Genomic DNA, 57,671 nt, shown 5'->3' with positions numbered 1-57,671 from the left:
GCGGCCTACCTGCTGGTAGCCCGCGTCGAGCATCTCTTGCGGCGTGGCGCCGACAACAACCCAATCTTTATCTTTAATCGGTAGCCCTAATAACGCATCCCGAACAGCACCACCGACCAGATAAATCTTCACGCCACTTTCCTTTTGAAATTATGATCTCTTAATCATATGTCAGTGTGGCGGAGAAGGCGATTCAGTTCATCCAGCGATCTTTGCGTTTACGGCTTGGGATCATGTGTGGCAGAACCAGACCGAGCAGCAGACCAAGACCCAGTACGCCGCCGCCGTACATGAACCACTGCATAATGATGGTGCGCTGTTTGTCATCAAGCTGAAGGTTGGCTGCGCTGACCTTCTTTTGCGCCACAATAAGCTCGTTCTTCAGCTTCTGGTTTTCTTGTTTCAGACCGTCGATCACGCTGTCGCTTTGCGATACTTTTTGCTGCATATCGGCGGTGCGCTGATTCCACGTGGTATCGATATTATTGAGCTTGTCGGTCAAGGTCTTAACCTGGCTTTCCAGATCGGGAACGCGGGTACGCAGGCTCGGCGTACTGTTCAGCTCTTTCAGCGGGATCCAGGCGGTACGACCGGTGCTGTCTTTCACCTGGCCGTAGTTAGTGTTGGCATCGGTCTGTAATAGCGTAACTTCCTCGCCGGCGTTAACCGTGCCCACGAGGCGATAATTATCTCCCGGACCGCTGCGGACCCAGGTGTTCAGTTCGTCAGAGACATAGCGCTTTTCTTCGGCATGAGAAACTGCAGTGGCGCTAAGTGCGAGTAAAGTTAATCCAATCAGGCGTAATTTTGGCATCAGGCTGTCGTTATTGTCATAGAAAGTGGAACGATAGTAGTGGCATCAGTGTCTCTACGCAAAGCATTCGACATCAATCGGAATCATCTGTGTCCTTTTAGCCACCACCCGAAACTTTTACGCCCGTCAAATTGCTCGTTGCATGGCAATTTGGCGCAAAATACTATCTACTGACCATAAAGAACGAACTTAGTTCGCAGTCAGTTTTCTCAACTGTGACATAACCCATAAGTACAAGACCATGGCCCAGGAAATCGAATTAAAATTTATCGTCAATAGTGATGCTGTAGATGCGCTACGTGAACGTCTGAATACGCTGGGGGGTGAGCATCATGCGCCCAGTCAGTTGCTGAATATCTACTACGAAACGCCGGATGCGTGGTTGCGTGGCCACGATATGGGGCTGCGTATTCGTGGTGAGAATGGTCATTACGAAATGACCATGAAAATTGCCGGACGGGTGACGGGCGGCCTGCATCAGCGGCCTGAATATAACGTTGCGCTAAACGCGCCAGAGCTGGATCTCGCTCTGTTCCCAACGGAAGTCTGGCCCGATGGCGAGCTGCCTGCTGAGCTTGCCTCTCAGGTGCAGCCGCTGTTCAGCACCGATTTTTATCGTGAGAAATGGCTCCTTGATGTTGACGGCAGTCGAATTGAAATGGCTCTCGACCTTGGGGAAGTGAAAGCGGGCGAGTTTGCTGAACCTATCTGTGAGCTTGAACTTGAACTGCTAAGCGGCGATACCCGTGCGGTATTGAAGCTGGCAAACCAGCTGGTTTCGCAAGCCGGCTTACGCCAGGGCAGTCTGAGTAAAGCGGCGCGTGGCTATCATCTGGCTCAGGGGAATGCGCCGCGTGAACTCAGACCTACGCGCATTTTGAAGGTTCCGGCGAAGGCGAGCATTGAGCAAGGGCTGGAAGCGGCGCTGGAGCTGGCATTATCACAGTGGCAGTACCATGAAGAGCTGTGGGTGCGCGGCGTCAAAGGAGCGAAAGCCGAGGTACTGGCGGCAATGGGCCTGGTGCGTCACATACTGATGCTGTTTGGCGGTAATGTGCCGCGAAAAGCGAGCGCTCACTTACGTGATTTGCTGACCCAGTCGGAAGCGGTCATGGCGTCGGATGTTTCTGCCGTTTCGGCGGTTTACAGCACGCAAACAGCAATGGCTAAACTGGCCCTGACCGAATGGCTGGTGACCAAAGGATGGCAGTCGTTCCTGGATGAGAAGGCGCAGGGCAAAATTGCCGACTCCTTTAAGCGTTTCTCAGATACTCATCTTTCGCGCCATGCCGCTGAACTGAAAACCGCTTTTGCTCAGCCGCTTGGCGATCAGTACGCCGATCAACTTCCACGCCTGACGCGCAATATTGATAGCATGCTGATGCTGGCGGGGTACTACGACGAAAATGTTGCCTCGGAATGGATCGCCAACTGGCAGGGTCTGCGTCACGCCATTGCGGCCAACCAATATATTGAAATTGAACACTTCCGCAACGAGGCAATCGCGCTGGAACCGTTCTGGCTGCATAGCGGTAAACGATAATCAGGGTTGAGACCGGGATGCCTGATGGCGCTGCGCTTATCAGGCCTATAAGGCCATACCTTGGGCCTCAATACGCAAAGGATGTCCATAAATGAAGCAGCTCTCTTCACCGTTACAGCAGTACTGGCCGACCGTTGTGGGGCGGCTGCCAGCAGCAATATCTGAGTCCTCGCTTAGCGTGCAGGCGAAGTCAGTGCTTACATTCAGTGATTTTGTCCGCGACAGCATTATTGCCCATCCCGAATGGCTGGTAGATCTGGAAAGCGCGCCCCCTCAGGCGGATGAGTGGCAACACTATGCCGACTGGTTACAGCAAGCATTGGCCGACGTCAGCGATGAAAACACGCTGATGCGCGAGCTACGCCTGTTTCGCCGTCACATCATGGTGCGCATCGCCTGGGCGCAGACGCTGTCGCTGGTGGCGGAAGAGAGTATTTTGCAGCAGTTAAGCCATCTGGCAGAAACGCTGATCGTCGCCGCGCGCGACTGGTTATACGCCGCCTGCTGTCGCGAGTGGGGAACGCCCTGTAATCCTGAAGGTGTTGCGCAGCCGCTGCTGATTTTAGGCATGGGGAAACTGGGCGGCGGCGAGCTGAATTTTTCCTCTGATATTGACCTGATTTTTGCCTGGCCGGAGCACGGCAGTACGCAAGGTGGGCGTCGCGAACTGGATAACGCGCAGTTCTTTACCCGTATGGGCCAGCGGCTCATCAAAGTGCTGGATCAGCCCACAATGGATGGGTTTGTTTATCGAGTGGATATGCGCTTACGTCCGTTTGGCGACAGCGGCCCGCTGGTGCTGAGCTTTTCCGCGCTGGAGGATTATTACCAGGAACAAGGGCGCGACTGGGAACGCTATGCGATGGTCAAAGCCCGCATTATGGGCGATTCCGATGGCACTTACGTCAGCGAGCTTCGCGCTATGCTGCGACCTTTTGTCTTCCGCCGCTATATTGATTTTAGCGTGATCCAGTCTCTGCGTAACATGAAAGGGATGATTGCCCGAGAAGTTCGCCGCCGTGGCCTGAAAGACAACATCAAGCTGGGGGCGGGCGGCATTCGTGAAATCGAATTTATCGTACAGGTATTCCAACTGATTCGAGGTGGGCGCGAGCCGTCGCTGCAATCCCGCTCGCTGTTACCGACGCTTAGCGCCATCAATGCGCTGCACCTGCTGTCAGATACCGACGCGGAACAACTGCGAGCAGCCTATCTCTATTTACGCCGCCTCGAAAACCTGCTGCAAAGCATCAATGATGAACAGACCCAAACGCTTCCTGGCGATGAACTGAATCGCGCGCGGCTGGCGTGGGGGATGAACGTCGATGACTGGCAGCAGTTAACCGATGTGCTGGCAAATCATATGAACAACGTGCGCCGGGTATTTAACGAGCTGATTGGCGATGACGAAGCTGAAACCCAGGAAGAGTCGCTCTCAGAACAATGGCGCGAACTGTGGCAGGACGCCTTGCAGGAAGATGACACCACGCCGGTGCTGACGCATCTGGCTGATGACGATCGCCGGCGCGTGCTGTCTCTGATTGCTGATTTCCGCAAAGAGCTGGATAAACGCACCATTGGCCCACGCGGACGGCAGGTGTTGGATCATTTAATGCCGCATCTGCTGAGCGATGTCTGTTCGCGTGACGACGCCTCGGTACCGCTGTCGCGCATTACACCACTGCTGGTGGGTATTGTGACCCGCACGACCTATCTGGAGCTGCTGAGCGAATTCCCCGGAGCGCTGAAGCACCTGATTTCGCTCTGTGCCGCCTCGCCGATGATCGCCAGCCAGCTGGCGCGGTATCCGCTGTTGCTCGATGAACTGCTGGATCCGAACACCCTGTATCAACCCACCGCGACGGACGCCTACCGTGATGAGTTACGCCAGTATTTGCTGCGCGTGCCGGAAGATGACGAAGAGCAGCAACTGGAAGCGCTGCGCCAGTTTAAGCAAACGCAGTTGTTGCGTATTGCCGCGGCTGATATCGCCGGAACGCTGCCGGTGATGAAGGTAAGCGATCACCTAACCTGGCTGGCGGAAGCTATTATTGATGCGGTAGTCCAGCAAGCGTGGATGCAGATGGTTGCTCGCTACGGGCAACCCACTCATCTTAGCGAACGCGAGGGGCGCGGTTTTGCCGTCGTCGGTTATGGCAAGCTGGGCGGCTGGGAGCTGGGATACAGCTCGGATCTCGATTTGATCTTCCTGCATGACTGTCCGATGGACGTGATGACGGACGGTGAGCGTGAGATTGACGGGCGACAGTTCTATCTGCGTTTGTCGCAGCGCATTATGCACCTTTTCAGCACCCGCACCTCGTCCGGTATTTTGTACGAAGTGGATGCGCGCCTGCGTCCGTCCGGCGCGGCGGGAATGCTGGTGACATCAACCGACGCCTTCGCCGATTACCAGCGCAACGAAGCCTGGACATGGGAACATCAGGCGCTGGTACGTGCGCGCGTGGTATACGGCGACCCGCGGTTGACCTCTCAGTTCGATGCGATTCGTCGCGATATCATGACCCTCGTTCGCGATGGCAAAACCTTGCAGACCGACGTGCGCGAAATGCGTGAGAAAATGCGTGCCCATTTGGGCAATAAGCATCGCGATCGTTTTGATATTAAAGCGGATGAAGGCGGTATCACCGACATTGAGTTTATTACGCAATATCTGGTGTTGCGCTATGCGCATGAAAAACCGAAGCTGACGCGCTGGTCGGATAACGTGCGCATTCTGGAGTTACTGGCGCAAAACGACATTATGGATGAGCAGGAAGCGCTGGCGCTTACTCGTGCTTATACGACGCTGCGTGATGAACTTCACCATCTTGCCTTGCAGGAGCTTCCGGGCCATGTGGCACCAGAGTGCTTTGAGGCTGAACGCACGCTGGTGCGCGACAGCTGGCAGAAGTGGCTGGTTGCCGAGTGAAGTGTGCTATTATCGCGCGCAAATTTTAAGACCCTCAGAGAATCTCTCAGGAGACAGGAATGAAAGTAACGCTGCCAGAGTTTGAACGTGCAGGAGTCATGGTTGTCGGTGATGTGATGCTGGATCGCTACTGGTACGGTCCTACCAGCCGTATTTCACCTGAAGCGCCGGTGCCGGTGGTGAAGGTTGATACCATCGAAGAACGTCCCGGTGGCGCAGCAAACGTGGCGATGAACATAGCCTCTCTGGGAGCGAATTCGCGTCTGGTGGGCCTGACCGGCATTGACGACGCGGCGCGTGCGCTGAGCAAAACGCTGGCGGATGTGAACGTAAAATGTGACTTCGTTTCCGTGCCCACTCATCCGACGATCACTAAACTGCGCGTACTTTCCCGTAACCAGCAACTGATTCGCCTGGATTTCGAAGAAGGCTTTGAAGGTGTGGATCCGCAGCCGCTGCACGAGCGTATTAACCAGGCGCTGGGGTCTATCGGCGCACTGGTACTCTCCGACTATGCCAAAGGCGCGCTGGCAAGCGTGCAGCAGATGATTGCGCTGGCGCGGAAGGCTGGAGTGCCGGTGCTTATCGATCCTAAAGGGACCGATTTTGAACGCTACCGTGGCGCAACGCTGCTGACGCCGAACCTGTCCGAGTTTGAAGCGGTAGCGGGCAAGTGCAAAAGCGAAGATGAACTGGTTGAGCGCGGCATGAAAGTGATTGCGGATTTTGACCTTTCCGCACTGCTGATCACGCGCTCCGAACAGGGGATGACGCTGCTGCAACCGGGCAAATCGCCGCTGCATATGCCGACGCAGGCGCAGGAAGTGTATGACGTGACCGGTGCGGGCGATACGGTTATTGGCGTGCTGGCGGCGACGCTGGCGGCGGGTAACACCCTGGAAGAAGCGTGCTATTTTGCTAACGCCGCAGCAGGCGTAGTCGTCGGTAAGCTGGGGACCTCCACCGTTTCTCCTATTGAACTGGAAAACGCCGTGCGCGGTCGGGCCGATACTGGCTTTGGCGTGATGAGCGAATCTGAGCTGAAACAGGCCGTTGCCAGCGCCCGCAAGCGCGGTGAGAAAGTGGTGATGACCAACGGCGTGTTCGACATCCTGCATGCGGGCCACGTTTCCTATCTGGCGAATGCGCGCAAGCTGGGCGATCGCCTGATCGTAGCGGTAAACAGCGATGCTTCGACCAAACGTCTGAAAGGCGAATCTCGCCCGGTCAATCCGCTGGAACAGCGTATGATCGTGCTGGGCGCGCTGGAGTCCGTCGACTGGGTGGTTTCTTTTGAAGAAGATACGCCGCAGCGTCTGATTGCCGGCATCCTGCCGGATCTGCTGGTCAAAGGCGGCGACTATAAGCCGGAAGATATTGCGGGCAGCGAAGAGGTGTGGGCGAACGGCGGTGAAGTGCTGGTGCTGAACTTCGAAGATGGCTGCTCAACGACCAATATCATCAAGAAGATCCAGAAAGACAGCGATAAGTAACACCTGGAAAGTTTGCCGGATGGCGGATAAAACGCGTCAGCGTTGCCATCCGGCAATTCTATATCTTATTCTTCAGTCGTTTTCTCAACAGGCTGTGGGCTGTTTTTCAGCGGATCGGCCAGCGCCGACAGCGAACCGCCGGACAAACCAATTTCATTTAACAGCGAGTCAATCAGCGGCGCTTGTGTACGATAGGCAAGAGCTGCGGATAATGCTTGCTCCGCCAGATTCCCACCGTTTACGTTACCTGCGGTCACTTCACCGACTGCACCGCCGCGATTGAGACCATCAACCTGAATAATCTTGATCCCATCGATAGACTTCATTGGCTCAACGGATTTCTCAATGACTGCTGGCAGGGACTGCAGCAGGGCCAGCTTAAATTTCAGACTGGTCTGTTCGTCGGAAAGCACGTTGATGGCATCGTTCAGCGCGCGTTGTGCTTCTGCTTCCGCCAGACCTTTTTTCCGCGTGGCTTCAGCCAGTTCAACAATCGCGGCGGCCTGCAATTCTGCCGCTTCTTTCTCCGCTTTCGCACGTACGGTTAGCTCAACGGCCTGTGTTTCCGCATCCTGCGCGGCGGCAATCAACGCCACCTGTTTGGCACGATCCGCTTCTGCAGTCTGACGGGTGGTTTCTACGTTTTGCTGGGCGCGAACCGCTTCGGCCAGCGCATCGTTAGCGCGTGCTTCAGCCTGAGACTGCTGTTCGGACTTGGCGGCAATAGCGATGGACTTGGTCTGGTTGGCGATCTCCGTTGCCTGCTGCTGTTCGATCTCTTTGATGCGAACTTCACGCTCGGCCTCGACTTTTCTTGAACGCACCGCCTGTTCGCGCTCGATTTCTGTTTCCTGAATCTGGCGTTCAGCAAGGATACGCGTCTGTTCAGCTTCACGATGACGTTCGGCTTCAAAGGCGGCAATTTTGGCGTTTTGCTCGGCCGTGCGGGTTTTCACCTGCTGCTCCTGCTCGAGCGTCATGAAGGCTTCCTGCTGCTCGATCTCCAGCTTGCGCGACAGCGCATCACGGTTTTTCTCTCGAACGGCAACTTCTACGTCCTGCTCGACTTCGTTACGTTCGCGACGACGACGTTCCGTTTCCTGGGTCAGCTTGGTCAGACCCTCGGCATCAAAGGCGTTATTGGGGTTGAAATGGACTTTTTCGGTCTGGTTAAAGTTGGTGAGTGAAACGCTCTCCAGTTCCAGGCCGTTTTTGGACAGGTCTTCCGCGACGGTATTTTGTACGCCCTGAACGAAGTTTTCACGCGTATCCTGCAGTTCATGCATGGTCATCTGCGAAGCAGTGGCACGCAGGGCATCGACAAACTTATCTTCTATTAGCACACGTAAATCCTCTGGTGACAGCGTTCGCTGTCCCAGCGTCTGTGCGGCGGTAGCAATACCTTCCACAGACGGTTTTACACGCACGAAAAAGGCGACGACGACATCCACGCGCATACGGTCTTTGGTGATGAGACTGTCGACAGTTGAACGGCTCACCTCAAGTTTGAGGGTGTTCATGTTGATAGGAATAATTTCGTGGAAGATAGGCATGACAATTGCGCCGCCGCTCATCACCACTTTTTGCCCGCCAAGGCCGGTACGCACAAACGCCTGTTCAGCAGACGCGCGGCGATACAGGCGGGCAAAAATAATCCCGATAATTACTAAGACGATCACCGCGACAATGGCGGTAAACATCCATGAAGGTAACATGCCAAAAACATCATCCATCTATAAGGTCCCTCTGTATAAAATTATAAAACAGTCGGCCAGGGGTTTAGCTCGGCCAGGTAACGCGTTGCAGAGAGTCGGCAAATAATCAGCACCTTGTCTCCTTTTTTGAATTCTTTGCCCGCTTCAGGCTCCAGCAGCACATAGTGGGTCTGCCCAAACTTGTCGGTAAATTTGCCTTCGCATGGGGTTCCGGCACTCGCAGAATGGCCGGTAATAATTGCCATGCTGCCGATAAACTCATCTTCAGCGAGGGCGGTGGTTTCATCCCGTGGCAACCAGGGGGCGATAATTTTCCCGCTGTAATGCACGGCGAAGACCGCAAAAATAAAGCTCACCGGCGCGAGCAGCAGATTGCTGAGCGGTGCTTGCCACAGCGTGACCCAGCCATGCTGAAGGAGGATACCGAAGAGTCCAAAGAAGCCTGCGAGTAAGCACAGTACGATCAGCGCCGGGATCCGCCCGATATTGAGATAGTGAAGCGCCTGGCCGATATTGCCGGAGGTCAGGGCATCGTAATGTTCGAGGTGAGCATCAAGCGCACCTGAAAGAAAATGGCCAAAAATCAGAGAGATGATTTCCAGTAGGCCAATCAGCAGTACAAATGAAATAGCAAACAGGTAGGGGCTGTTGTAATCCGTGAATAATACCAAGTTGTTTCCTCCTGTTACTGCGTTCCCTGTCAGTATCAAAAGTAATGGTTTTACCCCTTACTTTTACATGTCGTTACAATAACATGCGTCACCCTGACCTTAAATCCGAAAAGGGGGTCATCCCCCTCTTAGATTTCGTAGGAAACTGTGAAGCAGACGGTTTTTTTGCGCACAATATGTACAGAATAACTTCGTATCCAGGGAAATACTGAAATTAGAAAAAGCATATGGCCTTAGCAGATATTCAATAACTGGAGGGTATGCTCATGAACAGCAATATGTATTCAATGAACAATTTCGATTTCCTGGCCCGTAGTTTTGCCAGGATGCAGGCTGAGGGCCATCCCGTTGATATCCAGGCGATAACTGGGAACATGGATGAAGAACATCGTAGCTGGTTTTGCAAACGCTATGCGCTGTACTGCCAGCAGGCTACAGAGGCCAGGAAGCTAGAACTGGAACACTAACAGAAAAACGGGCCTTGCGGCCCGTTGTCGTTTTACTCTTGCGGATCGACTGGCGGGATCGCGGGGGCAGGCTTAACTTCTGCCGTTTTTTCACGCGACTCCAGCTCAGTCAGACGTTGCTCAAGCAGCGCCAGTTTTTCACGGGTACGCAGCAAAACCTGAGTCTGTACATCAAACTCTTCACGGCTTACCAGATCCAGACGGGTTAGCTGTGACTGCAGCGTTTGACGAATTTTCTTCTCGACGTCTTCGCCAAACTCGCGGATCCCTTTCGGCATCGACTCGTGAACCTGACGAGCAATCTGCTCAATTTTTTTCGGGTCAATCATTGTGGTTTCCCTGAACTGGTACGTGTTGCTGCCTATTGTAGTGCGAACTGGCACAGGCATAAACCAGAATTGTGTGAAGCTAAGACGAGCAAAGGCGTTGATGAAGGTAATCAATAGCGTTATAGTTAACCCGCTTATTCTCAGGGCGGGGCGAAATTCCCCACCGGCGGTAAATCAACGAATGTTGAAAGCCCGCGAGCGCTTTTTGTTACGGCAAAAAGGTCAGCAGATCCGGTGTAATTCCGGGGCCGACGGTTAGAGTCCGGATGGGAGAGAGTAACGATCCAGTCGGGCATGGACCCGCTCACGTTATTTTTTTGCCGCTTAGACGGTACTCCTAAGACTGCCCTGATTCTGGTAACCATAATTTTAGTGAGGTTTTTTTACCATGAATCAGACGCTACTTTCCTCTTTTGGTACGCCTTTCGAACGTGTTGAACATGCGCTGTCTGCGCTGCGTGAAGGACGCGGTGTGATGGTGCTTGACGACGAAGATCGTGAAAACGAAGGCGATATGATTTTCCCGGCAGAAACCATGACCGTTGAACAGATGGCGCTGACCATCCGCCACGGCAGCGGTATTGTATGCCTGTGCATCACTGAAGACCGACGCAAACAGCTCGATCTGCCAATGATGGTGGAAAATAACACCAGCGCCTACGGTACCGGTTTTACCGTGACCATTGAAGCAGCAGAGGGCGTGACCACCGGTGTTTCCGCTGCGGACCGTGTGACTACGGTGCGTGCGGCAATTAAGGATGGCGCCAAACCTTCCGATCTTAACCGTCCGGGGCACGTTTTCCCGCTGCGTGCTCAGGCAGGCGGCGTGTTGACTCGCGGTGGTCATACTGAAGCAACCATCGACCTGATGACGCTGGCAGGGTTTAAACCGGCAGGCGTGCTGTGCGAACTGACTAACGACGATGGCACCATGGCGCGTGCGCCAGAATGCATCGAATTTGCCGGCAAGCATAATATGGCGGTGGTTACTATCGAAGATCTGGTGGCCTACCGTCAGGCGCATGAGCGCAAAGCCAGCTAATCGCAAGACGAACGGGTAAAACAGCAAAAAGCCGATGCAATGTCATCGGCTTTTTGCGCTTAGTTGTAGTTAATTTTAAATAATACTACCGTTTCGAAAGGGCCAGTCTTTACGGTATCGCCAGTCACCTGGCTTAATTCAGCCTGATAACTTTTCTCTCTGGTCAGTAATTCTGTATCGAATTCAGCATACTCAGAGTAGGCGTTATAGGTTGAGAGCGTATTATCTTCCGTATTGCGTATTTTTAATTGTAAACCATTGCCGATTCTTAAGGATGTGTCATTTTCTGCCAATTCTTCTGTGGTATAGAATGATGATGAAACCTTAAACGTATCGGTACATCCACTGTCAGAATTCAGATTCTTGGTTGTTTTAATCGAGAACGCTTTTGTCAGCGTTTTGGCGTTAATCTCCATATTATTGAAGGTGCCAAAATCAATAGTCTGATTTTCCGGGAAAATATTGAATTTCACGCTACAGTCCAGCACGCGAATTTGATCTAAGCCGGTGACGTGATATTTCAGGTTCGAGGCATCCGGGCTGACGTTAATCCCGCCAACACCATCAAACTGCACCAGAATATAATCACCGATGCTACTGGCGTAGTCGTGGGGGGGCATCGAAATCACTTTTACGTACAGGCGCATGCGGGCAATGAACGTTCTTGAATAGTGCGTATCTTCTGCATTACCTGAACAGAGATAATGTTCCCAACCGCTGGCTTTGATTTGCGCGGGGGTATAGATCTTAAGCTTCTGATTATCAATGCACTGATGTGTATCAATATTGACCGCACCTTGCGTGGCGTCATAATCAACGCCTTCATAGGTGACGCCAAGTTGATAATAGGTATCGTTGACTGAGGTGTAGGGGTTGACCCAAGCGTAGACGTTTTCGCTGCTATAAGCATTTTCGGAGGTTGCGTTATCGCAGTAGACGGGGATTTTTATATCGTTGCTTTCCCAGATTTTGTCCCCGGGTTTGGCGTTGTTAGGGACTGCAAACGGCTCGATAGCGGTATAACCTTCAACAGGACCACCGGTGGCTCCCAGATAGCAGTGAACCGCCAGCGCTGAACGAAAAGGGAGCGCGATGAATATTAACAGCAGAAATAACCGTAGCGTGCGGATCATTTTCTGGCCTCCGGCACGATAAGATCGCATTGACCATGGCATTTCACGTTCAGCATGCGCAGTCCGCCATAATCATCCATATATCCCAGTGCGAACGCATTTCCGTTATAACCGCCGGCATTTAATGTAACAGAGGAAAAAGGGGCAATCATTTTACTGCTAAAGCCTGACAATTGGCTTTTGCTGTCTTTGCCAAAAAAAGCCAACGTAATGTAGTAGGCGGTAGGATTATTAACCAACAGCGTATTTCCCTGTTGGCTAACTTTGAGCTGAAGTTCAACTTCACTACCCGGCTTTTTCTTCAAAGCCGCTGGACGCCAGAATAATTTCAACTGGGATTGCAGCGCCATCTGCACGATGGCATTGTTGCCTTTATTTTCTGGTGCAGGTGGAATTTCCCTAACATTAAAGTAAAACAGTGATTCCCGATCCTGAGGAAGCGAGCGTGCTTTATCTTGCTTAACAATTCTCACCTGCGAAATTGCCCCAGGGTTTAACCGCTGTATTGGGGGCAGGGCGACTAAAAAAGAGTCATCCTTATTACCTTTTTCATCTTCAATCCACGAGTAAGCAAGATAAGGTAACTGCTTGCTCTGGTTTTCAATTTTCAGACTGCTGGCCTTATCGTTGCCGTTGAAGATAATCCGCGTTCTGTCAGGCTGAATTGCCGCCTGGCTGGTGAGCGATAAGGCGAGTAATACAATTGGTAATCCTTTGAATAATGCCATTTTTCATCCTTAATTAATGACAAGGTAAAATCAGATACTGGGTGGAGATATCCAGCGCGTCTGGCAAAGTGATGGTGCAAGTCTGTTTGTCACCCCACATCACCGTAAACTGCTGTCCACTGTCGACACCGCCAAGCCAGGCATGACCATCTTCGCTGACCATTCCTACTTCTGAGTTGTTTTCAATTTGACGTACGATCGCGCCGAGTGGCGGGAAGTCGCCATTTTCCATTCTGATAGCGACGGTAATATTTTTGCCTGAGCGTGATACCAGTGATTTGTAGCCAATGGCGCCTTCGGTCCAGGTCTGACAGGTGATCGTTTCATCAACGGTAACGCCGTCAGGCAGATCGTTCATATTGACGGCGATGGTTGAGGGCTGATAACTGGAAATCATCGGCACAACGGCATAGCCAAAATGGTTTGTACGGTTGCTGTCGCCCTGCACAGGAATGTCGGCAACGCCGTCGGCCCCGACCATGACTCTGGGTTCATTGCCAAAGCTGCGGCGATGTAACGCGATGCCGTTGCCCGTTGCGGTCATTGAGCCGTTCCAACTGGCGCTGGCAGAGGTGTAGTCGCTGGCGGCATAGCTTCCGGAGAACTGCAGTTCTCCTGCAGGGGTGGTATGTTGGTAATTTCCCCTGAACTGCGCGCCGTTGTTCGGCCTGTCGGTCGCGGTTCCTGCTGATACGCCCCAGGTGTTGTGTGGATCGGAGGAGTCATTCCACGAGAGTGTATTGGTAGTGTTGCTGCTATTACGCATGTCGTAATTCAACCGTCGACCATAGTCGAAAGGAACGGAGAGCGAAACGTAAACCTGCTTGTCGTTATCACTCTCCTCGTAGTGCGTTGTACTGAAGGATGTCGACAGCGATAAGCCTTTCCAGTCACCGAGATCGAAATTAAAACCGGCGGTCACCGACGCGGTAGTGGAGCTGTCACCATCCCACCATTGCTGGCGCAGTGCGCTGACGTACAGGTTCATCCGCAGCGGATCGATCGGCTGGTTGAAAGAGATGCTTACGGTCTGCTTCTCGTCCTGAGTATCCGCATTATTGAATTGATGGGCGACAAAGTTGGCATAGCTATGAAATTCGCGCTCGGAGAAACGATATGCCGCGAGTGAAACCTGACTGTTGGTCGCATCAAAGCGTTTACTGTAGTTCAGTCGATAGCTGAGGCCACTTTCTTCATGGCCGTCATCGAACGTACTGCTGGAATGCGTAACATCAAAGGACACGGCCCCCAGCCACAGCATGTTCTGCCCAATTCCTAACGCCGCAGAGCGGTAATCGCTGCCTGCCGCGAGGATCCCGCCATACAGCGAGGTATTGGATAACATGCCCCATGAGGCTTCGCCGCTGACGAAGGTATCATCAATTACGTGATGCGAGATGTCCGGGCGGGCACGACCCGCCGCGATTTTATAACGGACCTGTCCTTCACGAGTCAGAAAAGGCGTGGAGGCGGCAGAAACCTGAAACGTGTTGGTGCGGCCATCTTCTTCGGTGATTTTTACGTCCAGCGTTCCCTGTACGGATTGATTAAGATCGGTAATGACAAAGGGGCCCGGGGCCACTTTTGTTTGATAAATCAAGCGACCGGAGTGGCTAACGGTGACGGTGGCATTGGTTTGCGCGATCCCGCTGATTTGTGGGGCGTAGCCACGTAATTCCCATGGCAGCATACGGTCGTCGCTCGCCATAGCCGCGCCATTATAAGAAAAGCCATCAAAGATATTGGAGCTTAAATCTGTCTCTCCCAGAGTGAGTTTGGCGCCCAGCGAAGGGAGAGGACGAAAAAGATAGGTGCGTGAAATACTCCGCGTTGTTTCGGTGCTTTCGTCGCTGCGGTTTTGGCTGACCTGATAATCGCTACGTAAGCGCCATGCGCCCATGTTCAGGCCCGCGGTGCCATAGGAGTTTAGGTTTTCTGTACTTCCACCTGCGTTGGGACGGTAGGTGCTGGCAAACAGGTTGTAGTCGAACAGCAGACCGTTCACGCCGTGATCCCAGGTTGAGGGCGGCATCCAGCTTTCTGATTTCCAGGCCAATAGCGACTGAGGAATACTGATATCCAGACGTTGATTCGCCATATCTAAGGTAAAGGTGATATCAGAGTATTCAGTGAAATCGACACACTCGTGCTGTACAGGCAGTGAACCTAAAATATTTTCTTTTAATCCCAGTTGCCCGGCGAGTTCAGATGGAATACAAGCGGCGACGCTCTCCCCCTGTTTTTCCCAGCTTATCTGACGACCTGAGGAGATTTGATTTTTATTTACGGCAACGGTAACAAAATAGCTTCCGGGAGCTATTGCGGAATCTTCTTTCAGCAAAGAGAGATCCACACTGTTGCGCATGGATTTATCCAGTACGTTCAGGTTGAATTCGACAGCCTGAGCGGAAAATGACAACAGCAACCCACATCCACAGGCCGCAATCTTGCAGGTATTCATGGCAATCCTTACCTATACCCAGTCGATGCAAGTGTTAGATGGTGGCCATCCGGCCACCATTGCGTGCTTACTTATAGGTAAGTCTGTAGGTTGCCGTTGCGGCGACGGCGCCCACGGTGACATCCGTTGCGCCCACTTTTTGCATATAGGCCATAAAGGGCAGAATTTGGGTCGCAGAACCTGCGCTTAAATCAATGGTCTTTGCGGTACCCAGAGTAATATTGGCACTCGTTTTATCGAGCAAACGTACACCAACATTCTGCGCGCCGCTGGCGAAAGTGTTGCTTAGCAGGCTGGTGTCTTCCGTTGTAACGCTGTCGCTGTTGAAGGTGACATCGACTTTGCTCACGGCTACGCCGCTACCGTTGTCTGAGTTTGGCAGGTCGCAGTTGATTAAATGCAGGCTGGAATCTACCGCATCAGAATGCCCGTTAGCATTAATGTAGGAGGCAGGTACTTCACCCAGTTCGACCTGCTTATCAATATCTTCAGGCAGGATAGCGCATGGGGCATTGATGATAGTACCGGTGAAGGTGATTTTGCCGCTACCGCCATCAACATCGGCGAAGGCATAGCCGGAGGTTAGTGCGGTGATGGCCAGTGCTAACAGCGCCTTATTTGCTGATTTCATATACATTCCTTTAGTGATGAAAATATCCTTGATATACAAGTTAAGGCACGAGGCCTTTTAAAAAATTATATCATCAGATATTCCCAGAATGTTCGTGCTCGTACTGAATTCAGAATTTGACGCGCTACCAATTAAATAATCATATATAATATAAATATTATATTTGCTTTGGTATTAAGAATCGGAATGTGTGATGGTTTATTATGTTTTCTTGTATTAAGGGCAGAAAGACATTTTTTTAAAAATGTGAGTTGGATGCACTATGTTTCTGAAAATCAGAATATATCAATATGGAAAAATTATCGTTGGTGTTAGGGGGATATATATGTGAAATGTTTTTAACTCGAAGAAGCACTAACACTTGAATTGTATAGCTATTGTGAGAAAAGCAGAAGTCTGATTACAGACCTCTGCCTTGGTTTACTCTGCAGTTTGTTTGGCTTTGACCACCTCCCACTCCCCAGTCAGCGCTCATAACCAATAGCAACAATCTGGTTGCAGGTTATTCGTTCGCAAATACCATTTTTATCATGTTCTTATGATGTCGATGAAATCAAAACCATATTGATAAAACTAATTTGATGACAGGCGCATTAGTTTTGACAGAGTGTATTATTTAACGTGCTAATATTTTTATATATTTGAATGGTATGTGTACCCTGGATTAAGGGTTTATTTATTACTGTGAAGTATGGGTTTATCAATATTGGTCTATTTTTTGTAACGCCGTTGGCTATTGGCATAGCTGCTGGTTTATATGATCGAAATCATATATTTGTTTGAGGAATATGCCACTATAGGAGTATGTCAGAATAAGGTTGTGTAAAATTTTAACGTTAAATGTTTAATGATGTTAAATTTTAAGGGTAAAAGAATGTTTATTGCCTGGTACTGGATTGTATTAATTGCACTCGTTGCGGTTGGTTATTATTGCCATATGAAGCGTTATTGTCGGGCATTTCGGCAAGATCGGGATGCATTACTCGAGGCGCGAAACAAACTCTTTCGTCATTCTGGCGAGGATAACAGCGCGGTTAAGGAACAGGAATAGTCCTTCACGTTCTGCTATGGATGAGCGGATGCTGTAAATTAGCAGGGTGGCATCCGCCCTATGAATTAGCCGATTCCCATGGACTGGAGGATGACGAGACTTAACCCCATCACCGACATGCCGCAAAGTACCCCATAACTGGGATTATTATTCGGGTCGATCTCTTTTGCCAACGGCATGAGTTCATCGACGGACAGCGCCACCATAATACCTGCAACTGCCGCCATTATTGCCGCCATCACCACCGGTGAGATTAAGCTCCCCAGAATTAACCACGCCAGTACGCCGCCCAGTATTTCCGCCATGCCCGAGATCCCGGCCCAGAATATCGCCGTACGTTTGGAGCCTGTAGCGGCATAGACCGGACCCGCAACGGCTAATCCTTCAGGAATATTGTGTAATGCGACGGCAAGGGCAATACCAAAGCCCAGCTCGAGGTTGCTGCTGGCGGTAACAAACGTTGCGATCCCTTCCGGAAAGTTGTGCAGGCTGATGCCGAGCGTTAATAAAATTGCGGTTCGTTTAATAGAGCCGGGCAGAGGCTGCGTTGTTTTCTGTACCAGATCCTGAGGGTGCGCGTGCGGCAATAGACGGTCCAGGCCAAAGTAGCCCAGTAAGCCAACGATGAACATTCCGTAGCCTAATACCGGTGACATGCCTACAGCGGCCAGCGCAGCTGGTAGCATCTCCATCAGTGAGATCAGTAACATAATCCCGGCGGCGAAGCCTAAAGAAAAGGCGAGAACGCGGTTGGAGGGCTTTTGCCCTAACACGCCGAGAAATGCGCCGATAAACGTGGCGGCACCTGCCAGTAAAGTCAGAAGTAAAGGTACTGACATCGACAAATAAAACTCCTTATCAATCTGCTTTGCGGATTAGATCGTCAAAATAACTGATGATCTTCATCATGGTTATCTGAGTTCTTCATCAACCGAATAAGCGTATTGTGGTGGTATCAAAATGACTCCCTCAGTAAGGATATCATCATGTCTTCAACTCGTATGCCAGCATTGTTTTTGGGCCATGGTAGCCCGATGAATGTTCTGGAAGATAACGTTTATACCCGTGCCTGGCAGCAACTGGGGGAAACGTTGCCGCGTCCGAAAGCCATTGTGGTTGTCTCGGCGCATTGGTTCACCCGTGGCACGGGCGTGACGGCGATGGAAGCGCCTAAAACGATCCACGATTTTGGCGGTTTTCCGCAGGCGCTGTATGACACGCATTACCCGGCTCCCGGTTCACCTGAACTGGCACAGCATCTGGTTGACCTGCTGGCACCGGTGCCCGTTACTTTAGATAAAGAGGCGTGGGGCTTTGACCACGGTTCATGGGGCGTGCTGATCAAGATGTACCCGAATGCGGATATTCCGATGGTGCAACTGAGCATTGACAGCACTAAACCCGCAGCCTGGCATTTTGAGATGGGTCGCAAGCTGGCGGCGCTGCGTGATGAGGGTATTATGCTGGTAGCCAGCGGTAACGTGGTACATAACTTGCGTACTGCGCGTTGGCACGGTGAAAACACGCCGTATCCATGGGCAACCTCATTCAATGATTATGTTAAGGCAAACCTGACATGGCAGGGACCGGTTGAACAGCACCCACTGGTGAACTATCTCGATCATGAAGGTGGATCGTTATCAAACCCGACGCCGGATCACTATCTGCCGCTGCTGTATGTATTAGGCGCGTGGGATGGCAAAGAGCCGGTGACTATTCCTGTTGATGGGATTGAGATGGGAAGTTTGAGCATGTTGTCGGTTCAGGTCGGATGAAGTATGCCCGCTGGCGCTACGCTTATCGGGCATTAAGTTCATGCTGAAGGCCGGGTAAGGCGGAGCCGCTACCCGGCACTCTCAATCATTCGACAAAAATATGCGGATAGAAACGCGAGAGATCCTGCGTGATCAACGCGCGGTCTTCGCGAATGCCGATACCCGCAGGTTGATCGTTGATCAGCCAGCTGCCGATCAGCATATAGCTGTCGCCAAACTTCGGTAGCTGATGGAACTGCTGGACGATCATACCTTCTTCACCGTACGGTCCTTCCACTGCTTCGATCGTTTTACCGTTTTCGATAATGGAAACGTTAGCGCCTTCACGCGAGAAGATCGGCTTGACGACGAATTTTTCCATCTGCGGATAGTCATCTTCGGCGAAATACGCAGGCAGCAGGTTCGGATGATCAGGGAACATTTCCCACAACAGCGGTAACAGCGCTTTGTTGGAGATGATGCTCTTCCAGGCTGGTTCCAGCCAGCGAACACCGGCATCTTCCAGCTTGGTGGAGAACATTTCACGCAGCATGAATTCCCACGGATACAGCTTGAACAGGTTAGCAATGACCTGATCCTGCATATCCGTGAACTGGCCTTTTTCACCAAGACCGATATCTTCGACATAGAGGAATTCAGTGGCGATTTCAGCTTCGGCAGCGCAATCCTGCAGATACTGGATCGTACCGCGATCTTCCACCGTATCGCGACAGCAGGTCAGATGTAGCAGTTGAAAACCATACTGCTCACGCAGCTCGGTGAAACGCTCGATCAGTTTTTCCTGCAAACTATTGAACTGATCGCTGCCTTCCGGCAGATTGCCTGCATTGAGCTGATCTTCCAGCCAGATCCACTGGAAAAACGCGGCTTCGTACAGTGAGGTTGGCGTATCGGCGTTGTTTTCTAAAAGCTTAGGCTCACCCGTACCGTCCCACGCCAGATCGAGGCGCGAGTAGAGCGACGGTTGCTGTGTCTGCCAGGACTGGCGGACAAAGCCCCAGGTATGCTTCGGAATGCGAAACTTCGTCATCAGCTCATCGCTGGCGATGACCCGTTCCACCACTTTGAGGCACATCTGATGCAGCTCTGCGGTGACCTCTTCCAGCTTTTCGACCTGAGCAAGCGTGAGCTTGTAGTACGCGTCTTCACACCAGTACGGCTCGCCGTACATCGTGTGAAAGTTGAAACCGTATTCGGTGGCTTTATCGCGCCAGTCCGGGCGCTCAACAATACTGACTCTTTCCATGACGGTCAGCCGCCCATTGAACGTGTGGTGGTACCGCTTGCGCTACGCTGCATGGTGCTCTGTTTAGCCACAGATTCGCCAAATCCACCGCGGGTTACGGTAGAGGTGGTGGCCGGTTTCGGCGCCATGGCGGTTTTCGGTACGGTCATGGTGCGACCCGGCGTTGCTGCGCCGTAGTTTTTGCCGCCTGCATCCGTATATTTGCCGTATGCCGGGCTGGCCGGATTTTTCGAGCTGAACAGCGGCTGCTGAGCACCCATACCGCCACCCATCATGCGGCCCATCATATAACCGGCCATCAGCGGCATCCAGAAGCTGCCGCTGCTTTGATTCTGCGCCTGAGCCTGACCTTCACCGGTCGGCGCCATACCTGCCTGTGCAGGTGCCTGCTGGCACTGGCCTTCGCCAAATTCAGCGATACAGTCTTCGCGAGTGGCGTATTTTGGCGCGGTGCGTTCAGCTTCTTTCAGCGCATTGTTAAACGCGGTGGTACATTCGGCGCTTTTACCCGGATTAGCTGCAGAGCAGTCGTCCGCGTTCTGATAAAGCGAAACCGTTTCGTCACTCTTTTCACAGCCCGCGAGCATAAACACAGCGGTAACTGCCAAAGCGACAGGAGTCAGGTGGCGTGCGCTCCAGCTTTTGCGGAACGAGGCGTGATGTATAGATTTTGTCCGTTTCATTTATGTCTTCCAGGACCCAGTGGTAACTCTGCTCAGAATAGAGGATGACTGGTCGAAATTGAAGCGGGAAGAGGCGAGAATGCGGAAGAAGAGGCGGATCTTTACGTTGTCTTACGTTCAGACGGGGCCGAAGCCCCGTCATCAGCATCAGTTACGGAACGGGTTGTTGCCGTTGCTGCTGGTTGAACGTGCGGCCGTTGGCTGAGCCGCAGGCATATTGCCCGTGCTGTTAAAGTCATTCACCGCGGCATCTTGCTGCGGATTTTGCGGTGCTACGCTATCCGGAGAAGTTGGGATCGGTTTACCCAGCGTATTGTTCAGCGCCACCAGATCCTGCTCGTTCAGCGTACCGAGCGCAGATTTGACGTTAAGCTGATTAATAAGATAGGTATAACGCGCATTAGCCAGCTGTTGCTTAGCGTTGTACAGCGTGGTGGTGGCATCCAATACATCCACGATGGTACGGGTACCTACGGAATAGCCGGCTTCCATTGCATCTAAAGAGCTTTGGGCAGAGACAACCGCTTGTTTGTACGCGTTAATGCTACTGATGGAAGCATTAATGTTGTTGAACGAAGAACGCACGGTTTGCACCACGCTGCGGTGCGCGCTTTCCAGTTGTTCGCTCGCGCCAACAAAGTTGTACTGCGCTTGTTTCACCTGCGAGTTAACCATTCCGCCCTGGTACAGCGGCAGCGAGAAGCTCAGACCGATTTTGTTCTGGCCCATGTTGCTGTCGTCATACTGGGAACCAGTTGCACCACGGGTTTTAGACCCACTGTAAGAGGTATCAGAAACACCGGTAGAGGCAGTCAAATCCAGGGTCGGTAAGTGACCATCCTGCGCCTGACGAATCTGCTCACGCGCCAGATCCTGGCTCAAACGCGCCTGCAATAACGTCAGGTTGCGGTTTTCTGCTTCTTTCAGCAGTGCATTTACCGCCTGCGGTTTGTTGGTTTTAAAGCCGTCAACGTTCAGAGATGCCAGTTCCGGATAATAGTTACCGGTTACCTGACGCAACTCTTCCACAGCGTTATCCAGATTGTTACGCGCGGTAACTTCGTTCGCCAGCACGGTATCGTATTGTGAACGGGCGTTTTGCACGTCAGTGATGGCGACCAGGCCAACGTTAAAACGCTGTGTGGTCTGATCTAACTGACGATAGACCGCATCTTTTTGCGCCTGAGTGTAAGACAGCACGTCAATCGCGTTCAATACTTTAAAATAAGCGGTAGCGGTATTCAGGATCAGCGTTTGCTGATCGGTCTGATACGTTACGTCCTGGATGCCGGCTGATTTTTCTTGCAGCGTCAGGGCGCGCCATTTAGACATGTCGAACAGCGTCTGAGTCAATTGTAATGACGCGCTGGTTGCGTTGGAGTTGACGCCATTTGCATCACGGTAGCCATTGCTGTAGGTGTAATCGGCACCTAAACCCAGTTGCGGCAGTAATGGGCTACGCGCTTCGTTAATTTTTTCGAATGCAGCATCGCGATCGGCGGCGGATTTACGCAATTCCGGGTTGCTCAGGCGTGCTTGCTGATAAACCTGCATCAGGTTTTCTGCCTGGCTCAAAGTACTGAACCCCGACAGGCTCAGGCCGATAAGGATGGGGAGCAATTTCTTCATTTGCATTCCTTGTTGTGAAGCAGTATTTAGCGCTGATCAAATTGTAAAAATATTTGCTGATTCTAGCAGAATCCGCCACTTCAAAAAGTTGGCGTTACGTGCCATACGGCGTTAATTTGCATCAATTTAACACAAGGGCGTTCAAACATCAGTCAAACGACCTTGAAATTCACATTTTAATCACTATTGGTTTCAGGACAGCACAATGCGTAAACCAGACAACTTGCCAATGACTTTCACTAAAAATGATGTAGAAATTATTGCACGAGAAACGCTATACCGCGGTTTTTTTTCATTGGATCTTTATCGGTTCCGCCATCGCCTGTTTAACGGCGGTATGAGCGGCGAGGTAAAGCGCGAAATTTTTGAGCGCGGACACGCGGCAGTCTTGCTACCCTTTGACCCTGAGCGGGACGAAGTTGTGCTGGTTGAGCAGATCCGCATCGCGGCGTTTGACACCAGCGAAAGCCCGTGGCTTCTGGAAATGGTAGCCGGGATGATCGAAGAGGGTGAAACCGTTGAGGATGTTGCCCGACGTGAAGCGATGGAAGAGGCCGGGCTGGACGTTAAACGTACGAAGCCCGTTCTGAGCTATCTGGCAAGCCCGGGCGGCACCAGCGAGCGCCTGTCTATTTTAGTTGGCGAAGTGGACGCCACGACCGCGAGCGGGATCCACGGTCTGGCTGATGAAAACGAAGATATTCGTGTTCATGTGGTGAGTCGGGAGCAGGCTTACCAATGGGTAGAAGAGGGGACAATCGACAACGCGGCTTCTGTCATCGCCTTGCAATGGTTACAGCTGCACTATCAAGAGTTAAAAACTGAGTGGAAAAAATGAAGCGTTACACACCTGACTTCCCTGAAATGATGCGCCTGTGCGAAACCAACTATTCGCAATTGCGCCGCCTGTTGCCGCGTAATGACGCAGCCGGTGAAACAGTGAGCTATCAGGTAGCAAACGCACAATATCGGTTAACGATCGTTGAATCGACCCGATACACTACGCTTGTCGCGATCGAACAAACGGCACCGGCAGTCACTTACTGGAGCCTGCCGTCATTGACTGTGCGCCTGTATCATGACGCAAGGGTGGCTGAAGTGTGTTCGAGTCAGCAGATCTTTCGCTTCAAAGCGCGGTATGATTATCCAAATAAAAAGTTGCATCAACGCGACGAAAAGCATCAAATTAATCAGTTTCTGGCCGACTGGTTACGGTACTGTTTAGCACATGGAGCGATGGCGATTCCGGTTTATTAGCGTCGTGAAACCTAAGGACACCATTTGGAAAGCCTGTTAACCCTTCCTTTGGCTGGTGAGGCCAGAGTCAGGATCTTACAAATTACAGACACTCACCTGTTTGCCGAAAAGCATGAAACGCTGCTGGGTGTGAACACCTGGGATAGCTATCAATCCGTACTGGATGCAATACATGCAGAGTCGCCTGAGTACGATCTGATCGTCGCGACGGGGGATTTGGCGCAGGATCAATCCGCTGCGGCCTATCAGCATTTTGCTGAGGGCATCGCAAGTTTTCGTGCGCCCTGCGTTTGGCTACCGGGCAATCACGATTTTCAGCCAGCAATGTACAGCGCGCTTCAGGATGCAGGGATTTCCCCCGCTAAACGCGTCTTCATTGGCGAGCAGTGGCAAATCTTGTTGCTCGACAGTCAGGTGTTCGGCGTTCCACACGGTGAGTTAAGCGAATTTCAGCTAGAATGGCTGGAACGTAAACTTGCCGATGCGCCTGAGCGCAATACCTTACTGCTTCTGCATCATCATCCTCTGCCTGCGGGCTGTAGCTGGCTCGATCAGCATAGCCTGCGTAATGCCGCAGAGCTGGATAACGTGCTGGTGAATTATCCTCGCGCTAAATATCTGTTGTGCGGGCATATTCATCAGGAGCTGGATCTGAACTGGAACGGACGCCGCCTGCTGGCGACGCCGTCGACCTGCGTGCAGTTCAAGCCGCACTGTTCCAACTTCACGTTAGATACCATTAGCCCCGGCTGGCGGACGCTGGAGCTTTTTGCTGACGGGACGTTGCAGACTCAGGTACGTCGTCTGCAGGGTAATCGCTTCCACCCTGATACCGCTTCAGAAGGCTACTGATGTCTACGCTTCTCTATCTTCACGGATTTAACAGTTCTCCTCGCTCGGCGAAGGCGTGCTTGCTGAAAAACTGGCTGGCGGAGCACCATCCGCACGTTGAGATGATCGTACCGCAACTGCCGCCGTATCCGGCCCAGGCCGCAGAGATGCTGGAATCGATCATTCTTGAACATGGCGGAGAGTCGCTGGGCATTGTCGGTTCCTCGTTGGGAGGCTATTACGCCACCTGGCTGTCGCAATGTTTTATACTGCCAGCGGTGGTAGTGAACCCTGCTGTCCGACCTTATGAACTGCTGGTCGACTATCTCGGTCAAAACGAGAACCCCTACACGGGGCAGCAATATGTGCTAGAGTCACGCCATATTTACGATCTTAAAGTCATGCAGATTGACCCGCTGGAAGCGCCGGATTTGATCTGGCTGCTTCAACAAACGGGCGATGAAGTGTTGGACTACCGCCAGGCGGTGGCGTATTACGCCTCCTGCCGCCAGACAGTTATTGAGGGCGGAAACCACGCATTCACGGGCTTCGAAGATTATTTCAACCCGATTGTCGATTTCCTTGGACTGCACAGTTTCTGACGATCAATTCGAATTGCTTATTTAAACCATGACGCAAACTTATAACGCTGATGCCATTGAGGTACTCACTGGGCTTGAGCCGGTACGCCGTCGCCCGGGGATGTACACCGATACCACCCGTCCGAACCATCTTGGACAGGAAGTGATTGATAACAGTGTGGATGAAGCACTGGCGGGCCACGCGAAACGCGTGGACGTGATCTTACATGCCGACCAGTCTCTGGAAGTTATTGATGATGGCCGTGGCATGCCGGTAGACATTCACCCTGAAGAAGGCGTTCCGGCGGTAGAGCTGATCCTCTGTCGTCTGCACGCGGGCGGTAAATTCTCCAACAAGAACTATCAGTTCTCTGGTGGTTTGCATGGGGTGGGGATCTCTGTGGTTAACGCCCTGTCGAAGCGTGTGGAAGTGAACGTGCGCCGTGACGGGCAGGTATACAACATCGCGTTTGAGAACGGCGATAAGGTGCAGGATTTACAGGTTGTCGGTACCTGCGGTAAACGCAATACCGGAACCAGCGTGCACTTCTGGCCGGATGAAAGCTTCTTTGACAGCCCGCGCTTTTCCGTTTCGCGCTTAACGCACGTCCTGAAAGCTAAAGCGGTGCTGTGCCCGGGCGTTGAGATCACCTTCAAGGATGAGGTCAACAACAGCGAACAGCGCTGGTGCTACCAGGATGGTCTGAATGACTATCTGAGCGAAGCGGTGAATGGCCTGCCGACGCTTCCTGAAAAACCGTTTATCGGTAACTTTAGCGGTGAGACGGAAACTGTGGACTGGGCGCTGCTCTGGCTGCCTGAAGGCGGCGAGCTGCTGACCGAAAGCTATGTGAACCTGATCCCAACTATGCAGGGCGGTACGCACGTTAACGGTCTGCGTCAGGGTCTGCTGGATGCGATGCGCGAGTTCTGTGAATACCGCAATATCCTGCCGCGCGGCGTGAAGCTGTCGGCGGAAGATATCTGGGATCGCTGTGCTTACGTGCTGTCGGTAAAAATGCAGGATCCGCAGTTTGCCGGACAAACCAAAGAGCGCCTCTCTTCGCGTCAGTGTGCGGCATTCGTCTCTGGCGTCGTGAAAGATGCTTTCAGCCTGTGGCTGAACCAGAATGTGCAGTCGGCTGAACTGCTGGCTGAGATGGCGATTTCCAGCGCCCAGCGTCGTCTGCGCGCGGCGAAAAAAGTGGTGCGTAAAAAGCTGACCAGCGGTCCGGCGCTGCCGGGGAAACTGGCGGACTGTACCGCTCAGGATCTCAATCGCACCGAACTGTTCCTCGTCGAAGGTGACTCGGCGGGCGGATCGGCAAAACAGGCGCGCGATCGTGAATATCAGGCGATCATGCCGCTGAAAGGTAAGATCCTCAATACCTGGGAAGTTTCTTCCGATGAAGTGCTGGCCTCGCAGGAAGTTCACGATATTTCGGTGGCGATCGGCATCGATCCGGACAGCGACGATCTGAGCCAATTGCGCTACGGCAAGATCTGTATCCTGGCGGATGCGGACTCCGATGGTCTGCACATCGCCACGCTGCTTTGCGCATTGTTTGTGAAACACTTCCGCACGCTGGTGAAACACGGTCACGTCTACGTGGCGCTGCCGCCGTTATACCGTATCGACCTTGGTAAAGAGGTGTATTACGCACTGACGGAAGAAGAGAAAGCGGGCGTGCTGGAGCAGTTAAAGCGCAAGAAAGGCAAGCCGAACGTGCAGCGCTTTAAAGGTCTGGGCGAAATGAACCCGATGCAGTTGCGTGAAACCACGCTGGATCCGAACACCCGTCGCCTGGTGCAGCTCATCATTGATGATGAAGACGATCAGCGTACCAACGCAATGATGGATATGCTGCTGGCCAAGAAGCGTTCTGAAGATCGCCGTAACTGGTTGCAGGAGAAAGGCGACCTGGCGGATCTCGAAGGATAATTGACCGTGAATGCCGGATGGCGGCGTAAACCGCCTTATCCGGCGTTACTGTTTATGCCGCTTGCGATACTGCAGCGGCGTCTCGCCAATGCCTTTGCCGAAGGCGCTGATAAAGTACGTCACCTCTGAAAATCCCACCTTTTGCGCAATCTCCCGCACGCTGATTTCACTGTGTAGCAGCGCTTCACAGGCTTTTCGCAGACGTAGAGTATTGAGATAGTCGAGAATGCTCTCGCCCGTTTCCATCTGGAAGCGGCGGGAAACATAGCTTTTTGATTTGCCCAGCTCCTGCGCCAGCGCCGCCAGACTAAATTTGTGGGTGTAATGCTCATCCAGCCAGAACATTACCTGACTGGCAATTCCACTGCTAATTTCTGGCATATTGCCGTTATCTTCGGGTAACAGGCTGAATAAATTAACTAACAGACAGGCAACCTGCTCAGTGTTCAGCGGCTTCTGTGCAGCCATTTTTTCATAACGGCTGAAAAGAAAATCAACATGGGTGTGGATATCCGCCGCGTCGACAACCCATGCTTCGCTGCCGCGCACGCTCAGATTTTGCAGATGCTGCTGAGTGTGCGGAAAGTCGCGTAGCACCTTCAGCACCGCATGTTGATCGAGATGAATAATGGTACGCCGATAACCATCCCGCGCCTGCTCGTCGACCCATATCTTGTGTAGGGTAAACGGCGGAAAAAAGAACATCCGTCCTGGTCGCATGGTGAACTGCTTATGGTCAACCGTGACCACGCCAAAGCCTTCTTCCACATACAGCACTTCCAGACACTGATGCCAGTGGTGGTAACGCACCGTATTGGCGAATAAACGGCTGAACGATGCAATCGCATCGTTGAGGGCGATCAGCTCCAGATGTTCTTGCTGTGAGGATAAGGTCATAGTGCAATAAATTTAAACTTTTGCCGCCGAATAGTAATTTATAAACCCTATTTTTAAATTTCCTCAATCGCTGTTTTACTTTAATGCTGGTGGTGTGATTGACGTAACATTTCTGCTGCTCTGCGATTCACTATTCTTTAGCCACTTAATTCAGAGGGGCAGAGTATGTGGTCAACAACTGAAGAAAAATCAAATCCATTGTCATCACGCGAAGACGTAACGTGCGCTGTTCACGCCATTTTGCGTGCGCTGGATCAGCAGTTTCCGGCGGGACAGGCTCAGTTTTCACTTGGCAATACCTGTGCTCACTACAGCGTGGATATTGCCTGTATGGAAGGACTTTCTCGGGCGCTGTGGGGACTGTTTCCGCTGATGGCGGGCGGGGCTGATGCGCCGTATGCCGAAAAATACATTCAGGCGATAAAACTTGGCACCGATCCGCAAAGTCCACACTACTGGGGGGAAACCGGCCCGTACGATCAGCGCCTGGTCGAGATGGCTGCATATGGTCTGGGTCTGGCATTGTTACAGACGCAACTGACGGACTGTTTCTCCTTGCGCGAACGTGAAAATCTGCATTGCTGGCTGAACCAGATAACCGACGCGCAAATGCCGGACAGCAACTGGAACTACTTTGCGATTATCGTTCAGCTTGGCTTCAAGCGGGCGGGTCTGCCTTATGATCAGGCTGCTATCGATCGCCGTTTTGAACTGATGGAAGCCTACTATCTCGGTGACGGCTGGTATTCCGATGGTCCCGGGCGTCCGAAAGATTACTACATCTCTATGGCCTTCCATTTTTATGGCCTGTTATATGCCACCCTAAGCCCCGATGATGCCGATCGTGCCGCCACTCTGCGTGAGCGCTCGCGTCTGTTTGCCGAAGATTTCATTTATCTGTCCGCAGCAGACGGCGCATCGGTGCCGTTTGGCCGCAGCCTGACCTACCGCTTTGCCATGGTTGCGTTCTGGAGCGCAGTAGCGTTTGCTGAACTGGATGTCTTTTCGCCAGGCGTCATTAAAGGCGTGATCCTGCGCCATTTGCGTTGGTGGCAGAAGCAGCCGATTTTCGATCGTGATGGCATTCTGACACTGGGGTTTGCCTATCCGAACCTGGCGATGTGCGAAGATTACAACTCGCCGGGATCGCCCTACTGGGCATTGAAGGTCTTTTTGATCCTCGCTCTGCCCGAGAAGCATCCCTTCTGGCAGGCTGAAGAGCAGGCCTTACCCGTACTTGACGAAAAACGGGTGATTACGCATGCCGCGCAGATCATGCAGCACAGTGAGCATTCTGAACATGTCACGATGCTGACCTCAGGCCAGCTTGAACTGAACAACTACGTCAATACCGAAGCCAAATACACCAAATTCGCCTACTCCAGCCGTTTCGGTTTCACCATTGAGCGTGGCCGTTACGGCATCAAACATGCGGCCTGTGACTCTATGCTGCTGTTGGCAGACGGCGATGGCTACTATCGTGGCCGTCGTCAGTGCGATGACGTTCGGGTTGATGAGAATTTTATCTGGTCCCGCTGGTCTCCCTGGCATGACGTTACCCTTGATACATGGCTGGTCCCGTTTGGTGAGTGGCATCTTCGTTTGCATCGTATTCACAGCGCGCGAAGCCTGCAAACGGTGGAAGGGGGATTTGCGGTAATGAAAGCCGAGCCTCAGCTACGAGATCGCGGCTGTCTCATTGCGGCACGTAATGGAACCAGCGTTATCGTTGATCTTTCACCGTCCATAGTTCGTCAGCCAGACAACGTGGTCACGCCGCCAAACAGCAGCATCATGTTCCCTGAATGCGCCTCGATCCCTGTGCTTACCGCCGAAATCCCACAGGGCGAAAGCTGGCTTTGCTGCGCCGTGAGCGCCAGTGGACAGCAAAGACAGTACGCCGCCGTTCCGCTGCTTTCTATCAACAATAGCCAGGTTGTTATTCAGCAGCCTGAAAGTGCACGCCAGTTGTCGTTCTTTTTATAGCGAGGATGGTATGAAAAATAGTTCAATGGGAAATCGGACTGAATATTATAAAATAAGTAGTTTTATATTCCTCTATTTCTTTACGTGGTCTGCAAGTATTGGTCTGCTGGCTATCTGGTTAGGGCAAAAAGCGCAATTGAGTGGTACGGTGATCGGCACCGTATTTGCCGTGAATGGTATTTTTTCGGTTATTCTGAAACCTATTTATGGCTATATTCTCGATAAAATAGGGATGAGTAAATATCTGCTCTATTTTGTCGTGGTGATGTCTGCATTAATGGCACCCTTTTTTATTTATGTCTATCAGCCATTATTACTGTCCAATACAATGCTGGGCATTATCGTTGGCGCGATTTACTTAAGCTTTGCGTGGTATGCCGGGGTGGCTGCCTGTGAATCGTATTCCGATCGCTACAGCCGCCTGAACGGCATGGAGTTTGGGCAAATCCGCATGTGGGGGTCACTTGGCTGGGCAGTGGCGTCATCGTTCTCTGGCCTGCTATTTAACCTCTCTCCGGCCTATAACTTTATGCTCGGCAGCGTGGCGTCGGTGGTGATGCTGGTTGTTCTGCTGAGTCTGAAAGTCAATGTCAATGCGGCCAACGCCTCGCAGGTGTTAACCAAAGAGAAAATCGCCCCGGCGGATGTGTACGCCCTGCTGCGAAATCGTAAATTCTGGGCATTCTGCCTGTATGTTGCAGGCGTAGCGTGGATGATGTTCATCGCTGAGCAGCAGTTCTCCCGCTACTTCGTCACTTTCTTCTCGGATGTGCATGAAGGGAACGCCGTGTTTGGCTATCTGGGGACCGTGCAGTCGGGAATGGAATTTGTCATGTACATGGTCATCCCGTTATTCGTCAATTATGTTGGTGCGAAGCGTGGCCTGCTGATTGTTGGGCTGCTGGTGGGCGCTCGGTTGGTTATCTCCGGTCTGTGTGACTCTCATCTGCTCATTTCTGTGCTGAAACCGCTATACGGTCTGGAGATCTGTTTATTACTGGTTTCCGTCTTTAAATATATTGCCGAGCATTTTGATAAACGGGTAAATGCGACCATGTATTTACTGGGTTATCAGGCCATGCTGTATGTCGGTAACGTGGTAGTTTCATCACCTGCTGGATTAATGTATGACCGGATCGGTTTTGAGAAGACATATATCATTATGGGCATTGTGGCGCTGATCTTTACATTAATATCAGCATTTACTTTATCTGCCTGTCAGAGCAAACGAGGCAAAAATATCGCTCTCGATATTGCTGAAAATAATCCTGCAAAATAATTTACGTAAGAAGGAACCGAAATATGTTAAATCATATCGTTGAGGAATCGTTGCGCGTATTTCCTGGCAGCCCGGTTAATCCTGGTAGCTTTCAGGATCAAATGAGTAGCGCTCGAGAACATGTCCTCGAATTGATTAGCCGTCATTTAACGGAATTCGGTGAACAATTTCCTGCCGAAACCTGTGTGCAAGGTTATTACCCGCTGACAGATAATGTGGAATGGACGACCAGCTTCTGGACCGGGCAGTTATGGCTGGCGTGGGAAATGAGTGGTGAGAGCAAATTTCGTGAGATGGCGGAGAAACATGTGCGTTCGTTTGGCTTGCGTATTGGCGGACGCCACGATACCAACACCCACGACCTGGGATTCCTCTACACGCTTTCCTGCGTGGCGGCCTGGCGATTGACGGGTAATCGTGATGCGCGAGGGTTTTCCCTGATGGCGGCAGAAGCGCTGTTGGAGCGTTTTCATGAAAAGGCGCAGATCATCCAGGCATGGGGCGATCTTCGCGATCCCGAGCAGGCCGGGCGGATGATCATCGACTGCAATATGAATCTGCCGCTGTTGTACTGGGCAAGCGAGCAAACGGGCGATCTGCGTTTTGCGAATGCCGCCAAAGCGCACGTTGCGCAGGCAGCAAAATATCTGATCCGCCAGGATGCCTCGACCTTCCACACCTACTATATGGACGTGCAAACCGGCGAGCCGCGTTACGGTAATACTCAGCAGGGCTATGCCGACGATTCTTGCTGGTCGCGTGGGCAGGCGTGGGGAATTTATGGTTTTCTGCTGAGCTATATCTACACCGGTGATACCCAGATGGTGCAGCTGTCGAAAAAGTTGGCCAACTATTTTCTTAATCGTTTGCCGGAAGATGCCGTTTGCCATTGGGATCTGGCATTAGTCGGGACCGATGCGCTGCGCGATTCATCTTCGGCAGCGATTGCCGTCTGCGGTCTGCTGGAGCTGATTAAACACCTGCCGGTGACCGATCCGGATCGCGAACGCTATCAGCAGTGGGCGATGGGGATCATGTCTTCGCTGACCAGGCACTATCTGATGGGCAAAGATGAGCTGGGGAACGGGCTACTGAAACACTCGGTGTATCACCTGTCGAGCAACAAAGGGGTCGATGAGTGCGCAAGCTGGGGGGATTATTTCTACGTTGAAGCGTTAATGCGCTTCACCCAGAGCTGGAAGCTTTACTGGTAAAGAATGCCCGGTGGCGCTGCGCTTACCGGGCCTGGAGATTGCTGTGTAAGCCGGATACGTCTGTTTGTGGCGTTATCCGGCAAATCGACAATCTTAAATGCCAGATTCCAGAATACGAATATTCATCTCCAGCACATCACCTTTCACGGCTTCGCTATAGGCTTTCATGTGCGGTGTCTGCAAATGCGCTTCAAGATGCGCAATGCTTTCCCACTGTTCAATCATCACGATTGAGTCCGGGGCCGTGGTCTGAAAACTGACGCCAGCAGCATGATCGACCATCGGCGCGTAGCCGTGGCAGCCTTCTTCTTTCAGTACGGTCGGAACGATTTTAGCGAACTGATCCAGTACCGCCTGGCGGTGATGTTGACCTGGACGTGTACGGATTTCTGCAATAACGGTAAGCATGGTTAACTCCTTCTAATTCCAGGTTACCAGTTAACCAAAAATTTCGTTCAGATGCTTGCGATATTCTGCGATATAACGCGGGACGTCCGGCATTTTAATCACGTCATTGGTGATAAAGGTCGGCAGCGCTTCCATTCCCAGGAACTGGTTTGCTTTATGGAACGGGAGATAAACGCCATCAACGCCAACGCCATGGAAGAACTGATCTTTTTCTGTGAAGGCTTCCATCGGTGCGTTCCAGGTCAGAGACAACATGTATTTTTTGCCCTGAATCAGCCCGCCGGAACCGTATTTTTTAGAGGCATCTGAACGTGTACGGCCATCGCTGGCATACAGCGTACCGTGACCTGCGGTAAACACGTCATCGATGTATTTTTTCACGGTCCACGGTGCGCCCATCCACCAGCCAGGCATTTGCCAGATAACCGCATCGGCCCACACGAAGTTCTGCACTTCTGTTTGAACGTCATAATCGCTGTCTGCGCGTACGACTTTAACATCATGCCCGAGGTCGCGCAGGATACCGTCCGCGACCTCGGTCAGGGTGTCATTCAGTTGACCATTAGAATGGCCGAATTTTTTCGCACCATTGATAATCAGAATGTTGCTCATTTTGTGTCCTCAAGGAAATACGTTTGAGGACGATTTTACTCCCACCAGCGGTGCGGTGAAATTAGCAAAATGTGCAAAGTCTTTTGCTGTTTGAGCAATAATAACCCAGTTACCAACTGACCTTAGCTTCAAAGCCACCTTGCGGAGCGTTACCAAATGAGGCTGACATTCCATGCAAAGTCGCGATACGGCGGACAATCGACAGGCCGAGACCGCTGCCGGTCACGCTTTGTCCCGGAGGGCGATAAAAGCGTTCACCGATGTGGGTAAGGACCTCAGGCGCGATGCCAGGACCATTATCTTTGACGCTGAAATTGCGGGCGTTGAGCGTCACTTCCACAATGCTACCCTGCGGACTGTAGCGGATCGCATTATCCAGCAGATTTCGTACCATCAGGCTGAGTAACAGCGGCTGTCCCGTACGCGTAATGTCGTGCGCGTTAATCTGCAAACGCACATCGATGTGCGCCTGCTGGGCCGGGTGGTAGATATCCATCACCGCGGATTGCAGTAGCTCCTCCAGCGAGATTTCCGCTACATCCTGAAGATTGTCGAGGGAGTCGAGGCGCGAAAGCGTCAGGAGTTGATCGACCAGTCGGGTGGCGCGTTCAATGCCGGTTTGCATCTGCATTAAGGCTTTTTGCCTTGCCTGCGGATCATCGTCAGACAATTGCGCCACTTCGGCCTGTACTTTCAGCGCGGTGAGTGGGCTACGTAGTTCATGAGCCGCATCGGAAGTAAAGCGCCGTTCGCGCACCATGGTGGTGTGAATACGGATAAAAAGTTGGTTGAGCGATTCAACCAGCGGGCGAACCTCGCCGGGAATGCCTTTTAAACTGAGGGGATCTTCAGATTCCGGGTCGCGCAAACGTAACGCCTGCGCCAGTTTTTTCAGGGGTTTGAGCTCAAGACTTAACAATACGATCAGGATTAATAGCATCAATGGCAATGCGATAAGCCAGGGTACCAGTTGCGTTGTCACAATCGCCAGGGCCATGTCTTCACGGTATTCCCATTCCTGCCCCACAACGATGCGGTATTTTTTATCCGCCGACGTCAGCCAGACAAAGCGCCATTTATCGTTGTCGCCGGTTAAATAGCCATCGTCAAAACCTTCCCGGCGATAGCTATAGGGAATGTACTGACCATTGTCGCCATCGTGGAGCACCATTTTCCCTTCTGGCGTATAGACAGCAAAGGTCAGCACATCGTCATCAATATGGCCATGTTTGAATTTTTTCGGCGTATGCGCAATGCGCTCTGAGGCTTTTAGCTCGTCAAGATCCAGCGTGCTGAGCCGTTTGGCGAACAGCATCAGTTGCGTATCAAACAGCTCATCGACGTTATCGGTAGTCTGCTTCCAGGCCACAAAGCTGGAAACGGCCCAGGTCGCTGATGCCAGAATCAAAAAAATAAGCGTTAGCCTGACGCGCAGGCTGAGGCGTTGTGTGAGTTTCATGCGTCACCCAGGGTGTAGCCAATGCCATGCACGGTACGGATAAAGTCGCTGCCGAGCTTACGGCGTAAGTGATGGACGTGTACTTCAACCGCATTGCTGGAGACGTTCTCGTCCCAGGTATACAGTTTTTCTTCAATCAGTTTGCGTGGCAGGACGCGACCTTTGTTGCGCATAAGTAGCTCCAGCAGCGCGAACTCTTTGGGTTTGAGAGACAAAGGCTCATCCGCCGCCGTGGCGACCAGCGCGCCGGGATCGAGGGTCACCTGACCATGGCGTAATATGCTGCTGGCCTGGCCGCTGGCACGGCGCACCAGCGCCTCCAGCCTCGCGGCAACTTCAATCAGCGCAAAGGGTTTGCAAAGATAGTCATCCGCGCCCAGACGTAAGCCTTCAACGCGTTCTGCCAGCGCGTCGCGAGCGGTCAGGATCAGCACCGGCTCCTGCTTCCCGTTGGCTCGCCATTCGCGCAAGATGTCCCGTCCGTCAATGCCAGGCAGCGTCAGGTCGAGGATAACTGCATCATAAGGAGCGCTATAAAGCGCTTCTTTCCCCTGACGGCCTTCGCTAAACCAGTCGATGCTGAAACCCATTTTATTCAGACCCGTTTTCAGGCCATCGCCAATCAATGTGTCATCTTCGATCAGTAAAATACGCATATGTTCTTCCCTGCCGCCGCTTTCTTTACCATCAGTAAACCTGTGGCTACAGCCTCTGTACAGCAAAAAAAGTATCTTTTTTTGCCTTAAGAACTTGTTAAGGATTAACTTATTTAATAGTCGTAAACCAACATGAAAGGGAGACATGACGATGAAAAAATTAGCTGCAATGGTTGCCGTAATGGCACTGTGTTCCGCACCTGTTCTGGCAGCTCAGCAGGGCGGCTTCTCTGGACCAACCACCACCACGCAAAGCCAAAACGGCGGATTTGTCGGCCCGAACGGTAGCAGCACAACGGTAGAAAGCGCCAAATCGCTGCGTGATGACACCTGGGTTACCCTGCGTGGGAACATCGTTGAACGTATTTCCGACGACCTGTATGTGTTTAAAGATGCGACCGGCACGGTGAATGTGGATATCGACCACAAGCGCTGGAACGGTGTAACCGTCACGCCGCAGGATGTGGTTGAAATCCAGGGCGAGGTGGATAAAGACTGGAACTCCGTTGAAATCGACGTGAAACAGATTACCAAAGTTGCCAAATAATCCCCATCAGGGCCGCATTCGCGGCCCTTTTCTTTGTGACTCAACACGCCAGATAGGGTAGTATCTGCGGCAATATTGCCCTTTCATTGAGGGGTATAAAGTTGAGGAACCACGATTAATGAGCGATATGGCAGAGCGCCTGGCGCTGCATGAATTCACGGAAAACGCTTATCTGAACTACTCCATGTACGTCATCATGGACAGGGCGTTGCCGTTTATTGGCGATGGTTTGAAACCCGTTCAGCGTCGCATCGTGTACGCGATGTCCGAACTGGGGCTGAATGCCAGCGCCAAATTTAAAAAATCCGCCCGTACCGTCGGTGACGTGCTGGGTAAATACCATCCACACGGCGACAGCGCGTGTTATGAAGCGATGGTGCTGATGGCGCAGCCGTTCTCTTACCGTTATCCGCTGGTTGACGGGCAGGGGAACTGGGGGGCGCCAGACGATCCGAAATCCTTCGCGGCGATGCGTTATACCGAATCCCGCCTGTCTAAATATGCGGAAGTCCTGCTGGGTGAACTCGGTCAGGGAACGTCAGACTGGGTGCCAAACTTCGACGGCACCATGCAGGAGCCGAAGATGCTGCCTGCGCGTCTGCCCAATATTCTGCTGAATGGTACGACCGGTATTGCCGTGGGTATGGCGACGGACATTCCGCCGCACAACCTGCGTGAAGTGGCAAAAGCAGCGATTACTCTGATTGAGCAGCCGAAAACGACGCTGGATCAGTTGCTGGATATTGTACAGGGGCCGGATTACCCGACCGAAGCAGAGATCATTACCTCGCGTGCGGAGATTCGTAAGATTTACGAAAACGGACGCGGCTCCGTACGTATGCGTGCGGTATGGACGAAAGAAGACGGCGCAGTGGTGATTTCCGCGCTGCCGCATCAGGTTTCCGGGGCAAAAGTGCTGGAGCAGATCGCCGCTCAAATGCGCAATAAAAAGCTGCCGATGGTAGACGACCTGCGCGACGAATCGGATCACGAAAACCCGACCCGTCTGGTGATTGTCCCGCGCTCTAATCGCGTGGATATGGAACAGGTGATGAACCACCTGTTTGCCACTACCGATCTGGAAAAAAGCTACCGCATCAACCTGAACATGATCGGTCTTGATGGGCGTCCGGCGGTGAAAAACCTGCTGGAGATCCTCACCGAATGGCTGGCGTTCCGTCGCGATACCGTGCGTCGTCGCCTGAACTATCGTCTGGAAAAAGTGCTTAAACGCCTGCACATCCTTGAAGGTTTGCTGGTGGCGTTCCTCAACATTGACGAAGTGATCGAAATCATTCGTCATGAAGATGAACCTAAGCCCGAGCTGATGTCGCGGTTTGGTATTTCTGAAACGCAGGCTGAAGCCATCCTTGAGCTGAAATTGCGCCACCTTGCCAAACTCGAAGAGATGAAAATCCGCGGTGAGCAGGATGAACTGGCGAAAGAGCGCGATCAGCTGCAGGGCATTCTGGCTTCCGAGCGTAAAATGAGTAACCTGCTGAAGAAAGAACTGCAGGCTGACGCCGAGGCCTATGGCGACGATCGTCGCTCTCCGCTGACAGAGCGCGAAGAAGCGAAGGCGATGAGCGAGCACGACATGCTGCCGTCAGAGCCGGTGACCATTGTGTTGTCCCAGAGTGGCTGGGTGCGTAGTGCGAAAGGCCACGACATCGATGCGCCAGGATTAAGCTATAAAGCGGGCGACAGCTTTAAGTCGGCAGTGAAGGGTAAGAGCAACCAGCCGGTGGTGTTCGTTGACTCGACCGGGCGCAGCTATGCCATCGACCCGATTACGCTGCCGTCGGCGCGTGGCCAGGGCGAACCATTGACCGGTAAGCTCACTCTGCCGCCGGGTGCGACGGTTGAGCACATGCTGATGGAAGGCGACGATCAGAAACTGCTGATGGCTTCCGATGCGGGCTACGGTTTTGTCTGCACCTTCAATGACCTGGTAGCACGTAACCGTGCTGGTAAGGCATTAATTACGCTGCCAGAAAATGCGCGCGTGATGCAGCCAGTGGTGATTGAAGATGAAACCGATATGCTGCTGGCCATCACCCAGGCTGGTCGCATGTTGATGTTCCCGGTAAGCGATTTGCCACAATTGTCTAAAGGCAAAGGGAACAAGATTATCAATATCCCTTCAGCGGAAGCGGCGAAAGGCGAAGATGGCCTGGCGAAGCTCTACGTGCTGCCGCCACAAAGCACGCTGACCATCCACGTCGGTAAGCGCAAAATTAAACTGCGTCCTGAAGAGTTGCAGAAAGTAACCGGCGAGCGTGGCCGTCGCGGGACGCTAATGCGTGGTCTGCAGCGTATCGACAGCATTGATATTGACTCGCCTCGACGCGCCAGTCACGGCGACAGCGAAGAATAACGCTACCGTCCGGCTCTCCCTGTTTTAGCCCAGGGAGAGCCAACGTTAAAAATTCCCGTGAAACCGTTGTTTATTCGTGCGTTGCGATTAACAATACGCTTTTCCAGAGAGCCGCCCTTAACAAAGCCCTAACCTGATACTGCATGATGAATCAGGTGACGTAAAATGCCAGGCTCTTAGGCCTTAGAGGTTGTTATGCTATATATTTTTCGTTTAATCATTACTGTTATTTACTGCATTCTGGTCTGTATTTTCGGTTGTATATACTGTCTGTTCAGCCCGCGAAATCCAAAACACGTCGCAACGTTCGGTCATATGTTTGGCCGCCTGGCTCCGCTTTATGGCCTGAAGGTCGAGTGCCGCATGCCGGCAGACGCGCAGAACTATGGTAATGCTATCTATATTTGTAACCATCAGAACAACTATGACATGGTTACCGCGGCGAATATCGTTCAGCCGCCGACGGTGACGGTAGGTAAAAAAAGCCTGCTGTGGATCCCGTTCTTCGGGCAGTTGTACTGGTTAACCGGCAACCTGCTGATTGACAGAAACAACCGCGCAAAAGCGCACAGCACCATTGCAGCCGTGGTGAACCATTTCAAAAAACGTCGCATTTCTATCTGGATGTTCCCGGAAGGAACACGCAGCCGTGGTCGCGGTTTGCTGCCGTTTAAAACCGGTGCGTTTCATGCGGCGATTGCGGCGGGTGTCCCGGTCATTCCAGTGTGCGTTTCAACAACCTCGAACAAGATAAAACTCAACCGACTCAATAATGGTCTGGCGATTGTAGAGATGCTGCCGCCGGTAGATATTAGCCACTTTGGGAAAGATCAGGTTCGTGAACTGGCAGCGCATTGCCGTACGCTGATGGAACAAAAAATCGCAGAACTCGATAAAGAAGTTGCTGAGCGGGAAGCCGCCGGTAAGGTTTAATCCGCGCAATTCGGGTTTTTTACAGGAAAAGATTTCCTGCGTGTTAATCGCCAGTTTTTCATGGAGTTTATATGTCATTCAGTCGGCGTCAGTTCATTCAGGCATCGGGGATCGCACTGTGTGCAGGTGCTGTTCCGCTGAAGGCTAATGCTGCCGGTCAGCAACAACCGTTACCCGTGCCTCCGCTGCTGGAGTCCCGTCGGGGACAGCCGCTATTTATGACGCTGCAACGCGCGCACTGGTCCTTTACGCAAGGCACCCGCGCGCCTGTCTGGGGGGTTAACGGCCGCTACCTGGGACCGACGATCCGCGTCTGGAAAGGGGATGACGTCAAGCTTATCTACAGCAACCGTTTGACTGAAAATGTCTCAATGACCGTCGCCGGACTACAGGTGCCCGGCCCGCTGATGGGCGGCCCGGCGCGTATGATGTCTCCTAATGCGGACTGGGCGCCAGTGCTGCCGATTCGCCAGAATGCCGCCACGTTGTGGTATCACGCCAATACGCCAAATCGTACCGCCCAGCAGGTTTACAACGGTCTTGCCGGGATGTGGCTGGTTGAAGATGAAGTGAGTAAGTCACTGTCTATTCCAAACCACTATGGCGTGGATGATTTTCCGATCATTATCCAGGACAAGCGCCTGGACAACTTTGGCACGCCGGAATACAGCGAGCCCGGTAGCGGTGGTTTTGTTGGCGATACGTTACTGGTCAACGGGGCGCAAAGCCCGTATGTCGAAGTCTCCCGCGGCTGGGTGCGTTTGCGCTTGCTGAACGCCTCAAACTCGCGTCGTTACCAGCTGCAAATGAGCGATGGCCGTCCGCTGCATGTGATTTCCAGCGATCAGGGTTTTTTACCTGCGCCGGTTTCGGTGAAGCAGCTCTCGCTGGCGCCGGGCGAGCGCCGTGAGATTCTGGTGGATATGACTAACGGAAATGAGGTCTCTATCACCTGCGGTGAGGCGGCCAGCATTGTCGACAGGATCCGCGGATTCTTTGAGCCTTCCAGTATTCTCATCTCCACGCTGGTACTGACGTTGCGCCCGACAGGTCTTCTGCCACTGGTGACTGATAGCCTGCCAATGCGTCTGCTGCCAACTGAAATCCTCAGCGGTTCGCCGATTCGCAGCCGTGATATCAGCCTGGATGACGATCCTGGCATTAACGGTCAACTGTGGGACGTCAACCGTATGGATATTACCGCCCAGCAGGGCTCCTGGGAGCGCTGGACGGTAAGGGCGGATATGCCTCAGTCTTTCCATATTGAAGGCGTCTCGTTCCTGATCCGTAATGTGAATGGCGCGATGCCGTTCCCGGAAGACAGAGGCTGGAAAGATACCGTCTGGGTCGACGGTCAGGTTGAATTACTGGTTTACTACGGACAACCTTCCTGGGCTCATTTCCCGTTCTACTTTAACAGCCAGACGCTGGAAATGGCGGACCGGGGCTCGATCGGTCAGATATTGGTGAATCCGGCGCCGTAGCTAATTTATTGATATCGCATGGATTCGTTTTATTGCAAAGGATGCAACGATGATTAGTTTTACCTGGTATGACCTTATTGTATTTTTTTTGATGATGGCGATGCCTGTAATAGCAGGCATCGCTATTTTGGTGTTGATTTGCTCCAGTTTTAAAAATCTCACCAGTCGTCATATCCTGCTATGGCTGGTATTACCACAGTGCGTCGCTTTGCTATCGCTGTGGGGCGTTTTTACTTTTTATGGCGACGAATTAAACTCGCGTATTCTTTTGATCGTTTCCCCTGCGATACTTGCTGGAATACTGGCTTTTTGGTTGCTGTACAAAGGAAAAACACTGCTCGGTTCTTCGGTTGGCGGCCATCTTGTCGCCATAGCCATTTTTTTCGTATGTCAGAATCAACTGGAGCCGCAGCTTTATGTAGATTTCCAGCGCGCGCGAGATATTAATCAACTCTATACGCTGCATCAGGCCAGTGATAGCTTTAAAAACCAGTTAAGCGATCCCGCTTTCCGTCAGAAAATGCTTTCTTATTCGGCATATGAACAAGATATGCCGGAGTCAACGTTCAGGATTTTAATCGCCAGTGGGGCTAATCCTTTTGATAACGCGGGCTACCCTTATGTATCGCCACTGACCCAGGCGGTTAATAGCCAGAATAAGACCGCGCTGAAGGTTTTCAGTGAATTATTGTCAGGTGATTCCGAACAGGCTGCTCGCAATCGGGAAGCGCTGATGGAGGATAACCCATTAAGCAATAATGTTTATTTTTCTGCTATACCAACGACCGAACAAAAACAGCGCTATTTTGCAATGGCAACGGTCTTATTACGCCACATGCCATCGTTATTAAATGATGAGGTTTACCGCAGGATACTCAAAGAAGGCGATGCTGAACTGACGCAGTTTCTGTGGAATCATCGTCAACCGATAAAGCGGATGTACCAGCTCCAGGCCAGAGCGTTGTCAGGAGATGTCACGATCGCGGATGATATTGCCGCTACGCCCGCTATCCTGAAGGCGGAAACCGACTCCGACTATCGCGACCAGCTTTTGAAGTATTTGGTGGAGTATGCGCCGCGTCCGGTGATTCAGGCCATTCTGGACAAAGACGTCGTACAATGGACGGATTTTGACGACCGCGATGGGAACAATAAGGTGCTGGAAGAGGCCATCGACCGTGCGAGGGGCTACAGTAATGGAGATCCGCAAGTCCTTACCCTTGTTATTCGCGACATACTGGAGCGTAAAGCGCCTTACTCTGATAACCAACTGGCGCACGGTTTTTACACTGAAGATAAGGGATCGCAGGTCGTGAGCGCGCTACATGCAGGAGGGATTTCTTGTACGGAACTTCGCGATGCTTTCAGGCAGTATATTGGCGAGTCTTCTGTTTTTGATGGCAAAGCGCGAATAGACGAAGTTTGCGGTGCGGGAAAATAATGCTTCAGCGCTCATAATCTTTCGATCTCTATTGCATTCCGGCTTATAATCCCCGGCCTTTGATTATTTTTTTACCATTTTTGGAAGCACTATGAGCGCAATATCCCTGATCCAGCCGGACAGAGACCTTTTCTCCTGGCCGCAGTACTGGGCTGCCTGTTTTGGCCCGGCACCGTTTTTGCCGATGTCACGTGACGAAATGGACCAACTTGGCTGGGATAGCTGCGACATCATTCTGGTTACCGGCGATGCATACGTCGACCATCCCAGCTTTGGCATGGCAATTTGCGGCCGTATGCTGGAAGCGCAGGGCTTTCGCGTTGGGATTATCGCCCAGCCGGAGTGGAACAACAAAGACGATTTTATGCGTTTGGGTAAACCGAACCTGTTCTTTGGTGTGACCGCAGGCAACATGGATTCGATGATCAACCGTTATACCGCCGATCGCCGACTGCGCCATGACGATGCTTACACGCCAGACAACGTGGCAGGCAAACGCCCGGACCGCGCCACGCTGGTTTATACCCAGCGCTGTAAGGAAGCATGGAAAGATGTGCCGGTTATTCTCGGCGGCATTGAGGCCAGCCTGCGCCGTACCGCGCACTATGACTACTGGTCTGATACCGTTCGTCGCTCCGTTCTGGTGGATTCCAAAGCCGACATGCTGATGTTCGGCAACGGCGAACGTCCGCTGGTGGAAGTGGCACATCGTCTGGCGATGGGTGAAACTATCGATCAGATCCGCGACGTGCGTAACACCGCGATTATGGTTAAAGAAGCGCTGCCGGGCTGGAGTGGGGTGGACTCCACGCGTCTCGACACGCCGGGCAAGATTGACCCGATTCCACATCCGTACGGCGAAGATTTGCCGTGTGCCGACAACAAACCTGTCGCCCCGAAAAAACAGGAAGCGAAAGCGGTAACCGTACAGCCGCCACGACCGAAACCGTGGGAAAAAACCTACGTGCTGCTGCCGTCCTTCGAAAAAGTGAAGGGCGACAAAGTGCTGTATGCGCATGCGTCGCGTATCCTGCACCACGAAACCAACCCAGGCTGCGCGCGCGCGCTGATGCAAAAGCATGGCGATCGCTACATCTGGATCAACCCGCCAGCCATTCCGCTCTCTACCGAAGAGATGGACAGCGTCTTTGCGCTGCCTTACAAGCGCGTGCCGCATCCGGCGTATGGCGACAGCCGTATTCCGGCCTATGAGATGATCCGCTTCTCGATCAACATTATGCGTGGCTGCTTTGGCGGCTGTTCGTTCTGTTCGATCACCGAGCACGAAGGCCGCATCATCCAGAGCCGCTCTGAAGACTCGATCATCAATGAAATCGAAGCCATTCGCGACACCGTTCCGGGCTTTACCGGCGTGATTTCCGATCTCGGTGGCCCAACGGCGAACATGTATATGCTGCGCTGTAAGTCACCGCGTGCGGAGCAGACCTGCCGTCGTCTGTCATGCGTCTATCCGGATATTTGTCCGCATATGGATACCAACCACGAACCGACGATTAACCTTTATCGCCGTGCGCGTGATTTGAAAGGTATTAAAAAGATCCTCATCGCTTCCGGTGTACGCTATGACATCGCGGTTGAAGATCCGCGTTATATCAAAGAGCTGGCGACCCATCACGTTGGCGGCTATCTGAAGATTGCGCCAGAGCATACTGAAGAAGGCCCGCTGTCGAAGATGATGAAGCCGGGGATGGGCAGCTACGATCGCTTTAAGGAATTGTTCGATACCTACTCTAAACAGGCGGGTAAAGAACAGTACCTGATCCCGTACTTTATTTCCGCGCACCCGGGTACGCGTGACGAGGATATGGTGAATCTGGCGCTGTGGCTGAAACAACGTCGTTTCCGCCTCGATCAGGTGCAGAACTTCTACCCATCGCCGCTGGCGAACTCCACAACCATGTATTACACCGGGAAAAACCCGCTGGGTAAAATTGGTTATAAGAGTGAAGACGTGGTGGTGCCGAAAGGTGATAAGCAGCGTCGTCTGCATAAAGCCCTGCTGCGTTACCACGATCCAGCCAACTGGCCGTTAATCCGCCAGGCGCTGGAAGATATGGGTAAAAAGCATCTGATCGGTGGTCGTCGCGAATGTCTGGTTCCGGCGCCTACGCTGGAAGAGATGCGCGAAGCACGTCGTCAGAACCGTCATACTCGTCCGGCGTTGACTAAACATACGCCAGTGGCGCATCAGCGCCAGACGCCTGCCGCGAACAAAAAACGTGGGAAAGTTGCGGGGCGCTAATCCGTCTTGCCCGGTAGTGAAATACTTATCAGGCCTACGAATAGCACGATTTTGTAGGCCGGGTAAGTGGCTTGCGCCGCCATCCAGTAGAGAGACTCAGTACTTACGCCTCACGAATTCTGGCCGCTAATGCGGCCAGTTTTGCATCATCCGCCCGTTCATGATCGTGTGACGACAGATACCCTTCATACTGCTCGAAAAATTTGTTCTGCCGCGCTTCAATCGGTTTCCAGTGGGTTAAATCGCCAGTACCGTGCATGGGGCTTAATTTACTGTGCACATGGTCTACGCCGAAACCTTCGAAAAACATCCCCGTACGGCTGACGTCCGGGAAAGCCTTATCCAGTTTCTTAGCCACTTTTTGGGTTGCCAGCATCAGGTCAGCCAACGCCTGCGGCGGCATATCGAAGGCATAGCTGGGGTAATGCTTTTTCGGGATCACCACGGTAAAACCGTCGGTGTTCGGGAAAATCGACAGAAAAGCCAGGTGATGCTCGTCTTCCCAGACCTTATGGCAGGGCGCTTTGCCTTCAACAATTTGACAGAAAATACAGGTCATTCCTTTTCTCCGTAGTAAGGTATTTTGTTGGGACGCAGTCAGTTTAGTACAGACCCAACACCTTCCACCACATCAGGCCCACGGTAATAAAGACCGCCTGGTTAAACAGGCTGATGATAAAGCCAGTGCGCCACCAGACGCCCGTTGGAACGTACCCTGCGCCAAACAGAATTGGACCGCGAGCGTGAGTGTATTGGGTGAGCGAGCAGTACAAACTGCTGGTGAAGGCCAGCATTAACGCCGTGGGGGCCGCGGGAATATTCAGATGCAAACCGACGCCGAGGAAAACGGCGTATAGCGCGGCTATCTGCGCATTACCGCTGGCAAAAAAGTAGTGGGTATAGAAGTAGGCAGCATTCAGCAGCAGCAGGACGATCACCCAACTGGTTCCGTGCATGGTGCTGCTCAGGCTATCGCCGATCAGATTGCCAAACCAGGTGGTGAAACCCAGCTTTTTCAGCTGGTTCGCCATCATCAGCAGCGCGGCAAACCAAATCAGCGTGTCCCATGCGCCTTTCTCGCTTTTCACATCTTCCCAGCTCAGCACGCCGCTCAGTAATAAAATGGACAGTCCTACGAACGAGGCGGTAGTGGCATCGACACCTAAGGTATCGCCAAAAATCCACAGCACCAGCAGCACACCGACGGTAGCCAGCATCAGCCATTCGCCGCGTGACATGCGGCCCATTTCCGCCAGTTCTTTACGCGCCAGGTTCGGGGCATCCGGCGTGTGTTTAATTTCCGGGCGCACAATCCAGTAGACCAGTAATGGAACCAGCAGCAAAGAGACCAGACAAGGCAGCAGTGCCGCCATAAACCAGCTGCCCCAAGTCAGCGTAACCCCGGCGTTGGCCGCCAGTTTTACTGCCAGCAGGTTACCGGTATAGCCGGTCATAAACAGTGCTGCCGTCACGTCGTTAACGTTGCCAATACAGGTAATAAGAAAGGTGCCGATTTTACTGCGGGACTCATCTTCCGGGTTCGAATGGAAACTGCGCGCCAGAGAGTCGGCAATCGGATAGATGACGCCGCCGCAGCGTGCTGTATTACTCGGCATTGCGGGAGAGAGGATCAGATCGGCAAAGGCCAGACCGTAGGCGAGTCCCAGCGTGCGCTTGCCGAGCAGGCGGATCATTTGTAGCGCAATACGTCGTCCGAGGCCCGTTTTGATAAACCCGCAGGCAATCATAAAAGCCACGACGATAAGCCAGATAAGCGAACTGTTCAGTTCACTTAGTGCGGTGGTGATAGCGCCGCTGGCGGTTTTATCCCCGGCTGCATAGACGAGCGCAAAAACCGTAATCCCAATAATGCCGACTGCGCCGATGGGTAAAACTTTCGCCACGATAGAGGCTATGGTAGCAACGAAGATTATTGCCGAATGCCAGGCTGGCTCACTTAACCCTGTTGGAGGTGTAAGCTGCCACAGCCCAGCAGAAATAAGAGTTATAAGAATTAATGGGAGCCATTTGACGCCGCTGATTTTTTTCTCAGTCACGGTTACGCACCTATAGGTGTGATAAATACATTCATGGTGTGAATATATTTACTGAATAATTAACAGGTTATGTTGCGTAATGCTGCTCCAGAGACTGCAAGAAATACATCAATATATGTGTGTTAATTGTTTCCTGATATTTCATTGCCAGAAAGGCCCGACGGGAGTGTCGGGCCGGAGAGAAGAGATTAACCGCCGAACTGGTCCGGGTCTGGTCCCAGCCGTCTGCCTTGATCGAGTTTCGCAATTTCGCCTAATTCTTCTTTATCCAGGCGGAAGTCCCAGACGTTAAAGTTTTCTGCGATACGCGCTGGGGTGACCGATTTTGGAATAACCACCAGGCCGCTATCCAGATGCCAACGGATGACAATCTGCGCCGGTGATTTACCATATTTCTCAGCGAGGTCACGGATGATCTTTTGATCAAAGACGTCCTGCCCGCCCTGCGCCAGCGGGCTCCAGGATTCGGTCTGGATTTTATGCGTTGCGTTCCAGGCATGAAGCTGGCGCTGTTGCATCAGCGGATGAAGTTCTATCTGGTTAATCACCGGAGGTACGCCGGTTTCATCCATCAGCCGCTGGAGATGATTGATCTGAAAATTGCACACGCCGATGCTCTTAATCAGACCTTCTTTTTGCAGGTCGATCATGTTTTCCCAGGCTTCAACGTAGTGGTCGATCGCCGGAACCGGCCAGTGCATCAGGTACAGATCGAGGTAATCAAGCTGGAGTTTTTCCATGCTTTCGAGCAAGGCTTCCCGGGGGCGTTTTTGATCATCATTCCACAGCTTGGTGGTGATGAATAACTCGTCCCGCGGTACGCCAGTATCGCGTATTGCTTTGCCGACACCTTCTTCGTTTTTGTACGCCGCAGCGGTATCAATTGAGCGATACCCGACTTCCAGCGCTTTATGAATGGCGGTGATGACTTCTTCGTTGCTTGCCTTCCAGACCCCCAGGCCCAGTTGCGGCATGACGTTACCATCCTGTAGTTTGATAATGGTTGGACCGGTCATAATTCCCCCCCACACTTAATCCTTCAGGCTGCCTCTTTGTTGGCTGCTTGCGTTTACCCCGGTCACGTACTTATGTACGTGACCGGGGATTCACTCAATTGTCGCCTCGATGCATCATGAATGATTGGGTGTAAATTGAGTTCACCGGAGCAAGCCCCGGTGAGGTTTATGTGACTTAAGCCTGGTATAAATACCCAAAAACGAAAGGCGGAGGTCAAAAAACCTTAGCGAGCCGCTTCGTAAATCCGACGGCTAACCTCAAGCGTAATGTCCTGATGTTCGCCCAGTTTCGTACCGCCATGCGCTTGCAGTTTTTCCAGCAACGCCGGGATGGAGCTACCGTCCAGGCCGTAGTCAGACAGGCGAGTCGGTACGCCCATTTGCTCGAAGAAAGCGCGAGTTGCGGCAATAGCGGCGTCAATGCGCTGGTCATCATCACCTTCGGTGATATTCCAGATACGCTCTGCGTATTGCAGCAGTTTGGCGCGTTTGGTGTCGCGTTTTTCATTCCACAGCGCTGGCAGAACGATGGCCAATGTTTGAGCATGATCCAGACCGTGCATTGCGGTCAGTTCATGGCCCAGCATATGTGTTGCCCAGTCCTGCGGTACGCCTGCGCCAATCAGGCCGTTCAGCGCCTGGGTCGCCGCCCACATGACGTTCGCACGCACGTTGTAGTTTTCCGGCTCCTGCAATGCTTTCGGGCCTTCTTCTATTAGCGTCAGCAGAATGCCTTCGGCAAAGCGATCCTGAATTTTCCCGTCTACCGGATAAGTCACATACTGCTCAACGGTATGCACAAAGGCATCCACGACGCCGTTCGCAACCTGACGCGGCGGCAGGGTATAGGTGTAAACCGGATCCAGCACGGCAAATACCGGCTGCACAAACGGGGTCATAAAGGCCAGCTTATCGCCGGTGGTTTTACGCGAAATTACCGCACCGGAGTTAGATTCAGAGCCGGTAGCGGGCAGGGTTAATACGGAGCCCATCGGGATAGCGCTTGTTACGTCGTTACCGTGAGTTTCCAGAATGCGCCATGGATCGATACCGTCAGCGTACTGTGCCGCTGCCGCGATGAATTTGGTGCCATCCAGCACAGAACCCCCGCCTACAGCCAGCAGGAACGTCACTTTTTCATCACGCACGATTTTTACTGCGTTCATCAGCGTTTCATAAGACGGGTTCGGCTCAATACCGCCAAACTCCAGCACATCCAGGCCTTTCAGCGCATCCTGAACCTGTGCCAGAACGCCGGTTTTTTTCACGCTGCCGCCGCCGTAGGTAATCAGTACGCGAGCATCCTGAGGGATTTGATCGCGCAGCTCAGCAATAGCGCCTTTACCAAACAAAATACGGGTTGGGGTATGGAGATTAAAGTTGTTCATTGCTCGTTCCCTTATGTGGGTAAAAAAGAGGGCAGGAGGGTGTCTGCCGGATGATGAACATTGTGGTCGCCCGCCGCGTTGCTCTCAATGCTCATTTCTGCCGATGTCTTGCCCATTTCTACAGACTGCTGGAGAAAACGGATAAATCTGCGCATTATGTCAGGGTCGAAAACCGATGATGAAATGGTGCTCCATGAACCGTGATGAGATCTGCCTTCTGCTGACAGATAAAATTAAACAGCTGAAAAACAATGAAAATAAACTCAGTGAATTGCTGCCAGATGTCCGCCTGCTGCACGGCACGGAGCCAGCGGCGCGTACGCCGGTCATGTATCAGCCAGGCATCATATTTCTCTTTTCGGGACATAAAATTGGTTACATCAATGAGCGCGTATTTCGTTATGACGCCAACGAATACCTGCTGCTAACCGTTCCTTTACCCTTTGAATGTGAAACGCATGCGACACCGGAGGTTCCCCTGGCCGGTATCTACCTGAATGTTGATATTCTGCAGTTGCAGGAGCTGTTGATGGACATCGGGGAAGATGAGCTCTTCCAGCCCGCCATGGCGGCCAGCGGGATCAACTCCGCGACGCTCTCTGACGAAATTCTTTGCGCCGCTGAGCGCCTGCTGGATGTGATGGAGCGACCGCTGGATGCGCGTATTCTGGGGAAACAGATTATTCGTGAGATCCTCTACCATGTGCTGACCGGGCCGCGTGGCGGCGCGTTACTGGCGCTGGTCAGCCGTCAGACGCATTTCAGTTTGATAAGCCGGGTGCTGAAGCGGATTGAAACCAAATACACCGAAAACCTCAATGTAGAACAGCTGGCGGCAGAAGCGAACATGAGCGTGTCGGCGTTTCATCATAATTTTAAAGCGGTGACCAGCACGTCGCCGCTGCAATATCTGAAGAGCTACCGTTTGCATAAAGCGCGGATGATGATGATCCACGATGGAATGAAGGCCAGTGCGGCTGCCATGCGCGTCGGCTATGAGAGCGCATCGCAATTTAGCCGGGAGTTTAAACGTTTCTTTGGTGTAACGCCGGGGGAAGATGCGGCCAGAATTCGAATGATGCAGGGGAGTTGATTTCATGTTGGCCTGACAGTTACTCCGCAGGCCTTAAAGCTGTGCGCCATCAGGCGAAATGCCGGAGATTATCCGGCCTCGGATGCGGCTCAGGCGCTACAATATTTTTTTTTAATTACCACGAACAGCGTTCCCAACAGACCTGCGGTTAACAGGGCAACCGGCAGGATCATTAAAAAGGTCATCACCTGATCTTCATGACGTTTGACGAACGGGATCATGCTCAGTGCATAGCCAAAGCTGGTGACGACGGTCACCCACAGCAGACCGCTCAGCCAGTTAAAAAACTGGAACCGACGGTTTGGAAGGCCAGAAATTCCCGCCATTGTTGGCAGCAAGGTGCGAACAAACGCCAGGAAGCGTCCTGCCAGCAGCGCCATCAGTCCGTGTTGGTCAAACATGCAGGTGGCGCGCTGATGGTATTTTTCAGGTAATTGCGCCAGCCAGCCTTTTACCGTCCGCGTGTTGCCCAGCCAGCGTCCCTGAATGTAGCTTAGCCAGCAGCCCAGACTGGCGGCGGCAGTCAGAATAGCTATGGTAGGTAAAAAACTCATCACGTCCTGAGCGATCAGCGCCCCTGCCAGCAATAACAGGCTGTCTCCGGGTAAAAAGGAGGCGGGTAGCAGACCATTTTCTAAAAACAGTGTGGCGAACATGACGAAGTAAACCACGCTCACAACGTGCGGATCCGCCAGCGCGGCAAAATCGTGTTGCCAGAGCGCGGAGACAATATCTTGAATGACTACCATGGACTTTCCTGTGGAACAGCGTTTATGTGTGGATTGTACTCCTGAATTGTCCGGGATGCCTTGATCCCGGACGCAACAATTGCAGACTTTTCCACCAGAAGTGTCTGCATATATGTCCATCTGTGGCAATTTTACTCGATTCGGGCGAATCCTGCGGCCAAATCGGCAATTAGATCGTCAACATTCTCTAAACCAATATGCAAACGGATGAGCGTTCCGCTGAAGTCCACCTCACCTTGCGGACGGATAGCGGCAATGTGTTCCGGCTGGTTAGCGAGGATCAGCGACTCAAAACCACCCCAGGAGTAGGCCATGCTGAACAGGCTGAAGTGATCCAAATACGCGGCAAGCTCCTCATGATTGAGTTTCTTATTCAATACAAAGGAGAACAGGCCGCTGCAGCCGGTGAAATCACGCTTCCAGAATTCGTGACCTTTACTGCCGGGAAGCGCCGGGTGATTTACGCGGGCGACCTGCGGATGGCTGGCCAGCCACTCGGCGACCTTTACGCTGCTTTCATGGTGCTGACGCAGGCGAACGCTCAGCGTACGCAGTCCACGGCTGGTCATATAGGCGGTATCGGCGTCCAGCATTTGCCCCATCAGATAGGCATTTTCGCGCAGTTGATCCCAGCAGCGGGCATTAGATACCGCCGTGCCGACCATGCCGTCGGAATGACCAATCAGATATTTGGTACCTGCCTGAATAGAAATATCGATACCAAAATCCAGCGCTTTGAACAGCACCCCGGCAGCCCAGGTGTTATCAATCATGATGATAGCATCCGGCGCGACGCGTCTGACGGCGGCAACAATAGCTGGAACATCATGCACTTCCATAGTGACAGAGCCGGGAGATTCCAGAAATACGACTTTCGTGTTCGGCTGAATGTGCTTCACTATACCGGCGCCAACCAGCGGATCGAACCAGCCGGTGGACACGCCGAGCTTGCCGAGAATTTTGGTGCAGAAATCCTGGCTGGGTTCATAGGCGGTGTTGGTCATTAGCACATGATCCCCTTGCTCCACAAAGGCGAGGATGGTGTTGGCAACGGCCGCTGCGCCGCAGGGGAACAAGGCGCAACCTGCACCGCCTTCCAGTTCGCACATCGCTTCCTGCAGGGAGAAATGCGTCAGGGTTCCGCGACGGCCATAGAAAAGCCCACCGTTAGCCCGGTTATGCGTAGCCTGCTTTTTAGCCTCGACGGTGTCAAACACCAGCGAAGAAGCGCGCTGGATCACGCTATTTACCGAGCCCAGCGTGTACTTTTTACTGCGTCCTGCGTGGACGAGTTTGGTTTCAAGTTGTTTATCTGCCATGTTGTCTGACCTGTTTTTATACGTCTGGATGTCTAAACTACCATGAATCAAAGGTGACGCATCCTGCGGAACGGTCATACAGTAGAAAATAATCTCAAAATGCTTCTGGTGACTTTTTTACTGCGTAAGCGCAAGGAAAAGAAACCAAAGGTGCGGCAATATGTAAATAGTAATGAGAACGACTATCAATTCGACGTCTTTTTGATATCATTACGCTCAGATTTTGTGATTTGCGTCCTGGAGATACAGAGTGGGTAATAATTTGATGCAGACGGATCTTTCCGTCTGGGGTATGTATCAGCACGCCGATATCGTGGTTAAGTGCGTGATGATTGGGCTGATTTTGGCGTCAGTGGTCACCTGGGCTATCTTCTTTAGTAAGAGCCTTGAGTTCTTTACTCAGAAACGCCGCCTTAAGCGTGAGCAGCAACTGCTGGCGGAAGCCCGCTCTTTAGATAGGGCAAGTGAGATTGCCGCAGGATTCGATGGCAAAAGCCTGGGCGCACAGTTGGTTTATGAAGCGCAGAACGAACTGGAACTGTCAGAAGGCAGCGACGACAACGAAGGTATCAAAGAGCGTACCGGCTTCCGTCTGGAGCGTCGTGTGGCGGCGGTAGGCCGTCATATGGGTCGCGGTAACGGATACCTGGCCACTATCGGGGCTATCTCTCCATTCGTGGGTCTGTTTGGTACCGTATGGGGTATCATGAATAGCTTCATCGGGATCGCACAAACCCAAACGACCAACCTGGCCGTTGTTGCGCCGGGTATCGCAGAAGCGCTATTAGCGACCGCGATCGGTCTGGTCGCGGCAATTCCTGCGGTCGTTATCTACAACATTTTCGCACGTCAGATTGGCAGCTATAAAGCGATGCTGGGCGATGTCGCGGCACAGGTGCTGTTGCTGCAAAGTCGCGATCTGGACCTGAATGCTAGTGCTTCTGCGCATCCAGTACGTGCTGCGCAGAAATTACGTGTAGGATGATGTTCCATGGCAATGAGCTTTAATGAAAACCTGGACGATAACGGTGAAATGCATGAAATCAACGTGACGCCGTTTATCGACGTTATGTTGGTTTTATTGATCATCTTTATGGTAGCCGCGCCGTTGGCAACGGTGGATGTGAAAGTGAATCTCCCTGCTTCCACCAGTACGCCGCAGCCGCGTCCGGAAAAACCGGTTTATCTGTCGGTAAAAGCCGATAAGAGTATGTTTATCGGCAATAATCAGGTGACGGACGACACCATGATTAGCGAATTAAATACGCTGACCGATGGGAAGAAAGACACTACGATTTTCTTCCGTGCGGATAAAACCGTCGATTATGAAACCATGATGAAAGTGATGGATACGCTGCATCAGGCGGGTTTCCTGAAAATTGGTCTGGTCGGTGAAGAGACCGTAAAAGCGAAGTAATCCTCGTTGCCGGGTAATGGTTGTCGCCTTACCCGGCCTGCAGCTCCTGTTCCAGCTCCTCCGCACGCCCTTATCTGTTCTCATCCAGTGCGACCGTTGTTATCCTGGTGGGTTCGTAGTTCCCCTCAGACAGTTTACGCGTCAGGCGTAAGGTGGCCGTTTCTCGCTTGAGTATATGCTGGTAAGTACTCTCCAGTCGGGCCATGATTTTGTCCCGCAGTTCTGGTTGCTGCTCCATAATGGCTTCAATCGCAGCGCCGTAGATCTCTTCCTTAGCCTGTAGTGCATAAATTTCACGGCGATTTTGCCATTTCATCCGCACCAGTGCGGCAGGTATAGAAACTATTTCCTGGGCCACGCTTTCCAGCGTCGCGTTTTTATTGGCAATCAGCACGGCTAAATTTTGCTTTAAGACAAACTCATCGCTTTTATGGTCATCTAAAGCTAAATAAACATTATTATCCTCAACATCTTTCATTTTATTTCTCTTCCAGAGAATAAAAAATAGGATCGCTGGTTTCGCGGGTAATTAAATTAAGCCAAATTTTATTGCCCTGCTCATTAACGGTGGCTGTTTTTGTGGACAAAATTTTACTTAATTCTTGAGCGTTGATGTCACCTTCCGCTTGTAGTGAATTGAGCAGGCGAGTGAATGACTCAATTTTTGCGGCACGAAACAGGCGCTCTTTTAAATGGCGGTCGCACTCTTCAAATAACATATTGCGTGCCTGGCCGGTAGCGGCAGAGCTAATCAAAATATCGGGTTCGTAATCACTTAATGTTCTCTTCCCCTGAGTCAAATTTTCACTATTATCTGCGGGACTGGTATTGGATGAGGAGCTGGATAAGTGAAAACGCGAGGGAACAAGATGCTCGGGAAGCATGTTGAAATATCCTTTGATGCCAATGTGATGTTGTTTTAATTAAACCAGGCCGCGTTGACAATAGCATGGCGTAATTTTAAAATCAAAAAAAATGGAGCCAGTATATGAACAGTATATTTTATTCTGTTATTACCCTGCTATTGCTTACCTGCGGGGTACTTTTGTTGATGCGCAGTGCAAATAAAAACCGAGAAACAGAAAATGGGTACTCTGAAAATCAGCCGGAAATGCTGAGTAAAGAAGAGGGGGAGGATCATTTTTCGCTACTGATGAATTCGATTACCCCGGTATGGTATTGGCGCGTTAATCACGAATATATCGATTTTATCCATTCGACGATCAAACGGATGACAATGGTAGAGTTGAATGAGACGCCAGGTCTATTTGATGCACAGCGGCGTTGTAGCGATCTCAACTCTGCGGTGTATAAATATTACGACAATATTAAAAAGCGCTGTCTGAGCGGTGAGAAAGTCCCGCATGCCGATCTGGACGTGCTCAACTTACGCCAGTGTTTCAGGGAGTTCAGCCTGGAGGCTTATCCTGCGCTTGTCGCGCTGGTGTGGCCGGAATTTCAACGTCCAGAGATTAAAGCGGAAGAGGTGTGAGGGACTTGCTGGCCCGTATTACGTGCCGGGGAGGCTAACGCCGCTACCCGGCACGAAGTGACATACGGTTACTTGTCAGATGAGGCCTGCCACAGGTTCAGCTTTCCGTCCGCAACGTGCTTATCGATCTGCGTCAATTCTTCGGCACTGAACGTCAGGTTAGCCAACGCCTGAACGTTCTCCTCCAGTTGCTCCGGTCGGCTGGCGCCAATTAATACCGAAGTGACCCGGTTGTCTTTCAGCAACCAGCTTAAGGCCATTTGCGCCATCGACTGTCCGCGCTGTTGCGCCATCTCATTGAGCAAACGCAGGCTGGTAAGGTTTTCTTCCGTCAGCATGTTTTCCGTCAGCCCTCGGACTTTTTTCCCTTCACGCTGCATGCGGGAACCTTCCGGAATGCCGTTGAGGTATTTCCCCGTCAGCAGCCCCTGGGCCAGCGGCGTAAATGCGATACAGCCCATACCGTTGGATTCCAGCGTATCCAGCAGACCACTACTGTCTACCCAACGGTTAAGCAAGTTGTAGGAAGGCTGGTGGATTAGCAGCGGAATTTTCCATTCCCGCATCAGCTCGGCCATTTTCTGCGTACGGTCCGGGGAATAGGATGAGATGCCGACATACAGCGCTTTGCCGCTTTGCACCGCATGGGCCAGAGCCGAGGCGGTCTCTTCCATTGGCGTATTTTCGTCAACGCGGTGCGAATAAAAGATATCGACATAGTCGAGGCCCATGCGTTTCAGGCTCTGGTCGAGGCTGGCGAGCAGGTATTTACGCGAACCGCCAGAACCGTATGGGCCTGGCCACATGTCATAGCCTGCCTTGGTAGAAATGATCAGTTCATCACGATAGTGTGCAAAATCCTCGCGCAGTAAGCGGCCAAAATTTTCTTCTGCGCTGCCCGGAGGCGGCCCATAGTTATTGGCTAAATCAAAATGCGTGATGCCTAAATCAAATGCTTTACGCAGCAGGGCGCGCTGGGAATCCAGCGCCTGAACGTGCCCAAAACTGTGCCACAAACCTAGCGACAGCGCGGGTAAGCGTAAACCGCTGCGCCCACAGTAGCGATAGAGCATCTGCTCGTAACGTTCAGGATTGGCAAACCAGGCCATGAGATCTCCTTAGTGCAGGTGAATTTCGAAACAACGTTTCTATTCTAGCGGGTTCACGGCGAATATCCCGTTCACCAGGTCACACTGGGATGAAAAACTGGGCAAAAACAGACCACTGTGCTTTGCTTAAAAAAACATCAGCCAGGAGTCCTGCCATGTCGCGTCTAACTGCCAAAGACTTTCCGCAAGAACTGCTCGACTACTATGACTATTACGCTCATGGAAAAATAACGAAACGCGAATTTCTCAATCTTGCGGCGAAATATGCAGTCGGAGGTATGACGGCGCTGGCGTTATTCAACGTGTTGAAACCCAATTATGCTCTCGCAACGCAGGTGGAGTTCACCGATCCTGATATCCTGGCGGAATATATTACCTATCCATCACCCGAAGGGCATGGCGATGTGCGGGGATACCTGGTTAAACCCGCTAATGCGACGGGGAACGTTCCGGCGGTTGTGGTGGTGCATGAGAATCGCGGGCTGAATCCGTATATTGAGGATGTGGCGCGACGGGTGGCGAAAGCGGGGTATATTGCACTCGCGCCTGATGGATTAAGTTCGGTGGGGGGATATCCTGGCAATGATGATAAAGGCCGGGAGTTACAGCAGCAGGTTGACCCGGTAAAGCTGATGAACGATTTTTTTGCCGCCATTGAATATATGCAGCGTTTTGCCGGCGCGACGGGAAAAGTGGGGATCACTGGTTTTTGCTATGGCGGTGGTGTGTCGAACGCCGCAGCCGTCGCTTTCCCTGAACTGGCCTGCGCGGTGCCTTTCTATGGTCGACAGGTTCCTGCGGCTGATGTCCCCAAAATAAACGCGCCTTTATTACTACACTATGCGCAACTAGATACCCGAATTAATGAGGGATGGCCTGCTTATGAAGCGGCACTGAAGGCTAATAAGAAAGTCTATGAGGCATATATCTATCCCGGCGTTAATCATGGTTTTCATAATGATTCGACACCGCGTTATGATAAAGCAGCTGCTGATTTAGCCTGGGAGCGTACTCTTGCATGGTTTAACAAATATTTACGATAGAAAACAAAGGATTATTTAATGCTTCAGGTTAATCATCTGAATAATAATGCTAGCTAATTTCATTAGCATTCATGTTGATATAGTGTAAATAGATATTGAATGTACTTAAGAAAGTAAAAAAATAAAGAACGCATTATATCTTCTCTGTTGCCTGCCGATAACAAGGATAAGTATCGCCTGATGGCGAATTCCTCATCAACGGCAAGGAAATTATTATGCGTTTGCTGAAAAACTTCACTATTCGTATTGTCATGTTGGCAATACTGGGACTTTTTTGCCTGCTCTGGTCGGGCGTGGGTTTATTCAGTCTTCATTCTTTATCAAAAATATCTGAAGGCAATGATATTGACCGTCATCTCGTCCATCAGATGACGGTGCTCAGCCAGGGGAACGATCAGTACTTTCGTTTCGTCACGCGCTTGAGTCGCGCCATGGATGTCAAAATGAGCGGCGGAACGCCTGATTTTGCGCCAGCGCA

53 protein-coding genes and 1 riboswitch (2 of these 54 running past the window's edge) are annotated in these 57,671 nt (G+C 52.1%); of the genes, 26 read left to right on the top strand and 27 right to left on the bottom strand.

What is annotated here, in order from left to right; all coding sequences use genetic code 11:
• Together LA337_19915 and LA337_19910 are read right to left on the bottom strand one after the other, a co-directional pair.
• Positions 1-132, bottom strand: partial view of a multifunctional CCA addition/repair protein gene (locus LA337_19915; protein UBI15403.1) — the 5' end (the start) only. It extends 1,110 nt beyond the left edge of the window; only the first 132 of its 1,242 coding nucleotides appear in the window; it begins with the start codon at positions 130-132; its stop codon lies beyond the left edge, outside the window.
• Positions 133-193: 61 nt separating this feature from the next.
• Positions 194-814, bottom strand: coding sequence for an SH3 domain-containing protein (locus LA337_19910; GenBank protein UBI15402.1), 621 nt, complete (start codon positions 812-814; stop codon positions 194-196).
• Positions 815-1,055: 241 nt separating this feature from the next.
• On the opposite strand from LA337_19910, the gene LA337_19905 reads away from it, so the two are divergent.
• The 3 genes from LA337_19905 to hldE all read left to right on the top strand — a co-directional run bounded on the left by LA337_19905 (position 1,056) and on the right by hldE (position 6,782).
• The gene (locus tag LA337_19905) at positions 1,056-2,357 is read left to right on the top strand and encodes an inorganic triphosphatase (GenBank protein ID UBI15401.1); all 1,302 of its coding nucleotides are present in this window, start codon (positions 1,056-1,058) and stop codon (positions 2,355-2,357) included.
• A gap of 91 nt (positions 2,358-2,448) precedes the next feature.
• Complete coding sequence (glnE, locus tag LA337_19900; protein UBI15400.1) at positions 2,449-5,289, top strand: bifunctional [glutamate--ammonia ligase]-adenylyl-L-tyrosine phosphorylase/[glutamate--ammonia-ligase] adenylyltransferase; 2,841 nt, start codon at positions 2,449-2,451, stop codon at positions 5,287-5,289.
• Positions 5,290-5,348: 59 nt separating this feature from the next.
• Positions 5,349-6,782: a bifunctional D-glycero-beta-D-manno-heptose-7-phosphate kinase/D-glycero-beta-D-manno-heptose 1-phosphate adenylyltransferase HldE gene (gene hldE / locus LA337_19895; protein ID UBI15399.1), complete on the top strand. Its 1,434-nt coding sequence runs from the start codon at positions 5,349-5,351 to the stop codon at positions 6,780-6,782.
• A 65-nt stretch (positions 6,783-6,847) separates the two neighbouring features.
• On the opposite strand, the gene LA337_19890 is transcribed toward hldE, so the two are convergent.
• Positions 6,848-8,515 carry a flotillin family protein gene (locus LA337_19890; protein ID UBI15398.1) on the bottom strand — a complete coding sequence of 556 codons (1,668 nt, stop codon included), beginning with the start codon at positions 8,513-8,515 and terminating at the stop codon, positions 6,848-6,850.
• Between the two features lie 23 nt (positions 8,516-8,538).
• Complete coding sequence (locus LA337_19885; protein ID UBI15397.1) at positions 8,539-9,168, bottom strand: YqiJ family protein; 630 nt, start codon at positions 9,166-9,168, stop codon at positions 8,539-8,541.
• 260 nt (positions 9,169-9,428) lie between these two features.
• Here LA337_19885 and glgS point away from each other — a divergent pair, with 260 nt between their 5' ends.
• Entirely contained in the window at positions 9,429-9,635 is a 207-nt protein-coding gene (gene glgS, locus LA337_19880) for a cell surface composition regulator GlgS (GenBank protein ID UBI15396.1), read from the top strand.
• A 32-nt stretch (positions 9,636-9,667) separates the two neighbouring features.
• Here the strand turns inward: glgS and ubiK are convergent, their stop codons facing one another.
• Entirely contained in the window at positions 9,668-9,964 is a 297-nt protein-coding gene (gene ubiK, locus LA337_19875; GenBank protein UBI15395.1) for a ubiquinone biosynthesis accessory factor UbiK, read from the bottom strand.
• Positions 9,965-10,096: 132 nt separating this feature from the next.
• A riboswitch (FMN riboswitch) is annotated at positions 10,097-10,246 on the top strand.
• Between the two features lie 106 nt (positions 10,247-10,352).
• Between ubiK and ribB the strand changes: the two genes are divergently transcribed.
• Positions 10,353-11,006: a 3,4-dihydroxy-2-butanone-4-phosphate synthase gene (gene ribB / locus LA337_19870; protein ID UBI15394.1), complete on the top strand. Its 654-nt coding sequence runs from the start codon at positions 10,353-10,355 to the stop codon at positions 11,004-11,006.
• 59 nt (positions 11,007-11,065) lie between these two features.
• Here the strand turns inward: ribB and LA337_19865 are convergent, their stop codons facing one another.
• The 5 genes from LA337_19865 to zupT all read right to left on the bottom strand — a co-directional run bounded on the left by LA337_19865 (position 11,066) and on the right by zupT (position 17,849).
• Positions 11,066-12,139, bottom strand: a complete 1,074-nt coding sequence (locus tag LA337_19865) for a fimbrial protein (protein UBI15393.1) — start codon at positions 12,137-12,139, stop codon at positions 11,066-11,068.
• Positions 12,136-12,867, bottom strand: coding sequence for a molecular chaperone (locus LA337_19860; GenBank protein ID UBI15392.1), 732 nt, complete (start codon positions 12,865-12,867; stop codon positions 12,136-12,138). The genes LA337_19865 and LA337_19860 overlap by 4 nt, the downstream gene beginning before the upstream one ends.
• Positions 12,868-12,880: 13 nt before the next feature.
• Positions 12,881-15,328 carry a fimbrial biogenesis outer membrane usher protein gene (locus tag LA337_19855; GenBank protein UBI15391.1) on the bottom strand — a complete coding sequence of 816 codons (2,448 nt, stop codon included), beginning with the start codon at positions 15,326-15,328 and terminating at the stop codon, positions 12,881-12,883.
• Between the two features lie 67 nt (positions 15,329-15,395).
• Positions 15,396-15,959: a fimbrial protein gene (locus LA337_19850; GenBank protein UBI15390.1), complete on the bottom strand. Its 564-nt coding sequence runs from the start codon at positions 15,957-15,959 to the stop codon at positions 15,396-15,398.
• A gap of 1,116 nt (positions 15,960-17,075) precedes the next feature.
• Positions 17,076-17,849: a zinc transporter ZupT gene (zupT, locus tag LA337_19845; GenBank protein ID UBI15389.1), complete on the bottom strand. Its 774-nt coding sequence runs from the start codon at positions 17,847-17,849 to the stop codon at positions 17,076-17,078.
• A gap of 147 nt (positions 17,850-17,996) precedes the next feature.
• Between zupT and ygiD the strand changes: the two genes are divergently transcribed.
• On the top strand, positions 17,997-18,785 hold the full coding sequence (ygiD, locus tag LA337_19840; protein ID UBI15388.1) for a 4,5-DOPA dioxygenase extradiol: 789 nt from the start codon (positions 17,997-17,999) through the stop codon (positions 18,783-18,785).
• 85 nt (positions 18,786-18,870) lie between these two features.
• Here ygiD and LA337_19835 read toward each other — a convergent pair whose 3' ends face one another.
• The 3 genes from LA337_19835 to tolC all read right to left on the bottom strand — a co-directional run bounded on the left by LA337_19835 (position 18,871) and on the right by tolC (position 22,343).
• Positions 18,871-20,031: a glutathionylspermidine synthase family protein gene (locus tag LA337_19835; GenBank protein UBI15387.1), complete on the bottom strand. Its 1,161-nt coding sequence runs from the start codon at positions 20,029-20,031 to the stop codon at positions 18,871-18,873.
• 5 nt (positions 20,032-20,036) lie between these two features.
• Positions 20,037-20,714, bottom strand: a complete 678-nt coding sequence (locus LA337_19830) for a DUF1190 family protein (GenBank protein UBI15386.1) — start codon at positions 20,712-20,714, stop codon at positions 20,037-20,039.
• Positions 20,715-20,861: 147 nt separating this feature from the next.
• Complete coding sequence (gene tolC, locus LA337_19825) at positions 20,862-22,343, bottom strand: outer membrane channel protein TolC (protein UBI15385.1); 1,482 nt, start codon at positions 22,341-22,343, stop codon at positions 20,862-20,864.
• A 205-nt stretch (positions 22,344-22,548) separates the two neighbouring features.
• On the opposite strand from tolC, the gene nudF reads away from it, so the two are divergent.
• Genes nudF through parE form a run of 5 tightly spaced genes read left to right on the top strand, consistent with a single transcriptional unit; the run spans position 22,549 to position 26,954 of the window.
• Positions 22,549-23,181 carry an ADP-ribose diphosphatase gene (gene nudF, locus LA337_19820; GenBank protein ID UBI15384.1) on the top strand — a complete coding sequence of 211 codons (633 nt, stop codon included), beginning with the start codon at positions 22,549-22,551 and terminating at the stop codon, positions 23,179-23,181.
• Positions 23,178-23,600, top strand: a complete 423-nt coding sequence (locus tag LA337_19815; GenBank protein UBI18520.1) for a DUF1249 family protein — start codon at positions 23,178-23,180, stop codon at positions 23,598-23,600. The genes nudF and LA337_19815 overlap by 4 nt, the downstream gene beginning before the upstream one ends.
• A 24-nt stretch (positions 23,601-23,624) precedes the next feature.
• Positions 23,625-24,452: a 3',5'-cyclic-AMP phosphodiesterase gene (cpdA, locus tag LA337_19810; protein ID UBI15383.1), complete on the top strand. Its 828-nt coding sequence runs from the start codon at positions 23,625-23,627 to the stop codon at positions 24,450-24,452.
• Positions 24,452-25,033 carry an esterase YqiA gene (gene yqiA / locus LA337_19805; protein UBI15382.1) on the top strand — a complete coding sequence of 194 codons (582 nt, stop codon included), beginning with the start codon at positions 24,452-24,454 and terminating at the stop codon, positions 25,031-25,033. Before cpdA ends, yqiA begins: the two co-directional genes overlap by 1 nt.
• A gap of 28 nt (positions 25,034-25,061) precedes the next feature.
• Positions 25,062-26,954, top strand: coding sequence for a DNA topoisomerase IV subunit B (gene parE / locus LA337_19800; GenBank protein ID UBI15381.1), 1,893 nt, complete (start codon positions 25,062-25,064; stop codon positions 26,952-26,954).
• Between the two features lie 45 nt (positions 26,955-26,999).
• On the opposite strand, the gene LA337_19795 is transcribed toward parE, so the two are convergent.
• Positions 27,000-27,851 (bottom strand): AraC family transcriptional regulator, encoded by an 852-nt coding sequence (locus tag LA337_19795; GenBank protein UBI15380.1) that lies wholly within the window; start codon positions 27,849-27,851, stop codon positions 27,000-27,002.
• A gap of 165 nt (positions 27,852-28,016) precedes the next feature.
• Between LA337_19795 and LA337_19790 the strand changes: the two genes are divergently transcribed.
• From LA337_19790 to LA337_19780, 3 genes are read left to right on the top strand one after another with little or no spacing between them, the layout of a single operon-like run.
• Positions 28,017-29,837, top strand: coding sequence for a DUF2264 domain-containing protein (locus LA337_19790; protein UBI15379.1), 1,821 nt, complete (start codon positions 28,017-28,019; stop codon positions 29,835-29,837).
• 10 nt (positions 29,838-29,847) lie between these two features.
• Complete coding sequence (locus LA337_19785) at positions 29,848-31,116, top strand: oligosaccharide MFS transporter (GenBank protein ID UBI15378.1); 1,269 nt, start codon at positions 29,848-29,850, stop codon at positions 31,114-31,116.
• 23 nt (positions 31,117-31,139) lie between these two features.
• A complete protein-coding gene (locus LA337_19780; GenBank protein UBI15377.1) occupies positions 31,140-32,330 on the top strand; it encodes a glycoside hydrolase family 88 protein in 1,191 nt (396 codons plus the stop codon).
• Between the two features lie 93 nt (positions 32,331-32,423).
• Here LA337_19780 and LA337_19775 read toward each other — a convergent pair whose 3' ends face one another.
• The 4 genes from LA337_19775 to qseB form a co-directional block, all read right to left on the bottom strand.
• Positions 32,424-32,738, bottom strand: a complete 315-nt coding sequence (locus LA337_19775) for an antibiotic biosynthesis monooxygenase (GenBank protein ID UBI15376.1) — start codon at positions 32,736-32,738, stop codon at positions 32,424-32,426.
• A gap of 30 nt (positions 32,739-32,768) precedes the next feature.
• Positions 32,769-33,350: an NAD(P)H-dependent oxidoreductase gene (locus LA337_19770; protein UBI15375.1), complete on the bottom strand. Its 582-nt coding sequence runs from the start codon at positions 33,348-33,350 to the stop codon at positions 32,769-32,771.
• 109 nt (positions 33,351-33,459) lie between these two features.
• The gene (qseC, locus tag LA337_19765) at positions 33,460-34,809 is read right to left on the bottom strand and encodes a two-component system sensor histidine kinase QseC (GenBank protein UBI15374.1); all 1,350 of its coding nucleotides are present in this window, start codon (positions 34,807-34,809) and stop codon (positions 33,460-33,462) included.
• Positions 34,806-35,465: a two-component system response regulator QseB gene (gene qseB, locus LA337_19760; protein ID UBI15373.1), complete on the bottom strand. Its 660-nt coding sequence runs from the start codon at positions 35,463-35,465 to the stop codon at positions 34,806-34,808. Before qseB ends, qseC begins: the two co-directional genes overlap by 4 nt.
• Before the next feature lie 151 nt (positions 35,466-35,616).
• On the opposite strand from qseB, the gene LA337_19755 reads away from it, so the two are divergent.
• From LA337_19755 to LA337_19730, 6 genes are all read left to right on the top strand, one after another.
• The gene (locus LA337_19755) at positions 35,617-36,012 is read left to right on the top strand and encodes a YgiW/YdeI family stress tolerance OB fold protein (protein ID UBI15372.1); all 396 of its coding nucleotides are present in this window, start codon (positions 35,617-35,619) and stop codon (positions 36,010-36,012) included.
• 118 nt (positions 36,013-36,130) lie between these two features.
• Positions 36,131-38,389: a DNA topoisomerase IV subunit A gene (gene parC, locus LA337_19750; protein UBI15371.1), complete on the top strand. Its 2,259-nt coding sequence runs from the start codon at positions 36,131-36,133 to the stop codon at positions 38,387-38,389.
• A gap of 195 nt (positions 38,390-38,584) precedes the next feature.
• Positions 38,585-39,322 carry a 1-acylglycerol-3-phosphate O-acyltransferase gene (gene plsC, locus LA337_19745; GenBank protein ID UBI15370.1) on the top strand — a complete coding sequence of 246 codons (738 nt, stop codon included), beginning with the start codon at positions 38,585-38,587 and terminating at the stop codon, positions 39,320-39,322.
• 71 nt (positions 39,323-39,393) lie between these two features.
• A complete protein-coding gene (gene ftsP, locus LA337_19740; protein ID UBI15369.1) occupies positions 39,394-40,806 on the top strand; it encodes a cell division protein FtsP in 1,413 nt (470 codons plus the stop codon).
• A gap of 49 nt (positions 40,807-40,855) precedes the next feature.
• Complete coding sequence (locus LA337_19735) at positions 40,856-42,247, top strand: hypothetical protein (protein UBI15368.1); 1,392 nt, start codon at positions 40,856-40,858, stop codon at positions 42,245-42,247.
• A 91-nt stretch (positions 42,248-42,338) separates the two neighbouring features.
• Complete coding sequence (locus LA337_19730; GenBank protein ID UBI15367.1) at positions 42,339-44,510, top strand: YgiQ family radical SAM protein; 2,172 nt, start codon at positions 42,339-42,341, stop codon at positions 44,508-44,510.
• A gap of 103 nt (positions 44,511-44,613) precedes the next feature.
• Here the strand turns inward: LA337_19730 and LA337_19725 are convergent, their stop codons facing one another.
• The 4 genes from LA337_19725 to yqhD all read right to left on the bottom strand — a co-directional run bounded on the left by LA337_19725 (position 44,614) and on the right by yqhD (position 48,971).
• On the bottom strand, positions 44,614-45,069 hold the full coding sequence (locus tag LA337_19725; protein UBI15366.1) for an HIT family protein: 456 nt from the start codon (positions 45,067-45,069) through the stop codon (positions 44,614-44,616).
• A 43-nt stretch (positions 45,070-45,112) separates the two neighbouring features.
• On the bottom strand, positions 45,113-46,567 hold the full coding sequence (locus LA337_19720) for an anion permease (protein UBI15365.1): 1,455 nt from the start codon (positions 46,565-46,567) through the stop codon (positions 45,113-45,115).
• Positions 46,568-46,755: 188 nt separating this feature from the next.
• The gene (gene dkgA / locus LA337_19715) at positions 46,756-47,583 is read right to left on the bottom strand and encodes a 2,5-didehydrogluconate reductase DkgA (protein UBI15364.1); all 828 of its coding nucleotides are present in this window, start codon (positions 47,581-47,583) and stop codon (positions 46,756-46,758) included.
• Between the two features lie 224 nt (positions 47,584-47,807).
• A complete protein-coding gene (gene yqhD / locus LA337_19710; GenBank protein ID UBI15363.1) occupies positions 47,808-48,971 on the bottom strand; it encodes an alcohol dehydrogenase in 1,164 nt (387 codons plus the stop codon).
• Between the two features lie 193 nt (positions 48,972-49,164).
• Here yqhD and LA337_19705 point away from each other — a divergent pair, with 193 nt between their 5' ends.
• Positions 49,165-50,064, top strand: coding sequence for an AraC family transcriptional regulator (locus LA337_19705; protein UBI18519.1), 900 nt, complete (start codon positions 49,165-49,167; stop codon positions 50,062-50,064).
• Between the two features lie 89 nt (positions 50,065-50,153).
• On the opposite strand, the gene LA337_19700 is transcribed toward LA337_19705, so the two are convergent.
• Together LA337_19700 and metC are read right to left on the bottom strand one after the other, a co-directional pair.
• On the bottom strand, positions 50,154-50,813 hold the full coding sequence (locus LA337_19700) for a DedA family protein (GenBank protein UBI15362.1): 660 nt from the start codon (positions 50,811-50,813) through the stop codon (positions 50,154-50,156).
• Positions 50,814-50,944: 131 nt separating this feature from the next.
• The gene (gene metC, locus LA337_19695) at positions 50,945-52,132 is read right to left on the bottom strand and encodes a cystathionine beta-lyase (protein ID UBI15361.1); all 1,188 of its coding nucleotides are present in this window, start codon (positions 52,130-52,132) and stop codon (positions 50,945-50,947) included.
• A gap of 250 nt (positions 52,133-52,382) precedes the next feature.
• Between metC and exbB the strand changes: the two genes are divergently transcribed.
• Positions 52,383-53,117, top strand: a complete 735-nt coding sequence (gene exbB / locus LA337_19690) for a tol-pal system-associated acyl-CoA thioesterase (GenBank protein ID UBI15360.1) — start codon at positions 52,383-52,385, stop codon at positions 53,115-53,117.
• Positions 53,118-53,123: 6 nt separating this feature from the next.
• Positions 53,124-53,549 carry a TonB system transport protein ExbD gene (gene exbD / locus LA337_19685; protein UBI15359.1) on the top strand — a complete coding sequence of 142 codons (426 nt, stop codon included), beginning with the start codon at positions 53,124-53,126 and terminating at the stop codon, positions 53,547-53,549.
• A 70-nt stretch (positions 53,550-53,619) separates the two neighbouring features.
• Here the strand turns inward: exbD and LA337_19680 are convergent, their stop codons facing one another.
• Both LA337_19680 and LA337_19675 read right to left on the bottom strand, forming a co-directional pair.
• Positions 53,620-54,027: a cytoplasmic protein gene (locus tag LA337_19680; protein ID UBI15358.1), complete on the bottom strand. Its 408-nt coding sequence runs from the start codon at positions 54,025-54,027 to the stop codon at positions 53,620-53,622.
• A gap of 1 nt (position 54,028) precedes the next feature.
• Positions 54,029-54,433 carry a hypothetical protein gene (locus LA337_19675; GenBank protein ID UBI15357.1) on the bottom strand — a complete coding sequence of 135 codons (405 nt, stop codon included), beginning with the start codon at positions 54,431-54,433 and terminating at the stop codon, positions 54,029-54,031.
• 104 nt (positions 54,434-54,537) lie between these two features.
• Between LA337_19675 and LA337_19670 the strand changes: the two genes are divergently transcribed.
• A complete protein-coding gene (locus LA337_19670) occupies positions 54,538-55,041 on the top strand; it encodes an RNA helicase (GenBank protein ID UBI15356.1) in 504 nt (167 codons plus the stop codon).
• 68 nt (positions 55,042-55,109) lie between these two features.
• Here the strand turns inward: LA337_19670 and LA337_19665 are convergent, their stop codons facing one another.
• Entirely contained in the window at positions 55,110-56,150 is a 1,041-nt protein-coding gene (locus tag LA337_19665; protein ID UBI15355.1) for an aldo/keto reductase, read from the bottom strand.
• A gap of 155 nt (positions 56,151-56,305) precedes the next feature.
• On the opposite strand from LA337_19665, the gene LA337_19660 reads away from it, so the two are divergent.
• Both LA337_19660 and LA337_19655 read left to right on the top strand, forming a co-directional pair.
• Positions 56,306-57,193: a dienelactone hydrolase family protein gene (locus LA337_19660; protein ID UBI18518.1), complete on the top strand. Its 888-nt coding sequence runs from the start codon at positions 56,306-56,308 to the stop codon at positions 57,191-57,193.
• 215 nt (positions 57,194-57,408) lie between these two features.
• Positions 57,409-57,671: the start of a methyl-accepting chemotaxis protein gene (locus LA337_19655; GenBank protein UBI15354.1), read on the top strand. Its footprint extends 1,378 nt past the window's final position; the window shows 263 of its 1,641 coding nt (coding positions 1-263); its start codon is at positions 57,409-57,411; its stop codon lies off the right edge, out of view.

It is taken from the genome of Citrobacter europaeus (assembly GCA_020099315.1).
Taxonomy (GTDB): Bacteria; Pseudomonadota; Gammaproteobacteria; order Enterobacterales; family Enterobacteriaceae; genus Citrobacter; species Citrobacter europaeus.
This window is presented reverse-complemented; position numbering and strand designations above follow the sequence as displayed.

What these genes read in the sequence shown, in the direction of transcription:
- LA337_19910 (UBI15402.1), bottom strand. Translation starts at nt 814, where the DNA reads ATGCCAAAATTACGCCTGATTGGATTAACTTTACTCGCACTTAGCGCC.
- LA337_19905 (UBI15401.1), top strand. Translation starts at nt 1,056, where the DNA reads ATGGCCCAGGAAATCGAATTAAAATTTATCGTCAATAGTGATGCTGTA.
- glnE (UBI15400.1), top strand. Translation starts at nt 2,449, where the DNA reads ATGAAGCAGCTCTCTTCACCGTTACAGCAGTACTGGCCGACCGTTGTG.
- hldE (UBI15399.1), top strand. Translation starts at nt 5,349, where the DNA reads ATGAAAGTAACGCTGCCAGAGTTTGAACGTGCAGGAGTCATGGTTGTC.
- LA337_19890 (UBI15398.1), bottom strand. Translation starts at nt 8,515, where the DNA reads ATGGATGATGTTTTTGGCATGTTACCTTCATGGATGTTTACCGCCATT.
- glgS (UBI15396.1), top strand. Translation starts at nt 9,429, where the DNA reads ATGCTCATGAACAGCAATATGTATTCAATGAACAATTTCGATTTCCTG.
- ubiK (UBI15395.1), bottom strand. Translation starts at nt 9,964, where the DNA reads ATGATTGACCCGAAAAAAATTGAGCAGATTGCTCGTCAGGTTCACGAG.
- ribB (UBI15394.1), top strand. Translation starts at nt 10,353, where the DNA reads ATGAATCAGACGCTACTTTCCTCTTTTGGTACGCCTTTCGAACGTGTT.
- LA337_19865 (UBI15393.1), bottom strand. Translation starts at nt 12,139, where the DNA reads ATGATCCGCACGCTACGGTTATTTCTGCTGTTAATATTCATCGCGCTC.
- LA337_19860 (UBI15392.1), bottom strand. Translation starts at nt 12,867, where the DNA reads ATGGCATTATTCAAAGGATTACCAATTGTATTACTCGCCTTATCGCTC.
- LA337_19855 (UBI15391.1), bottom strand. Translation starts at nt 15,328, where the DNA reads ATGAATACCTGCAAGATTGCGGCCTGTGGATGTGGGTTGCTGTTGTCA.
- LA337_19850 (UBI15390.1), bottom strand. Translation starts at nt 15,959, where the DNA reads ATGAAATCAGCAAATAAGGCGCTGTTAGCACTGGCCATCACCGCACTA.
- zupT (UBI15389.1), bottom strand. Translation starts at nt 17,849, where the DNA reads ATGTCAGTACCTTTACTTCTGACTTTACTGGCAGGTGCCGCCACGTTT.
- ygiD (UBI15388.1), top strand. Translation starts at nt 17,997, where the DNA reads ATGTCTTCAACTCGTATGCCAGCATTGTTTTTGGGCCATGGTAGCCCG.
- LA337_19835 (UBI15387.1), bottom strand. Translation starts at nt 20,031, where the DNA reads ATGGAAAGAGTCAGTATTGTTGAGCGCCCGGACTGGCGCGATAAAGCC.
- LA337_19830 (UBI15386.1), bottom strand. Translation starts at nt 20,714, where the DNA reads ATGAAACGGACAAAATCTATACATCACGCCTCGTTCCGCAAAAGCTGG.
- tolC (UBI15385.1), bottom strand. Translation starts at nt 22,343, where the DNA reads ATGAAGAAATTGCTCCCCATCCTTATCGGCCTGAGCCTGTCGGGGTTC.
- nudF (UBI15384.1), top strand. Translation starts at nt 22,549, where the DNA reads ATGCGTAAACCAGACAACTTGCCAATGACTTTCACTAAAAATGATGTA.
- LA337_19815 (UBI18520.1), top strand. Translation starts at nt 23,178, where the DNA reads ATGAAGCGTTACACACCTGACTTCCCTGAAATGATGCGCCTGTGCGAA.
- yqiA (UBI15382.1), top strand. Translation starts at nt 24,452, where the DNA reads ATGTCTACGCTTCTCTATCTTCACGGATTTAACAGTTCTCCTCGCTCG.
- parE (UBI15381.1), top strand. Translation starts at nt 25,062, where the DNA reads ATGACGCAAACTTATAACGCTGATGCCATTGAGGTACTCACTGGGCTT.
- LA337_19795 (UBI15380.1), bottom strand. Translation starts at nt 27,851, where the DNA reads ATGACCTTATCCTCACAGCAAGAACATCTGGAGCTGATCGCCCTCAAC.
- LA337_19790 (UBI15379.1), top strand. Translation starts at nt 28,017, where the DNA reads ATGTGGTCAACAACTGAAGAAAAATCAAATCCATTGTCATCACGCGAA.
- LA337_19785 (UBI15378.1), top strand. Translation starts at nt 29,848, where the DNA reads ATGAAAAATAGTTCAATGGGAAATCGGACTGAATATTATAAAATAAGT.
- LA337_19780 (UBI15377.1), top strand. Translation starts at nt 31,140, where the DNA reads ATGTTAAATCATATCGTTGAGGAATCGTTGCGCGTATTTCCTGGCAGC.
- LA337_19775 (UBI15376.1), bottom strand. Translation starts at nt 32,738, where the DNA reads ATGCTTACCGTTATTGCAGAAATCCGTACACGTCCAGGTCAACATCAC.
- LA337_19770 (UBI15375.1), bottom strand. Translation starts at nt 33,350, where the DNA reads ATGAGCAACATTCTGATTATCAATGGTGCGAAAAAATTCGGCCATTCT.
- qseC (UBI15374.1), bottom strand. Translation starts at nt 34,809, where the DNA reads ATGAAACTCACACAACGCCTCAGCCTGCGCGTCAGGCTAACGCTTATT.
- qseB (UBI15373.1), bottom strand. Translation starts at nt 35,465, where the DNA reads ATGCGTATTTTACTGATCGAAGATGACACATTGATTGGCGATGGCCTG.
- LA337_19755 (UBI15372.1), top strand. Translation starts at nt 35,617, where the DNA reads ATGAAAAAATTAGCTGCAATGGTTGCCGTAATGGCACTGTGTTCCGCA.
- parC (UBI15371.1), top strand. Translation starts at nt 36,131, where the DNA reads ATGAGCGATATGGCAGAGCGCCTGGCGCTGCATGAATTCACGGAAAAC.
- plsC (UBI15370.1), top strand. Translation starts at nt 38,585, where the DNA reads ATGCTATATATTTTTCGTTTAATCATTACTGTTATTTACTGCATTCTG.
- ftsP (UBI15369.1), top strand. Translation starts at nt 39,394, where the DNA reads ATGTCATTCAGTCGGCGTCAGTTCATTCAGGCATCGGGGATCGCACTG.
- LA337_19735 (UBI15368.1), top strand. Translation starts at nt 40,856, where the DNA reads ATGATTAGTTTTACCTGGTATGACCTTATTGTATTTTTTTTGATGATG.
- LA337_19730 (UBI15367.1), top strand. Translation starts at nt 42,339, where the DNA reads ATGAGCGCAATATCCCTGATCCAGCCGGACAGAGACCTTTTCTCCTGG.
- LA337_19725 (UBI15366.1), bottom strand. Translation starts at nt 45,069, where the DNA reads ATGACCTGTATTTTCTGTCAAATTGTTGAAGGCAAAGCGCCCTGCCAT.
- dkgA (UBI15364.1), bottom strand. Translation starts at nt 47,583, where the DNA reads ATGACCGGTCCAACCATTATCAAACTACAGGATGGTAACGTCATGCCG.
- yqhD (UBI15363.1), bottom strand. Translation starts at nt 48,971, where the DNA reads ATGAACAACTTTAATCTCCATACCCCAACCCGTATTTTGTTTGGTAAA.
- LA337_19705 (UBI18519.1), top strand. Translation starts at nt 49,165, where the DNA reads ATGAACCGTGATGAGATCTGCCTTCTGCTGACAGATAAAATTAAACAG.
- LA337_19700 (UBI15362.1), bottom strand. Translation starts at nt 50,813, where the DNA reads ATGGTAGTCATTCAAGATATTGTCTCCGCGCTCTGGCAACACGATTTT.
- metC (UBI15361.1), bottom strand. Translation starts at nt 52,132, where the DNA reads ATGGCAGATAAACAACTTGAAACCAAACTCGTCCACGCAGGACGCAGT.
- exbD (UBI15359.1), top strand. Translation starts at nt 53,124, where the DNA reads ATGGCAATGAGCTTTAATGAAAACCTGGACGATAACGGTGAAATGCAT.
- LA337_19680 (UBI15358.1), bottom strand. Translation starts at nt 54,027, where the DNA reads ATGAAAGATGTTGAGGATAATAATGTTTATTTAGCTTTAGATGACCAT.
- LA337_19675 (UBI15357.1), bottom strand. Translation starts at nt 54,433, where the DNA reads ATGCTTCCCGAGCATCTTGTTCCCTCGCGTTTTCACTTATCCAGCTCC.
- LA337_19670 (UBI15356.1), top strand. Translation starts at nt 54,538, where the DNA reads ATGAACAGTATATTTTATTCTGTTATTACCCTGCTATTGCTTACCTGC.
- LA337_19665 (UBI15355.1), bottom strand. Translation starts at nt 56,150, where the DNA reads ATGGCCTGGTTTGCCAATCCTGAACGTTACGAGCAGATGCTCTATCGC.
- LA337_19660 (UBI18518.1), top strand. Translation starts at nt 56,306, where the DNA reads ATGTCGCGTCTAACTGCCAAAGACTTTCCGCAAGAACTGCTCGACTAC.